Here is a 57671-nt window from a genome sequence, read left to right as displayed (position 1 = left end):
GATTATTAACCATCCTTTTTTTTTAGTTTCTATATGTTTAATTGAATATATAATATCCAAGTATCCATCACCGTTAAAATCATCTTCAAGAGAAACCGTCTTTAATTTACTATTAATCTCATAATTAAAATTATACTTTAGTCTAATAAGCGAATCTGACTCAAAATAGTCCTGCGGAATTTCATCCGGGTTGTTTTTATTTTTAGAATCCACATTTAATATTCTCACAATGTTTGTAGAATCTATAACTCTTTCGGCTATTGTAATTGTGTCGTAAACTATTTCTGTATTAATAACTTTTATTGTGTCATAAACAATCTCTCTTTGAGTAGTTGTCTTTTTGTTGTTAAAAGAACAAGAGTAGAAGATTGTAATTAGTACTACTATAAGTAATTTCCTCATTTTTTTAGTTCACTTGATTATTAAAACTAACCCTTTTTCATTTTAAAAGTAGCACGTAAATAAGATGCTTATTCTTTTATAAACACAGTGCCAAATTTCTAATACTCCAAATATTAGAATTATTTAAACCCAATGTTACCACGAACCTATATTCGTTAGTTTTTAATTTATATTCAATATCAAAAAAAATTGGTTTATTTATAGACCTTCTTCCGTTTTGTAAAGCTAATTACAGCTAACGTTTAAACTATGGCAAGTAGGGTAGGCAAAGAAACTTTTAGTTTGCTTTTCTTTTTTTAGTTCTAAAGCGAAATCCCAAAGATTTCGCGATATTATAAATGTACACAGACCTTAGATTGTAACCCTAAAGTCCGCATTACGTTTAGGCTTTGTTAGCAAGTGTTTTATAAATCGTTGTAATTATTAATTAAGTTGAAATAGAAATAAGCCATTTCTTTTGATTCTATATCACAAACACTATACATTAAAATATCATTTTTTTGTATTTTTTCTTTTTTAAGAATAGCATAATTACTGTTGCCAAAACCACTATTTTCTTTTCTTTTTAATATAACAGATGAACTATTTTTAAATTCGACTTTAATAAAATTGTTTGCCGAACTTGAGCTCAAAAAGTATATAAATTGGTTTATTCTTAGGTAGTCCAAAGTATTAAAATCAATAAACTTATGATTTGGTAGTGTATTTACTTGGGTCCATGTTTTTTTACTTTCTTCTGCCATTTTGATAGCCGAAAAGAATGTTGGACGGTTTTTGTTCGTAATATGTGTAGGTGAATCTACTTTTAAAGTATCAATGGAAGATATTAATTTATTAAAAGATTTTTTTATTGTATCTAACTCTAAATTAGAAAGAGATTGTTTATAAGTAACCCAATTAGTTGAGTGGTTTTCTTTATTTTTTCTAAATAAATTTTTAGCCATTCTCAATCTAGTAATAGATAGGTCAAGTATGTTTTTTTCTGAATTTTTGGCAAAAAAGTTTTCATTTATTTTATAATAAATAACATATGTTTTTTTGTCTTTTAAATATTTATAGTGTAAAACCGAAATGTTATTTCTACTGTTTTTAAAAATAATACTTTCATTATCTGAGTAATATATTTTTTTATAAGCAGCCTTATCTAAAGTTTTAAATTTTTCAATTGTAAGGGCAGTAGAATCATTATTTTTTACGAAATACAAACTTCCTTCGGAATAATTATTTCCTTTGTATTCAATATGATTTCTTAAATTATATTTGTTGCAATTTGAAGATTTTGGATCTATATCCAAATCACCGAATAAATAACTAAAACTAGATTCAAGATCAACTTTTATAGAATATTGAAATGGAAGTGAAATTTGATGATTTTCAAAATTAGCTTGGTTATATAAAGAGTCAAGGTTAATTTCTCTATAGATGTTATCTAAAGCTAATTTTTTTTCAAAATCAAGTGTATCTGTCAATATTTCGGTGGAAATATTTGATGTTTTTTCTTGTTTAATTACAGTTTCTTTTTGAGCGTAATTTTTATTCTTACAACTAGAGAATATAATAAAAGAGAGAATTAGTATTAATTTCATATTGTTTTTAAAGTTTGCTAATTAGTTAGTAAACTGAATTATTAGCGTTTATATTACGTAAATTGGGCTGTCTTATTTAATTAGTGTAACTTTTTGTAAATATTTAGAATAATGTACCAATAGCTATGATAGCTCTAATTAGTATCATTATAATAATTGTGATTATTATTATATTCTTATATATTTTAACATTACTCTTTTTACCTATGCCTTTAGATTTTTGTATTAGCCACCCATTAGGCAAGTTAATTTGTTTTAGTTGTTCTATAACTTGATTAATTTCTGCTTTACCTCTAATAACTTGTATAGGTAAAGGGTCTTTTAAAATAAGATCGTGATTACCTATTTGTTGAAAAAAAGTGTATTCAGAATTTTTGTAGATACGTGAGTTAAGCCCAATAAAAGGTTTAAGCTTTTTTATGGTGTCTTTATTAACTGCATGTACAGGATCTTCAGAATAGCTATTGTAAAAATCGTTTTCAAGTATAATGATTTTTTCTTCTGAAACAGGATTTAAAATACCATCTTCCAATGCTTTTTTGTAATCACCTATTATAACAGTAAATTCTGCAACAAGAACATTTTCTATAACAACTTTTTGAAGTTTAAATTCTATAGTAATATAAATATTATTTCCTGTTGCAATATATAAATTGTCTTTAGTGATTAATGTATAATTTAATTTGTTTGCCTGTTTACTAAATTCATTGATATATTTTCTAGTGGCTTTCTTCATCAGTATTCTTCTACTACATAGGTTTTAATAGTAGTTTCTTTATATTTTGTATTATGAATGGCTTCACTACTAACATTTTTATTCTTATCATATTCATAGTTTACAACTGTTATTTTAGCGCCATCTTTATCAAAAAAATGGTGTTCTATTAATAAATTATTTTTGTAAACTTTAGTTTCTTTATTTTCGAATACATTATTAATATATGTACTTAATTCAGTACAATTATTTAATTTATCATAGGTGTAAATATCTGTAGTTGGTTTTCCATCATATATAGCACTATTAGATTGATGCGTTTTTACTAGCAAATTATCTTTATATGTATAATCAACGGTATAACTATCGTTTTTTACATTTTCTTTGTAACATTCTCTTTTTAGGCGCGTAACATTATTGTTATTGTCGTATTCGTAAAAATGTTCACAATACGATTTGAAGGTGTAGTTGTCGTGTTTTGAATATACAATGTTGTTGTTTTTATCCATTTTTTGTGTAAAAGATTCTGTCAGCTTATCATCTTCATAAGCTTTCATCTCTATTACGTTATCTTTATAAACATACTTTTTAATGGTGGTATATCCGTAAGGTGGTAATTTGGTTTCAATTAAGGTTTCTACTTTTCCGTCTTTATAGGTGTATTTATAAGTAGTATTCAATTTACCACGACGATAGGTTTTTTCTAATAATAAAAATCCGTTTTCATTAAATTCTTTTTCCTCATAAATGATTGCAGTAGTATCGACATCCAATGTCTTCTCATATGTCGTTACTCGTTTTACATTACCCTTTAAGTTTAATTCTTCTAAATCTATTGTTATGTTCTTATCTATTTTAGTTCTTTGTGCGTACCCAATTGTGGTGGCTAAAATTAGTAGTATTAGTATTTTATTCATATGTAAAATTATAAGATAAACTCAGCCTTATTATTAATAGGTAGGTTTTCTGTTAAACACAAGAGTTTCAATTTTTTTAAAATATCATTTATTTTCGTTATTTATCTAATGAATGCCAACTTATTTCATAAAAAGTAATTTTAATGCTCTTTATTTTTTTGTTATAAAGTGTTTTCTTTTTCTCCTAATTAGTTACATCTTTTCTTTTCAGATTTTTTTATAAAATTTTTTGAATTTTAGTATCCTTTTTTATTAAAATCCAATACGCATATTGCCAATAATAAGCGACCAAAAAAGGCCAAAATATATCATCATAAAACCAATTAAAAACACTAGGAATGACACTAGATGTTTCATCTTAAAACCATTAAAAATAAAAGTTAAAACCGTAAGGGTTACTAAAAATATTGTGTTGTATGGCCATTCAAATATTATATCTTCAGCTAAAGAAACTCCAAAAGTAAAAGAAATCCATAATGCTAATATAGGAACAGTTAAACAGATACTGGCTCTAAAAATAGGCCTCCTTATTTGCTGTTTAGAAAAAAATAGTACTCCTAGAATAAATATAAGACCTACTATAATACAAGAGTATCCAATTAATTTTTCCATTATTCTACTATTATTTCTCTATCAATGATATTCATACGAGATCAAATTCTGAGATATTCCAGTTACAAAAGTAGATATTATAAATGCTTTCTATTACCCTGTTTTCAGTGTATTATAACGGTCTTGTATTAGCTAAGTAATGGACTTTGGGTTAAGCACAGTTAGTTAGTATCTGAATTAAATATTTGTTCTAAATTTATCGTATCAAATCCTTCAAAAGAATAGTCCATTTCTGTGTATATTGTTTCTAATAAAGGTAATTTTAAAACCGTTTTTAATGGAGCCAAAAGTGTATAAGAATTATCTTGGTCTTTCCAAATTTGAAGCATAGAATTGTTGTCAAGGATTTTTATTTCATAAAACTTGTTCTCCCCTAAATGATAAATAAAAGTTTCATTTTTTGTTTTTTCAATTTTAGAAAAATAGCTTACATCAATTCCATCCATATATGTAAAAGTTATGGCGTTATTATTTAAATAAATGGGATAATAAATACCTCCAGAATTAATAATAGGATTATCCTTATAAGAATTAATCCTAAAATATGTGTTCTCTAGTAATTTGTATGTGTTTTCTGTTTTATTCTTTAAGTCATTTTTATAAACATATTCACCATTTTCTATTTCATTTTTTAGGGAAGACAACGTATAAGAATGCATCATTGATTTAAAATCTGTATTGTTTCTATAATCTATAACAGTGCAGTTTTCTTCTTGGTATTCGTCACTTCCTACTTTTCTATATTCTAATATTTGAACAGAATCATTTGATATAATTGCTTTTATTTCATCTGAAATAATATTGCTTTTTATTAATTTTAGTTCGGTTACATCTATTTTTTTTCTGTTTTTAAGATTTTCAATAAATATCCAATCTTGTTTATTTTCGATTATTTCTTGACTCTTTTTATCTTTTTTATTTTCAGTTTTACAATTAAAAAGTAAAGTCAATATTAAAAAATAAATTATTTTCTTCATTATTTTTTACGGTGTTAGCTTTATATCCAAAATCAAGTTCAAAACATTGATTTATTGAGTCAATTTTCCCTTATTATAAATTTCTAATACTCCAAATATTAGAATTATTTAAACCTAATGTTACCACCAACCTATATTCGTTAGTTTTTAATTTATATTCAATATCAAAAAAAGTTGGTTTATTTATAGACCTTCTTCCGTTTTGTAAAGCTAATTACAGCTAACGTTTAAACTATGGCAAGTAGGGTAGGGTAGGCAAAGAAACTTTTAGCTTGCTTTTCTTTTTTTTAGTTCTAAAGCGAAATCCCAAAGATTTCGCGACATTCTAAATGTACACAAACCTTACGGTTTTACCCTAAAGTCCGCATTACGTTTAGGCTTTGTTGGTAATAGTTTTATTTTACTTTTGTCGGATTAGTTTTAAAAACATAGACAAAAAGTATTGCAAAAATCACATACACTGCTGCGAGAGAAATGATAATTTCTGAATGTACTTGAATCTTAGAAGCAATTTTAACTAGTGCAATTGCCCCAACACCAAAATGCATTAGATTTCCAATTGCAATTGGTCTATTATAAATCCCCCCAATTAACGTTCCTTTAGCCATCGCATTTAGAATTCCAAAACCCATATATAATGCGCTCATTATTTTTACAAAAAGTATAGTAATAATATTTGGCTCAACATTTAGATATTCCAATATTTCATTTGGTAAAAAAGAAAGAAGGATTCCAATAATAGCCAAAAATAAAGCACTTGAGGTCATTAATATTTTAGTATTCATTTTATTGATTTAGAATTAATAACTAGTTAGTCGCCTTAAATTAAACATTGTTACTAATTATTGCCAACGTTTATGTATAAGATTAGTTGAGCTGTAAACAAGCGATAAGTTTTCGGATTAAACACAAGCCCAATATTTTTTTCCTTTTTTATGTAAAGCTAAATCAAAAGATTTGACGACTTTCTAAATAGACAATAGCCTTTCGGTTAAGTACTAATCGCCCAATTTGTTATATATAGTGTTGTAGCTAGCTTTTAATAGCCGCGATTTTGGCGAAGCAATTTTTTAATTTTTTCTTTATCATCATTAGATAAATCATTATGAGAAAAATATAGCGTTTTTAAATTTTTAAGTTTTGTTATAGATTTAGGAAGTGTTTTCAAAGGATTAAAATCTAAGTCAAGTGATTCTAATTTAGTTAAATTACCAATTGATTCTGGAAGAGTTGTTAAGTTATTAGCTTTTAGTCCTAAATGTTTTAGTTGTGTCATTTCACCAATTTCTTTAGGGATAATTTTTAATTTGTTACCTCCAATTTCAAGAACCTTAATTTTATTCATTTTGAATATAAAATCAGGAATCTTTTCAAATTTATTATGATGTAATCTTAAATATTCAAGATTTATTAATTTCGAAATGTCATTAGGTATCTTTTCAAGTCCTTTATCTCTTATTTGTAAACCTCTAACTTTTTCAGGGTTCTTTAAAGCTTCTTCTAATGAATAATATACTATTACAGAGCCTATTTCAGTATTTTCCCATAATTGATGGGTTTTTGTTTGAGAGTAAGTTTTTAAAAATAATCCTAGAAAAAATAGGATTAGTATCGTTAAATTTTTCATTTTTTTTAATTAGCTACGCGTTTGTGTATGGTTAGTTGCCTGGTTTAAACACTAAATTTAGCAAATAAAAATTAGATAAAATTTCAACGCTTCGGGATTGGTAAGTAGGCTAGAAGTAGCAATTACTTATAGCCATTATTCTGCTTTCGTTTTTTTATTCGGTTAACAATTTCAAATCCCAAATAATCTTTCAATTTCGGAAATTTGTATCTATAATATTCATTCCAATAGCTTATCATTCTACTTTCAGTCTGTTGCCAATATTTAGGGTTTTCAACTATAAAATCAACGTAATAATCCAGAGTGTTTTTGTCTATTTTTTTGTAAATAATAGGAAGCAATTCATAAACATATTCACCAATTAATTGAATTATAAATGGAACAGTCCACTTTTCTGAATTATCAGATATTAAATTCAGTCGTTTTTCTCTTAAATATCCATTGTGATGACGTAAATAAATACAATTTAAAATGTCTTTTTGTTTGTCAGTCAAAGATTTCTCTAATTCTGGATTTGGTTCGTTAAAGTAAAGCCTAGAAGGAATTATTAGGGTTTCGTTATTAAATTCAATATTCAATTCCGATTCGTGAATTAGATTGTCAACTTTATGAGTTTGGTCATCACATAATTTAACTAGATTCTTATCTAATGGTAAAATTTTCAAAACTTCATTCAAGTCCGAATACAATTCTTTTGGAAACGACTTTTTTAATCTTTCCTCATATTCAGACTTAATATTTCGCTTAAATATCTTTATCATTTCGGTTATCTCAAATCATGAAAAACGTTCATTATAAGAAGTGTAGGGCAGGTGATAAGCACTATCGTTTCGGTTTATTACTTAGCTAAATATAAATATTTTGCTTTTATTTTTTCTTCTATAAACGCCATATTTTATATTTAGCGGACTTTATTAATATTCACAGAATTTTCGGTTTAGCACAAACTCCCTATGTTTTTTATACCGTGTTAACTACCGTTTTTCTTTTTCAATCTGTTTAATTCGAATAATATTTTTTCTCTCTATTATTGTCAATAATTCATTCACATTTTTGTTTTGACCATAATACCAATCTTGATTAGAGAAATAATTATTCATTTTCCCACCTTCTTTAAATTTATAGCCGTACCTCGCAAATATTTCATTTCTCATTATATTAAGTTTGTCAATATTTAAGGAGTTTAAATAATTATAACTTAAAATACTTGTAGATGATTTAGGGTATTTCCCTTCGATATAAGTTTTGTTTTTATTTCCAATTTCTCCACCTTTTTCATTTTTTCCTCTATATTGGAATGTTAAATATTTTTCTAAATGTAATCCTTCTATAATTTCACCTTCATCATATGTCTTAAATTTAATAAATACTCCATTATATTGGTCCGAATAAAATTTAGAGTCATTAATTTTAACATTTGTAAAAGTTATATATTTTTTGTCCCACCCTTTTCCATTCCAGCTGATATATTTGTGCTGAGCAATAGTAATAGTATCATTTCCGAAAATTCTCAATTCAGATTCATTTTCAGAAAAACCAAATGAATAAGTTCCATAATATTTTTCTTTATCAGTTTTCCAAGTTTTAATGTTTTGTTGTTCTATGTCAACTAAATCCCCAGTTGTTTGACTAGAACCGATTAATGAACAAAAAAGAAATATTAATATGTTAGGGAGTTTGTTTTTCATATGGTAGTTAACGTTCATTATAAGAAGTGTAGGGCGGTTGATAAGCACTTTCGTTTCGATTTATTACTGAGCTAAATATAAATATTTTGCTTTTATCTTTTCTTCTATAAACGCCAAATTTTATATTTAGCGGACTTTGTTAATATTCACAGGCTTTTCGGTTTAGCACCAAAACCCATATTAATTATAGCAATTGTTGGCATTTCGTTATTTTATATTCAATGTTTTTATTAATCCGAAACATAGTTGGTCAATATTCCCCATTTTTTTATTAAATGCAGAAACATTGGATAGTATTATAATTCCATTTTTATTTTCTAAATCTAAAGCCATTGACGAAGTATAACCACCAGTTCCTCCATTATGCCAAATCAATTCGCCTCCGTTTTTTCTTTTTAAAATATGCCATCCAAGACCTATACTCATATTGTCATTTACTTTAAATGTAGGCTTTTGGGTTAGAGCTAATTCGCTATTCGTATTATCAAATTGAGCTAAACCAAATTTGGATAAATCTTCTACAGTAGAAAAAATCGCTCCACCACCAGCTAAAACATCAAAATCCCAGTTCGATGCCGTTTTTCCATTTGGTTTTAATCCTTTGACAAGTTTGTTTTCTACATTTTTTCTTGTACTAGTAGAGTTTATCATTTTGTACTTTGTAAATATTTTCTCTTGTAGTAGCGCTTCATAAGATGATTTTGAAATAGTAGCTAATTCAAATCCCAAAATTCCAGCACCAAGGTTAGAATATTCATATTTAATTCCAGGCTCTTGATTTAGTTTCACTTCTTTCGTTAAATAGCTTATGAGTTTTTCTTCGTCATAATCTTTATAAGGATTGTCTTGGTCTACAAGAAAAAGATTTAAATTAGAAGGTAATCTTGGTAGTCCAGATGTATGATTTGTAAGTTCCTTGAAAGTTATGCTGTTTTCAGATTTAATTTTAAAGTCAAGATAATCTTGGATATTGTCGTCTAATTTCAATTCTTTGTTGTTTACAAAATTTGACAACAAGGTTGCTGTAAATACTTTAGTTATAGAACCTATTTCAAAAGTATTCTTCCGATTTTCTATTAACTTAATTGTGTCATTTCTTCTTTCAACTCCAATAAAGTCAATTTTTCCATTTTTAATTAAAGCAATCGAAAGTTGAGTTCCGTTTGGAAATGATTTGGTGTTATCAAATAGAAGTTCAGACTGTTTTTTGGTAATTCCGTTATTTATGACTTCAATCCCATTTTCAGCAACGGTTGTTTGTCCATTAGAACAACTCGAAAGTGCAAGTCCAATTAATGCTTTTAAATATTTTTTCATTCGTTTTTTTATAATGAATGCCAACGGTTAGTATAAGAAACGTAGGGCAATAAATAAGCACTTTCGTTTCGGTTTATTACTTAGCTAAATATAAATATTTTGCTTTTATTTTCTTGTTCTAAATGCCTCCCAACGCTTCGGGATTGGTAAATAGGCTTTTACTAGCAATGAATTTTATGCGTTGTTATGCGTAGTTTTTTAATTCTCGTAATATTCTTTTAAGATAATGTTTTTGTTCTTTGTTAATTTTTTCAATTCACTTAAAATATAATATCTGTGCATAAATCCACAGAGAACAACAATTCGTTTGCCTTTGTTCTGTTCAGAAATTCTCATTATATTTTTTGCCATTGTTTTATTTCTTAAATCCCAAAAATCACCAGCCAACTTAAACCCATCTCGGTAACTTATTTTTTCTCCATTTGGTTTGGTATAATATTGATTCTCAAACTCATCTCTTTTATCGGTTATTTTCCTCAACATTTTATACTGATAATATTGTCTTTCTGCGCAAATGCTATCCGTTGTAGAGTTGTTAAAGTTTTCAGGGGATTTAGATGCTAATATTATTAATGGTTCTAAGAGAGCTTTGTATTTATTATCAATTTTAGCTTCTGTATTAGATAATAAACCAACATTGTTTAAACTATCTATAAGTTTTGTTGTTAAACCGTCTGTAGGTCGTGAGCCAGTATTTATCCTATATTCATTTCTACCTTCAAATTCATATGGTCTCAATTTAGTTGTCGGGTATTTTTCAATATATTTTTCAGATGCCATACGCTCATTACTATCTGAAACATTTTTGTGTCTAAAATTGGAAGTAAAGAAAGAAGAGTCTAGTTCTTCTAATATAAAATGGGGTTGTACATCTTCTAGTATATTAAAGAGAATCTCAGAGTTAAAATTAGATTCTGGTTTATGAAGTGTTCCAATAACAATTATTTCAGTTGACTTTTCAGTTTTACAAGATAAAATTGTTATTAAAATCAGTAATAATAGTATTGGTTTATTCATTTTTTAATTAAGGCTAACTGGTCTTGTGTATTAAACGTAGCGTATAAATAAACACAGACCTTTCGGTTAAGCACAAACGGTTTATGATTTTTATTCTTTGTTGGCAATAGTTTTTAATCAATCAAAGTTTCCTTTTCTAGTTCCAAAGATTGTACATCTCCATTTCTTGAATAATTAATATTGATTAAGTCCATTTTCTTAATTGGATTGTTTAAAAGAAAATCACAAGCATCTTTCGATATTAATTCTCGAAAATTAAAATCATTTACTGTTATTATTTCATCGCCTAACTGAAGTCCTTTTTTTTCAGCGTTAGAATTTTTATAGATGATTGCTATAATTGCTTTTTGACCATTCACACTAGTTTGAAAACCAAAATTTTCCAATATTGTACTGATGGATTCTTTTTGCGTTATCATATATATCTTATTCTCATCATAACTTATAATAATCTTAAAATTTTTAAGGAATTGGTTGCCAACTGTTGGAAAATTTTCATTAAAAGTGACAATCTTATTTTGAAGATGTAAGCCGCCAATTTCAATGGAGTTTACCTTTGAATCTACATAGTTTTTATTTTCGCCTTTGCCATAAATTGCAGCAGCCGCCTTACCATAATATTCAACACTTTTATTGTCATCAAGAACACTTGAATAAAAATTCAATGGTAATTTAATTCCACCATTAGAACCAGTATCAAACTTTACACCTTTTCTTTTCTTCTTATTTACTGTAACATCTATGCTAGGCGAATAGTATCCCTTTTTTTTATTTGTTTTGAACTTGATAATAGCAGCGTTTTCGGGAATTTTAAAATTATCAATATTATCAGTTAAGCGAATTACTTTATTTTCATAATCTATTTCCCAAATGGCATTTTTGATTAAATTATTTCCAATTACGCCATCCAGATTCAAACAACCAATTTCAAAACCAGTACTTAAATCAGTTGAAAGGGCTTCAATTTGTTTAAAACCAATCTCTCCAATACTAATTTCATCAACCATCACATAACTTTCCTCTTTTTTGTTACCATTAACATCCATTCCCATTACAGTACGAATACTTTTTAGTTTAAGCTCTTTAGTTATGTTTTCTGAAAGAACAGTTGGCATTCCTGTATCAAATAGGAAGTTGTATTCTATATCATTAATTGAGGCTTTAATAATTGGTACTCCGTAATCAAAATTGAATGGAATCTCTTTGATATATTGATTTTCAATAAGCTCTTTTTTTGTAATAAAACTAGATGATACAAAAATTAATACTAGATAAGTACATAATTTCTTCATAGGTTTTTTGTTTCTTTTAAATTATTTCCAACGTTGCCGTATAAGAAACGTAGGGCAGTAAATAAGCGATGTCTTTTCAGTTTATTACTTAGCTAAATATAAAAATTTAATATTTAATAGTCATTTTAAATTTATCTTCAAAATCAACAGGATTACCATTTATTCTAGCAGGTGTTCTTACATTATTGTTCATTGATTTTATTATTTCAGAAAAATGATTATCAATTACAGCATTTTCGCTCGATGATGATAGTATTTCATAAACACCTTCTTTACTTATTTTATATTCTATTATTATGCGAATTGATTTCTTCTCATTGTCGCGATTACTATTTATTAGATCAAAATCCATTTTTCTTCTAATATTTTTTTCAAATCGATTTTTATAATCATTATAAATTTTAACTTTATCATATTTCCCTTCTTTTAGAAGCCATTGCATTCCATGAAATAAGGGCAGTTCATCATATTTATCAATTACATTGTTTAATGATTTACCATACTTAATAAGCATTTTATTATATTCTATTTGATTAATATTCTCGACGTATTGATTGATATTAATTTCGCTTAAATTGCTTAATTTGCTTAGTTCTTGAGTTTTTTTATCAATTGTGTTAATTTCTTCAATATTATCTGTTACCGCGATTGAACTAATTTCTTCTGTCTCACCTTGCGAGGCAAAATTCCATAAAGTAAATCGAACGATGGATATAAAAGTTTTACCGTCTAAATTTTCTGGACGAATAAATTTTATAATATTACTTTTTTTAATATCAAATTGATACTTTTTTACAGTATACATATTTTTCTCAATTTCCAGAGTTTTTTCTGAATTTCTGAAAATCTGGCAATAAAGAACATTGTACTCCGCTTTTCCACCGCGATTACCTGATAATATATCGTTTTTTCCCTTAGGATAAATTAAGTGATATTTCCAAGCAAAATCGTCTTCGTAAGAATTGGCTTCATTTTTTTTTAAACGAAGTAATTTCTCTTCATTTCTTTTTTGTTCATATTCTCTTGATTTTTCCTTTTTTCTTTCATCAGCTATTTCTTGAACTCTTTGGTATTCTCTATCTTCTTGTAAGTCAGAGCGTTCTCTTTGGTAATAGGCAAATTCTTCAAGGGTTGTGTTTAATTTTTTTTTAGCGTTTTCAAAATCATTATTAGATTTTTTTACTTGTTTGTTTAAATTCTCCAAATACCTTGAATTAGTATTTGTTGAAGTATTGCTATTAATGGTAATATTTCTAGATGAAGAATTAGTGTTATTTTCATTATTATTTTTCTTTATAACAGAATTATTTCTTTCTGAATTAGAGTTATTTTGATTGTGAGACATTTTATCAAGAAAATTCTGAATTGTTCTTTCTGTAGATGCGTTACGAGAACTTGTAATTTGAATACTACTAATTTGATAATCTTGAAGTCTATGTGGTGTAGATTTTTCCCCACCGTGACCATCAAAATTAACTCCAGAGTACCTTGTGAAATTACCGCTTTTATTAAATCCGTTTACAAACACAACACGTGCATCAATAGCGTCTGGTAAATTTATTTTTGGATTTTTACCACTATAGTCATTATAAGGATAAATTTTATTTTTGTAAGCATAACCTGTAGCGTTTAGTTTACCGTCTATTGTGACAGATCCTATTATTTTCCATGATTTATCTTCCTTTTTAGCTCCGTCAGAATTATCCCATTTGTAGGTATTACTAACTTTGCACTCAAAAACGATATTATTTAATATTGCTCCATCTTTATTAATATTTCCATAGCTAGAAACAGTAAACGTATCGTTGAAGTTTTGTGCTATTCCTGCTGTTGAAATAAGCATTGTTAGGATTAGTAGTTTGATAAAATTTAAATGCATATTATTTATTTTTTAATTAATATTCACTTTGAATGTAATTTTAGTAATTATTTTAATTTTATTAAAAAACATTTTACATTCCTCAATTTGAGTTCGTTGCTCAATGAGTGCCAACGTTCAGTATAAGAAATCGTAGGGCAGGTGATAAGCACTTTCGTTTCGGTTTATTACTTAGCTAAATATAAATATTTTGCTTTTTATCTTTTCTACTATAAACGCCAAATTTTATGTTTAGCGGACTTTGTTAATATTCACAGACTTTTTAATTAAGCACAAACGCTCTATGTTTTTTATACCTTGTTAGCAAATGTTATCCTTGTCGTAATACAAATTATACCAACAAAACCAACATTGTTTAGTTGGTATCATTTCGATTAATTTTGGTTGTATATTCTATCTGTTTCCAAATTAAAAAAAACCGATTTAATTTAACCTAAAGTATTTTTCTATAACAGGAAAATTATCTTTCTTGTATATATGGTATTGGGTCTTGTTAATCTTTATTTTTAAGGTGTCAACAGTTCTCTTAGGGATACTAAATGATACTTGATCGTTATGTTTAGTAAGGTATATAGTATCTCTTTTAGGTATCTGTTCTATAAGTTTATCTGTTAAACTTATATTAGAGTATTTTAAGATGCTATATAATTCAAGGTTTTTGAACTGTTTAGGGTAATAACAAGTTGTTATACTGTATAGGTTGTTGTTAGATTTTCTATTAAAGCAATTCGAACTGTTTTCTTTCTTTCCTTTAATTGATTTGTTTTCTGATAACTCTTTTTTAAACTCTTGGTAAGATTGGTATAGCGAATCTGTTTTTTGACTTTCATATAGCGCTGTTTTTGTAAAGTTGACAAACTCTTTTTTAGAATAGTATGAATAGCCTTTATTAGAAATAAGTTCTGAATAAATTAAGTATTCCCCCTTTTCTAAACCTTTTATTATTGGAGAATCATATATCATATTATTTTCAACCCAGAAGTCATCAACAATATGAGTAAAATAACTGTCTCCTAAAATATCATCATCATTAGGTTCAAGAACATTAAAAAAGGCATTTGATATTTCTTTTTTAAAGACCTCATCTTTATCATTTACATAATAAAAAATAAAAGAAGATTCATTGGTATTTATAGGGTAATTGGTAGTATTCTTTATATATGGCATATACTGAAATTGCTGTAAAGAACCTTCTTTATTATAATATCTAATTCCAGTATTTATTTGTAAATCTTTTGAAGTTGGGTAGATAGAGTCATATTTTACTTTCAATGTTAAAAGTTTTTTATTCTTAGTTCTATTATGTGGTTTTAAGTAGTTTAAAATCTCTTTTTCAGAAAAAAAGACTTGTTCTTGTTCTCCATCAAAATAACTCAACTTAGCGTAAACAACATATTTACCTTCCTGCAATCCTTTAGGGAATAACCGAAGATTTTCGCTTTCCCATCCATTCTGATAGTCCCAGTTTATAGCATGATATCCATCATTCAAGTCATAGACAATAGAATTATCATCAAAAGGGTCAGATGATTTTGGTTCTAGTAGTAGAAAATTATGTTCAAAAATAGTTTGTGTTAAAACTTTGTTCTTTTCGGATACAAAAAAATATTCAAGTTTAGTATCAGGTAATATCACAGAGGTGTCCATATTGTTGTTAATGGTACCAGTATGTAGTTCCAATTCATGATGTAGATTAATTCCGAAATTAAAACTAATAGGTTGTGATGTAGGAAATGTAGATTCGTAAATATCTTTTAATTCTTCTAATGAATTTAATGGCGCTGAAGGAAGTTCAAGACTAGTATTTGCAATTTGGGTGCTTTTATAAACAATAGGTTCAGTACTACCATCCCAAAAGCATTTTTTAGTATCCCAAAATCCTTCGAATCCAATATAATCTTCATACTCTTCAGAATAAGGTGTTACACGAATAATATTTAAATTATTAATAGTTTGCTTTACTTTATTTTGAATGATGTTTGAAAGTGTATAAAAATAAGGAGAAACTCGAACGCTGTTGGTTCCTTCAGTTTCATTATCAATCTCTATTTTTATCATTTTTTCTTTTGAAAAAATATAGATAGTTGTCGTTTCAGTATTATACTTTATAATTCTTTCTTGAGTAAAAATTATTGGAGTTATAATACCGTTATCGTCTACCGTATCAAAGTTGCAAACTTTGTTTAAAAATTTATATTTTACGTCGTATTTACTATAAATTTGAGAATTTTCTGAGAACTTATTAATTACCTCGTAATTGTTATTAGAATTTTCATCAATATTAAGTTTTTTTAATAAATAAAAGTTGATACGAGAGTTAGGGAAATTAGGACTTTCGGGTATTGCCTTATCTTCAGTAAAAACAGCAAAGTATTCTTCGTCTAAACTTGTGTATTTTTCAATTCTTGTAATCGGTAAAAAAATATTTAAATTCCTTTTATCGTTTTCAGTAATAATATCTGAAAACTTATTAAAGTCTATTGTGCTAAATATATTTTGTAAGGGCTTATCGTTATTTGGTAACTCAGCTTCTTTTTTAACGATTACTGAATCATTAGGTGTAGGTTCTGTAATTACAGGCGTAACATGCTTAGTTTCCTTTTTAAAATCACAACTAAAAAAAAGACTAGTACATAAAAAAGTAAAAGCATAAAGTATTATTTTTCTCCTCATAATGTTAAGATCAATTTTTTCTAAATGTAGTATTTATTTTCACTATTCGTAGTTATCTGTTTTATATTTATGAAGAGTACTAATGAATTTATCAGAAACAAACTGTGAGCGAATAATTTTATAGTTTAAGTATTTTAAAATAAATATTAAGTAATAATAATATCAAATTATATTTAAAATTCATTTCCTAAATAATAGCTAACGTGTTTGTATGTGGTTTGTTACGTGTTTAAGCACTAAAGTTAGCAAATACAAACCGAATAGAAAATCCGCGAGTCCCAACGCTTCGAGATTTGTAAATTGTAGAGGACTAAGCCTTTGCTATTGCAAAATCAGGACTAATATATGATGATTCTTATAGAAGTACTTTAGTTAAAAATTAATGAGTTTTTACTTGTTTTTTACCTCAGTTCTTTGTTGTAACCAGTTTTATCTGTTTCTTATTGTCATTTCATTTCTAGTAATAAAGCCATCATTGTTTTTATCTCTTTTTAGAAAATTCTCTTTCAATTTCCCTTTGGCTTCATATTTTGAAATTTTCCCGTCATTGTTTGTATCCATTTTTTTAAATAATTGAGATGCATCTTGAGGTTTTCTGTTGTTTGAAGTATCTGTTGTGTCTTGACTAGACTTACAAGCTGTAAAAGCTATTACTAAACTTGTAGATACTAAAATTTTGAATTGTTTTTTCATTGTTTTTTATTATTTATCGTTTTCTTCTATTCATTTCATTTTCTGTAATAAATCCATCTTTATTACTATCTCTATTTTTAAAGTTCTCCTTTAATTTTCCTTTAGCTTCAGCTTCTGATATTTTTCCATCATTATTTGAATCCATTTTTTTGAGCATATTAGTAAAGTTTGGAGTCGTGATGGCTCCTTGATTTTCTCTTGGTTTTTGTTGACTTTGTTGTGGTTTGTTTTGCTTTTCTGGAGCTTTACTTTTTCCTCCACCAATTTTAAAATCACTACTTGGTGTTCCCATAAAACATCTACTAGCAGAAGGGAATTCATCTGAAACGATATAATAATAGGTTCCGTTTGGGAATTCTGGTGTTACGCCTGTTCTTGCATTACAAGTATCTAAATCACCATAATTCTTTTGAAATTCATAATCACGTACAAATTTACCAGAATAGGTTCCGTTTGGTGCAGAAACTCCATTTCCTGGTCTTTCGCCTTGTTTTAAAGTATAACTAGATTTTAACTGAATAACGCCACTATTGGCGTCCATAGGATCTTTATATCCCATTTTATAATACATAGGAAATCCGTCTGCTGCCCAACCTACTAAAGTCATTTTGGTTTTATCAAAACCTTCTACCAATCCTGTTGGTGTTCCATGGTAATGATATTCACCATTGGGCTGAACGTGTGCATTGTTATAATCTTCACCTAGGTTTACTTCATCACTTAAAGGTTCAAGTGTCCATTCGTAATTAGGTTCGTTTGTTTCTGTATTTCTGAAATATTCGTTGGCAGAAGGTTCAAATTTTACACCATTTATAGCAACACCAAATACATAACTTGGTCTTCCGCTATCAATGGTTAAATCATAAACATAAGTGATTTTATTCGCTAGTTCTGGTGTTAAATCAATAGTATAAACTTTGTTTTGCTCTGTAATCGTGTTTGGATTTCCTCTTGTAGGGAATTCACCAACTGTATGATTTGGAATGGCGTTAGATTTTATAATACGAACATCATTCTGTTTGTCTTCTGTTATCGAAACTTTGTTTTGAAGTGATAGTTTTTTCTTGGCAGAATTTGTGATTTCTGGTAAATGTTCATTATTATGTGAGTGTGTTACACCATCATGACTATGCATTCCTTCTTCTAAAGGTAAAACCATCAAGTCATAAGCATATAAAACTTCTCCAATGTAGTTTTTACGTATTTCAGTAGTTGTCGCTTGTTCATCAATATTGGTAAAGTTGAAATGTGTTAACACTAAATTTTTAACATTAGCTTCTTTAGCCATTTGTGAACTTTCGGATAAATTTACGTGTGCTTGTTCTTTATTTTTAGCCCCACTTTTATGCTGATTATTTCTTGCTTTCCTTTGTTTTCCTAATTCAATAACACCTCCTGAATCCATTATTAAATAATCTGCATTGTTTGCTAAAATAGGTAATGACTCAGAATATGTTAAGTCTCCAGAAATCACGATAGATTGATTTCCAGCATCAAAACGATAGGCATTTGTGGCAATTGTATGGTTTACTGGCGTGTATGATATTTTTATGTCTCCAATATAGAAAGAATTACTTCCTATCAAGTTTTTAGCAACATAGTTGGACTTTACACTTTTTAAACTTCTTCCAGATTTTGATAATCTATACTCAATGTCTTCTTCATAAATATCAAGAATATTAGCAATGATTGAAGTAGTATGTTTTGGACCCGCAATAGTTGTTTTATTTCCGCCTAGTAGCGATTGAATAAAAATAGGAGCAAATTCTTCGTTATGGTCTAAATGATGATGTGTAAAAAGTAATCCATCTAGGTCTTTAATCTTTAGGCGTAATTTATTCAGATTGTCTTGTGCACCATTTCCCATATCTACTAATATTTTAGTGTTTTTATATGATATTAATACAGAAGGACCAGAACGTTCTGTATTAAATTTTGGCGAGCCAGAACCTATTATTGTTGCTGTTAAACCTTGGTTTTTCTCCTGAGAACAAACTGTAAGTTGTATGCTTAAAATAAGTATTATTAGTGTTAAATGTTTTTTCATTTTTAGATTTTTTGCAAAAATAAAACACAGATTAAACTTAGTTTAACCTGTGTTTATAATTGTTATATTTTTTAAGAATATCTTACAACTTTATAAGCATTTCTTCCTTTAACTATAACTTTAGTATATAATACATTATTATGTTTTATATAACGAGATTTGTTTACAACTACTTTTTTGGCATTTTTTGATAACTGATAAACTATAGATCCAATAGTTGGTTTAATAACTTTTTTAGGTGTTTTAACATAAACAACTATATGTTTTTTTTGAGAAAAACCATTTGTAGTGAATCCTATCATAATAACAAGTGCAAACATAAATTTAAGTGTCGTTTTCATAATTATTTTATTTTTAAGGTTCATATACATCTTTGATTGTAATAAATTAAAAAGGTTTAATTTGAGGTAGGGTTTTAATTGGTTACAACGGGTTAGTTATGAACAGTACGGGAGCAAACTGGCGTTTACTTTCCGCCACGCACATAGCGAAATCTTTTGGTTTTGTTTTTTCTTTTTTCTCGTCAAAAGCGAAATCCCAAAGATTTCGCGACACCATAAATATAGGCAAACCTTTCGATTAAGCGCGAAACCCGTATTGTTTATAGGTGTTGTTGTAACACGTTTTATTCCGTCTTGATATATATCTTTTTATAATCCTCTTGATTATCGATTAATTCATTCTTTGAATTTAAAAAGAGAACGAAACTGCCGATGGACGTTTTATAATCGTTTATAGTGTCCATACTTGGCCAATGCTGTGAACCAAAATAGCGGAAGAATATAGCACTATCTTTGGCCATTGTAAACTTGCCTTTTTCAGTAATAGTGTCTTTCTCATAATTTATAAAAGTGCGTTTCCAAACGTTATTTTTATAAAAATGAATTTTACTATAAGAAGTTGAGTTCTTTGATTCCCAAATACCCTCTAAATTTGATTCAGCACTTTCTCCCTTATATAAAATCGGTAATTCTATATCGTCTGTTTTTCCATTGGTGAAATAGTATTGTGTAAGCATACCATTATCAAATCCCAGAACGCCATATTCCTTATTAAATATTACCGGTCCCATTGCATCCATTATTGTTGGGTCAGAATGATATAATTCAAAACCAAAAATTACTGGAAATTTATCTGAGTCTATTTGATAAAATTCAGATGGTCCAGCAAAAAGGAGGTCAGAATTTTTTAAGTACCGAAAGCCTTTGTTTTTATTCGGGTCAGTTTTGTTTCTGTAACTATATGTTATGACACTATCTTTTTCCCGAATTGTCAATTCGTATTCAGATTCATAGATTAAAGAGTCAAGTTCAAAAACTGTTAAATTCCGCATTTCAATCCGTTCAGTTTCTTTCTCTTTAGACTCAGAACAGCTAAATGTTATCAAAATTAATAGTATGTAGATTTTATTTCTCAAATGTTTTACAACGTCTAGGCTAAGCGTAGTGCGGTAGTAAGGAAACTTTTCGTTTCCGTCTTCGCGCTAAGACAAAGCTTTTTGTTTGCGTTTATTTTTTTGTTTTTTAAAATGTCAAATCAAACAGATTTGACGACCTTATAAAATTACACAAGCTTTTCGATTAAACACCAAGTCACCGTATTAATTTTAGGTTCTGTTACCAAACGTTATTTATTCAAAGAGTCTTCCTTTCTTCTTTTCTGCTATTAAATAATCAAATATAGCAGCCCACATAATTATTGATGCAATCACTTGATAATCTCGATGAATTATATGCAAAAAGATTAAAACCCCTACAGTATATCGTGTAATTACCCAGGCAAGTTTCAAATAATCAAGTCGCTTTTTAATTGGCTTATTCAAGAAGCTAAAAAAGTATGTTGTCATTATTCCTATAAATCCAACTATTAATATCAGATTACCAGTTATAAATTGAAATTCCCAATGTAAAATTTTTAATAATGCTCCTATCATTATAAGAGCCATTATACCTTTTATAACTCTGAAGTATTTGGTTTTTATAAATGTTCCATTCAACAGTAACATAAAGATTCCAGCAATTTCTCCTATCCACAAACCCCTGTCAAGCCATATTCCAGCGTTTATATTCTCCGTCAAAATTGAGGAAGCAAACGATGCTCCAGCTATTATTAATCCAATAATAATTATAATGACATAGTTAAAATTGCTTTTCATAATGTTTGGTAACGGTTAGTGTATGAAACGTAGCGTGAAAAAAGACACTAGATTTTCGGATTAACACAGAGCCTAATTTTTATGTTTTGCTTTTAATTTTTCTCTTTTTTAAAAGCCAAATTAAAAATTTGGCGGACTTTCTAAATATACACAAACCTTCCGGTCTAGCACTTATTAGCTATGTTTTATACACCGTGTTGCCCACAGTATTTTAATTTGTTAATGTCAATTCAATTGCTAACTGATTATATTTATTTCTATATTTTCTCATAGCTTTATTATTGTTTTTCCAGGCTTTTCTCCATTTCCCTTGATTTAATCTCCAACTATTTTCATTAGTTTCAGTAGGAACAGTTCCAATTGCAGGTTCGTAAGAAGTTCCAATTAATTTTTTCCTTGAGCCTTCCATTGTATAGTTATATTCGTGTTTGTTTTCTTCTATTATCAGCCATTCAATCGCAACAAAAAAACCTTTGTTGGGAAATTCTATATTTAATTCGGAAAGGTCAATTTCCGTTGTTTTTTTTCCTTTTTTAGCTATTCCAATTATATTTTCATTATAAATATAATTTTCAGGTTCTCCATTTACATTTACTCCATAAAGTCTAATATTAAACTTTGAATTTTTGACGTCACTATTTGTCAATATTCTTAACTTTTTAAGATAAGGCGTTCTTTCATATTTTTCGTTATAGGCAAAAAATTTAGCTGAAATCCAAGGCTGTTTTCCGCAAGCGAAATAAGTATTGATTTTAGATTTTTTAAACTCTCCAATTGTCAACTCTTGAGATGATTTTTTAGAATTGATAATAATTTCGTCTAATTCAGTTATTAATGGTTTTAACTCTAAAATATTTTTTATCGAATCGGATGATATTTTTTTTGTTTCAAATCCGATTGCAGAAAACAGAATGATTTTAGTGTCATCAATTTCCAATTCAAATTCTCCATTTTCGTTTGATGTTGTTCCAATGTTTTCATTTTCCACCCAAATATTTACATAAGGTATTTTTTCTTTCGTTTCACTGTCAATAATTACTGATTTTAATTGACTAAAACAAAAGTTTGAAATTAGTAGGACTATGATTGCAGGTAGTTTTTTCATATTGTGGGCAACGTTTAGGCTATGGTTAGTACGGGAATTAAAAGTAATGAATTTCTGACTAAGCACTTAGCCAAATCTTTTTATTTTGTTTTATCTTTTTTGTTCTAAAGCCAAATCCAAAGATTTGGCGGACTTGATTAAAAGTTCTAAACTTTGGGTTAAGCACCAAAACCCGCATTTTTTATAGGTTTTGTTAGCATTAGTTTTCTTTTTTAGGGGTAAGGAAATATAGTCCAGTTATAAAAACTAAAATTGTAGCATCAAGGATATAAACAACTCTATTGCGCTCTTCAACTTTTTGGATTTCGTTTTCCAAATCTTTTATTAATTCATTTTTTCCTTCAACTTTTATTTTGTTTTCGGAAAGGAGAATTTTGATTTTCTCCGAAGCAGTGGAGTAATTATCTTCAGAGTGAAGTTTATAACTCACATATCCCATTCCAATTGCACTCAGAATAAATAATAAACGTATTATTTTCATTTACGTAATTAATGCTAACGTTAAGTATAAGAAACGTAGGGCAGTTGATAAACATTTACTTTCGGTTTTGCACGAAGCTAAAGCTTTTGGTTTTGATTTATTTTTTTCTTGTCCAAAGCTAAATCCCAAAGATTTAGCGACTTCATAAATATACACAGACCTTTCGTTTTCACCCTAAAGTCCGCATTACGTTTAGGCATTGTTGGCAAACGTTTTTATATTATATCAATTATATCTGCATCGCTTTGTTCTTGTTCTGCAATATTTTTTTTAATATTTTCTATCCAAAATTGACCTCTTTTTTTAATTAACTCTATTGATTTATCGACACTTTTTTTAGTCACTATTTCTTCGTCTTTTGATTTTGGAAACACAAACGTGTTTGTATTTTCGCCAATTAATATGATTTTAGGTCTATTTTTATCGCAAAATTCATCATGAATTAATTCTTTGCGTAATCCTGGTTGCATCAAGTCTGCCGTTATCAAGAATGTTTTACATACGATATCGTATTTTTGATTTATATCAAATTCTTTGCTTGAATCAAGATTTTTGAATATCGATTCTAAAATTGGAATAGCAACTAATTTCATCATTGAATTGTAATCCTGTTCCCCTAATAAGGCAAGAAAATGATGATTGTTTATAAGATAAAAATATTCCTTTTCTATGATTGATTTTATTTTTTTAAAAATCAACTCTTTATTTTGGTCACTTAAATTACTAATATAGTTTGCAGAAAAATATTCTTGCAATGACCTATGAGGGAAAGTATAATCAAGTCCCTCTTTGTTTAAAATCCCGATAGCTACCTGTAAATCTTCAATGAGATTTTCATTATCAAATTTTAAGTTTTTCTTTTTTTCTTTTATGATATTTAATTTTTGCTCTAAATATTTAACTTGAAAAATAAATTTTTCTTCAAAAAAGGAAATGAAACTAAATAATCTCAAAATATCTTCAAAACCATCTTTAGGTAAACCAGATATTTTTTCTCTAACATAGGAAAGTTTAGAAACACTATCATGAACAGAATAAAGAGTATCAAAAACCTGCTTGTAAAAATCGCTTCTTTTTTTAGGTATTTCAGAGTAAGATTGAAAAGTTAAAATGAACATTGAAAGGAGAAGGGGGTTACTTAAAAATGTCCGATAGGACCTATTATCTATTTGGCTAATAGCTTTAATTATTTTTTCTGCTAATTCTTCCTCACTATTGGATATTTGTTTTTTAACGAACGCCGGGATTTCTTTTTCATCTAAATCGCAAACGGTATAGTTAGAAAATAAAGGTAGTGTGTCAATGTTTGTATAAGGACGTGACGTGATTAAGTAAGCATTTTTGGGAAATCTACTCACGAATTGGTCAATCTCCTGTGTAATTTTTTCCTTTTTACTTGAACTTATCTCATCATAACCATCAAAAAAGAAAACAAATGATTCTGCTCCAAGTAACCTGTCTATTATTTGAGAAGTAAATCCAAGCTTGTGAAAGAGAAATATTTCATTATAGATGTAATCAGTAAATGAATGTTTATATTCATTTAAATATCTCAGTTCTATTTTGATAGGTATTTTATAACCTGATTGAACAGCGTTTATGAAAAGATATTTTACTATTGTGCTTTTCCCACTTCCTGCATTTCCAATGAGAGTTATGTAATTTGATTTTTTGAATAATTTGGAAACGTCTTCAGTTGGGATTTTCTTTATTTTAGAAGGAATTTTCCTAATATCTTTCTGTTGAGCTATATGTAAGGGCTGATAAAATTCGGTTAATTTAATTGGTTCGGACCTATGTAATAATGTTTTTGTAAAATAATTTCTTTTGAATTCACTAGCTTGATATTCCAGTATTCTATTTTTCGCAACTTGTTTTAATTCGCTTCCAATTGATTTTAAAAGTGTATTGACTGGAGTTTCTAATAAGCTTGTAAATTCTTTTATTTCCATAGTGTTTTTTTTCTTTTAAATGTTTGCCAACGGCTAGGCTAAGCGTAGTGCGGAGGCAAGGAAACTTTTCGTTTCCGTCTTCGCACGAAGCTAAAGCTTATTGTTTAGGTTTATTTTTTCTTGTCTCAAGCTAAATCCATAAGATTTAGCGACTTTATAAATATACACAGACCTTTCGATTTTGACCTAAAGTCCGCATTACGTTTAGGTTTTGTTGTGAGCAGTTTTTATTTCAACTCGAGTTGGATTTTCTTCTCAATCTTCTCTAGGTAATCAGATTCATTTTCCGCATTTCTAAATCCTTCCCATTCCGATTCAAACAAATCATAATATCTTTCGTTCATTTTTTTAAAATCCGAGGGTTTATAATAATCAACACTTCCAGCTCTTAGGCTATCTACTTCTCTTGCCATTTGCCTCCGGTAGATTTCTAGAAGGTCAAATTTGGCTTGTGAGACTCTAAGATTAAAACTGTCGGAGGTATCAGATACATATGATTCTTTAGGTATAAAAACTGTTTTGGACCTAAATAAAATGGGGTCGTCTACATTGTAGCGGGATGAAAGTCCGACTTTAGCATAAAGCCCTTCTTTATCTATAGTATTTGAGAAATCCTCCCAACTCAATTTATTTGATTCGGTCCAGACTATCTTATCTCTCAAAGTCCAATATTCAAGAAAATCATAGTAATAGCCCATTAAAAAAATTCTGAAAACTATAAATCCAGAAATTATTAAAAATCCAATTATTAGGGTTTTCTGAATCCTATTCATATGATTTTAAATTGCTTACAACTAGTCAGTAACCTCATTTTATTGCGTTTATTCCACATATATGGCTAAGTAAACGCAGGTTTTACAATTCTAGTTGTTTGTTTGGTTGCTATTTTTCTCACAATTTATAATTATTTTCTGTACTACAATTACGGAAATGTGTAATTAGCCCAATTTTATGTATAAAATGCACTAAAATAAACCCATTTTGTACTTTTGTTTGTAGGTATTTTATCATTTTTAAGCGACTACAAACATTTACAACCGAAAGTAAGCACTTTGTAACCGTATAAAGTTTGGTTGCGGTTTTAGGTTTGCAGTGCCATTGCAATAGTGCTTTGGTAGTAGTAACTGTTAAACATTAAAACACACATAGTATGAACGCACTTAGAAACAGAGTACAGTTAATTGGGAACTTAGGTAACGACCCAGAAATTATGAACTTAGATGGTGGTAAAAAACTTGCACGCTTTTCTGTAGCTACAAACGAGACGTATAAAAACGCTGCTGGCGAAAAAGTAACAGATACCCAATGGCACAATGTTGTTGCTTGGGGTAAAACCGCAGAAATTGTAGAGAACTATTTAACTAAAGGAAAAGAAATTGCCTTAGAGGGCAAATTGGTAAATAGATCTTACGAGACCAAAGAAGGAGAAAAAAAATACACTACAGAAATTAATTGTAACGAGATTTTAATGCTTGGTAAAGGATAATAATTACATAAACACTAACTAAATAAAAAGGCTTTCTGGGTTAAACTAGAAAGCCTTTTTTGTATTACATATTTTTGTGTAAAGCTAGTTGTATGCGCTTACGTGCAACATCTACCTCTAAAACTTTTACAATAATTTGTTGTTGTAAACTAACGTGCTCGTTTACATCTTTTACAAAAGTAGTAGACATATTAGAAATATGTATTAAGCCACTTTCTTTAATGCCAACATCTACAAAGCAACCAAAATTTGTAATGTTATTTACAATACCAGGTAGTAATTGCCCAGGAACAAGGTCTGTTATAGATCGTATATCTTGATTAAAAGAAAATACTTTAGCTTTTTCTCTAATATCTAAGCCAGGCTTTTCTAGTTCTTTTACAATATCTTTTAATGTGGGTAAACCAATAGTATCTGTGCAATATTTTTCTAGATTTACTTTTTGTAAGGCTTCTTTGTTACCAATTAAATCTTGAATAGATATTTTTAAATCTTTTGTTATTTGCTCTATAATGCTATAACTTTCTGGATGCACGGCAGAATCGTCTAACGGGTTCTTTGCATTTTTAATTCGTAAAAAGGCAGCACCTTGCTCAAATGCTTTTCCGCCCAAACGCGGTACTTTTTTTATAGCTGTTCTGCTTGTAAAAGCACCATTTTCGTTTCTGTAGTTTACTATGTTTTCGGCTAATTTTGGTCCAATTCCAGATACATAACTTAATAAAGAAGTACTTGCTGTGTTTACGTTTACACCAACTGCGTTTACGCAACTTTCTACAACAGTATCTAAAGATTGTTTTAGTTTAGTTTGGTCTACATCATGTTGGTATTGCCCAACACCTATAGATTTTGCATCTATTTTAACCAATTCTGCTAACGGGTCTGCCAGTCTACGGCCAATAGAAACAGAACCACGTACGGTAACATCATAATCTGGGAACTCGTCTCTAGCAATTTTAGAAGCCGAGTATATAGATGCGCCTGCTTCGCTAACCACAAAAACTTCTAATGGGTTTTTAAATTGTATGCGTTTAACCAATTGTTCGGTCTCTCTAGATGCAGTACCGTTCCCAATTGCTATGGCTTCAATTTTATAAGCATCTACTAAAGAGCTGATTTTTTTAATTGCTTCTGTACTTTTGTTTTGTGGTGCATGCGGATAAATGGTTTCGTTATGCAACAAATCTCCTTGTGCGTCTAAACAAACCAATTTACAACCTGTTCTAAAACCAGGATCTAAGGCTAATATTCTTTTTTCGCCTAAAGGAGAACCTAATAGTAATTGTTTTAAATTTTTAGAAAACACAGCTATTGCTTCTGTATCTGCCTTTTCTTTAGCATTTTTTAAAAGCTCGTTAGACAAAGAGGGTAGTAGTAGCCTTTTGTATGCATCTTGTATGGCAAGTTCTATTTGTTTGCCACAAGCATTGTTGTTTTTTATAATTCTACTTTCAATTTTATCTAAAGCTCTATCATTATCTATTTCTATTTTAACACGAATAAAACCTTCTTTCTCTGCTCTTAAAATAGCTAGTAATCTGTGTGAAGGAGATCGTTTTAAAGCCTCACTCCAATCAAAATAATCTCTAAATTTTTGCGCTTTTTCGTCATCTTTTTTAGTGCCAATAACTTTGGTGGTAATTAGGGCGTAATTTTCAAGCTGATAACGTATACCGTTTCTAATATCGCTACGCTCATTAATCCATTCAGAAATAATATGTCTGGCTCCTTCTAAAGCCAAATCTTCATTAACAATAACATCATTTAAATATTTAGAAGCAGTAAATTCAATTTCGTCATTGCGTTGTGCCATTATTATTTTAGCCAAAGGCTCTAAACCGTTTTTAATAGCGGTTTCAGCTTTTGTCTTACGCTTTTTCTTAAACGGAAGGTAAATATCTTCTAAGGTAGTAAGGTTGTCTGTAGCGGTAATTTTAGCTTGGAGCTCTGGAGTTAGCACTCCTTGTTCTTGCATTGCCTTAGCAATGGCAGTTTTTCTTTTTTCTAAAGCTTCAAACTGAGCTTTGTAGGTAACAATATCACCAATTTGAACCTCGTCTAAATTTCCGGTTTTTTCTTTACGGTATCTAGATATAAAAGGTATGGTGCAATCTTGATCTAAAAGCTCTATAGTATTTTTTACACTTAGTTCTGGTAACTGCGTGTGTTTAAGTATATATTTTATCATTAAAAAAGACCTTATAAATTTAGTTTTATAAGGTCTCTAATATATTTAACTCAATTGATTAAATCGAATTTCTATGCTATAAATTTTCTAGTTTTCGCCAGACTGCATTTTAGCATCATTTATCATTTTTTCATTTGGTAAAATAGCAACGTTAACTCTTCTGTTTTTTGCTCTACCTTCTGCAGTAGTATTGTCATTAGTTGGTTGCTCTTCTCCAAACCACTGAGTTGTAAATCTACTAGCAGCTAAACCTTTACCTTCTAGGTAATTTGTTACCGCATTTGCTCTGTTTTTAGACAATGTCATGTTGTAATCTGCAGCACCAGAACTATCTGTGTGGCCTACTACTAATATGTTTGTATCTGGATACTCATTAAATACATTTGCTAATTTATCTAAAGATGCTTTAGAAGCTGTATTTACATTGTATTTAGCTGTGTCAAAAAATACACCACTGTTCTCATCAAAAGTAATAACAATACCGTTATCTACACGTTCTACTTGAGCTCCTGGAATTTCATTTTCAATTTCTTGAGCCTGTTTGTCCATTCTGTTACCAATAAGTACACCAGCACCACCACCAACAACACCACCAATTACAGCACCTAATTCGCTGTTACCGCCTTTACCAATGTTGTTACCAAGTATAGCACCTAAAAGTGCGCCACCAGCAGCACCAATAGCAGCTCCTTTTTGTTTGTTGTTTGCGTTTTGTACTGCTTTACAGTTTGTAAAACTTGCAATTAATACTAGTGCAAATGCACCAGTTGCTATTTTTTTTAATGTAGTTTTCATATGTTTATTTTATATAGTTAATGTTTAATGTGTTTACTACCAGTCTCCTTTAGTAAAGTTCATTGTAATTGTAAATGGTTTGCCATCTACAGATAAAGTCTGTGACCAGGTCATATTAGACTCTGTTAATAATGTAAGTGATAATCTAAAACCAACATTGTTTTGACTTTTACCTTTAGCATCTGTTGGCTTAAGTAAAAAATCGTATAAGCCTGTAGTTTCATCAATTTCTTGAATCGTAAAAATAAAGTCGCGCTCTCCTGTTGGGCAACTAGCATTGTTTATGCTGTATTTACCAGTATTATTGTTTGGGATAAAAGACCAGTTACTACCCTCAAAACAATCTTTAGATACATCGTTTAAAAGAGTTACATTATATGTGCCTGCTTCACTATAAGAAATGTTGCTAAGTGTCCATTCTCCTTTAATTACTTTTTTAGATGTTCTAACGGTTTTAGATGCTCCGCAAGAAACTAAACTTACTGCAAATAGTAGTACTATTAATTGTTTCATAATATTTAATTGTTTTGTGTATATACGAAATAAATCAAAAACCAGACCATAACGTAACTCATACGCAATAAAAAGTAATGCATATAAAATGATGTCTAATTTTAAGGTAAAGATACTTGAAGAAGTAGTAATTGTATGTAAATAAAAAGGTAAATTAGATAAAATGCATAGCTTTATGCCACTTTTTTAAGCAAATCAAAACAAGGGCATTTCTTACAACGCTTGTTTTCAGATTTCTTGTATTTATCACAGCATTTACTTTTTACTTTATTGGCGACTTTAGGAGTAGCCTTTTGTAATTTTTTTAATGCCTTTTTCTCTTTTTTCTTATCCTTTTTTTTGCCCATAACTACTTATGCCTAAAAATAGTAAGGCAAAAGTAGTTATTTTAAATTAATCTAAATAAGATTATTATGTTAAACTTATTGTGGGTTTTCTGTAGACGCTGTAGAAATGCTTATTTGCTGTATATCTCTATCAAACAAATACAAACCACCTTTATCATCACCAATAAGGTTTATTTTATCTAGAATAGTACGTGCCATAGCTTCTTCTTCAATTTGTTCAGATACGTACCATTGTAAAAAGTTATGTGTAGCATAATCTTTTTCTTGTAGGCTAATGTGTACTAGTTCGTTAATACTATTAGATACAAACACTTCGTGGTCAAATAATTTTTCGAACATTTCTTTAAAAGAAGTAAATGTAACGTTAGGTGCAGCAAGCTCAGATATTTGTGCGTGTCCGCCACGTTCGTTTACAAACTTTATTAGTTTAAGCATATGGTCGCGCTCTTCATTAGACTGGTCGTACATAAAACCAGCAACACCTTCTAGACCTTTAACTTCTGCCCAACAAGCCATTGCTAAATAAATCTGAGAAGATTCTGCTTCTATTTTTATCTGATCGTTAAGTGCTTTTTCTATATTTTTTGATAACATATTTTTTCTGCTTTTTATAAAATTACAAATTAATTTATTGTTTCGCCACTATTTACACCATCTTCATCTGGGTTCACAAAAACTAATTTTCCGTCCGCATTTTCTGTCATCAAAATCATTCCTTCACTTTCTACACCACGTAAAGCTCTTGGAGCTAGGTTTACCAATACAGTTACTTTTTTACCTACAATTTCTTCTGGAGTAAAGCTTTCTGCTATACCAGAAACTATAGTACGTGTATCTAAACCAGTATCTACCTTTAAAACCAATAACTTTTTAGCTTTTGGCATTTTTTCGGCTTCTATAATAGTACCAACACGCATATCTAACTTTGTAAAATCGTCAAAAGTAATAGTGTCTTTTTGTGGTGTAACCTCTTTGTTCATCTGTAAGTTTGCTTTTTTAGTAGCCTCTAATTTTGCTAATTGTGCTTCAATTTCTTGGTCTTCAACCTTTCTAAATAAAAGCTCAGCCTTATTTATAGTGTGGCCAGCAGGTAATAACACATCTAGTGTAGCAACAGTATTCCATTGTACAGTTGTGTCTGATGCGTCTATGTTTAAAATACTTTTTAATTTAGTTGAAGTAAACGGTAAAAAAGGCTCACTTAAAACGGCTAAAGCAGATGCAATTTGCAAAGCAACATACATTATAGTTTTTACACGTTCTTCATCTTGTTTTATTACTTTCCAAGGTTCTTCGTCTGCCAAGTACTTGTTACCAAGTCTAGCAAGATTCATCAATTCTTGTCCGGCTTCTCTAAATCTATAGCGTTCTAAAGAACTAGAAATTATTTCTGGGTATTTTTTAACCTCAGCTAAGGTAGCCTTGTCTATATCTGTAAATGCAGCAGGTGTAGGTAAAACACCTTCGTAATATTTGTTTGTTAATACAACAACTCTATTTATAAAGTTACCAAAAATAGCAACCAACTCATTGTTGTTACGTGCCTGAAAATCTTTCCAAGTAAAATCGTTATCCTTAGTTTCTGGAGCATTTGCAGTTAGTGTATAACGCAAAACATCTTGCATATCTGGAAAATCTTCTAAATACTCATGCAACCAAACAGCCCAATTTTTAGAGGTCGATAATTTATTACCTTCTAAATTTAAAAACTCATTTGCAGGTACGTTTTCAGGTAGAATAAAGTCTCCGTGTGCTTTTAGCATACTAGGAAAAATTATACAGTGAAACACTATATTATCTTTACCAATAAAATGAAGCATTTTTGTATTCTTATCTTTCCAATAAGGTTCCCAGTCTTTACCTTCTCTAGCAGCCCATTCTTTTGTAGATGAGATGTAGCCAATAGGCGCATCAAACCAAACATATAAAACTTTGCCTTCTCCTCCAGGAACAGGAACAGGAATTCCCCAATCTAAATCTCTGGTTACAGCACGTGGTTTTAAACCGTCGTCTATCCAAGATTTACATTGTCCGTACACATTAGGTTTCCAATCGTTTTTATGACCTTCAAGAATCCACTCCTTTAAAAAATCTTCATATCTATCTAAAGGTAAAAACCAGTGCTTTGTTTCCTTTAAAGATGGTACAGCACCAGAGATAGTAGATTTTGGATTTATTAATTCGGTAGCATTTAAAGTAGAGCCACAATTTTCGCACTGATCACCATAAGCTTCTTCATGACCACATTTAGGGCAGGTACCAATTACAAATCTATCTGCCAAAAATTGTTTAGCATCGGCATCATATAACTGCTCTGTTGTTTCTTCTATAAAGTCACCTTTATCATACAAATTCTTAAAAAATTCAGAAGCTGTATCATGGTGTACTTTTGCAGAGGTACGGGAGTAATTATCAAACGTAATTCCAAAATCTAAGAAAGATTGTTTTATAATTGCATGATACTTATCTATAACCTCTTTAGGTGTAATACCTTCTTTTTTTGCTTTCATAGAAATGGCAACACCGTGCTCATCACTACCACAAACAAAAGCAACATCTTTGTTTGTGCCTCTTAAATAACGCGCATAAATATCTGCAGGAACATAAACGCCTGCCAAATGGCCAATATGTATTGGTCCGTTTGTATAGGGTAATGCCGCTGTAATTGTATATCTGCTTGGTGTTTTAGTTTCCTGTGCCATTTAAATTGAATTAAGCTGCAAAAATACATTTTAGAGCGCAGTTCTAAAGAAAAAGAATGAAATAAATAAAGGAGGTATTGTCAATTTTGTTTGAAAAAGGGGTGTAGAACAACGATAATTTAAAATATATGAGTTATTTTTTAGTTGTTATAGTATAAAAACATAAAGTTATGAGTGGTAAACCAGTACATAAAGACATTTTAAAGTCGGTAAAATTAGATGCAATTGAAGATAATTCTAAAGTTGAAGAGAACTCTAAAATTGAAGATGATGTAACTAGAGTGTATAAAGACAAAAATTATAGAGTAAAAAAGGAATTAAGTTTTAAGACAAAAAAGAACAACTCTAAGTTGGCATAAAAAAACACCCAATACAAAAAGTACTAGGTGTTTTTAGTTGTGTTATATAGTAATGCTATCTAATTAGGATACCATTACAGATTTGCTCATTTTCTGATTTTGAACACTTATTCTATAAATATATTTACCAGTAGCAAGGTTTACAGGTAAACGTTCTCTAATGTTAATTTCTTGTTGCCCCTCTGTAGTCATAGCGTTGTAAACAGTACCTAGGTTCTGACCTAATATATTGTAAATCTGTATGTCTACGTGCGCAGTAAAAGGCATCTCTAAATGAATAGAAGGATTTCCTTTTGTTGGGTAATATGGTTTATGTACAATAACATTTTCTGGTATTGGCTCAGGATCTGTAGGGTCTGTTGGATCTGTACCACCTGGTCCAGGTAAAACAGGGTTTTCATCATCTATAGCAATATCAGGAAAATCTTCTCCGCTACAGCTAAATCCTAAATTAACAGGAGTGTAAGTACGTCCAAGTAAATGCCTTTCTACAGCTTCTCTTGGTACACATAACCATTCTGCTAAAACAGTACCGTATAAGTCTCTAAAATCCATTGTGTACTCTAAATTTCCTCTTCCGTCAGGATCTTCTAAAGATGGGTGATCGCCAATAAAGGCGCTACCGTTTAATGCGGAACCAAAAAATAGCGTAGGGCTAGCTTTACCATGATCTGTACCATTAGAACCGTTTTCATATATTCTACGTCCAAATTCAGAGAACGTCATACTTAAAACTTTATCATCTTGTTCTGTACAGGCTAAATCTTGGTAGAAATCGCTTACAGCAACAGATAAGTTGGTCATTAATTTTTCGTGTGCCAATGGCTGATTTCCGTGCGTGTCAAAACCACCCATAGAAATCATATATACTTTTGTACCTAAGTTACCTTTTATAAGCTTAGCTAAAACTGCTAATTGTTTAGCAAAACTGTTGTCTTGGTACTCTATACCACAACCTAATGCTTCACCACGTTTGTATGCTTCATGTATTTTACCAGAATATTCATAAGTGGTATTTGCTACACCTCTTAAGAATCTAAGTTGATCATCGTACATACAGCCATCAAACAGAGTAGGGTCTAATGAAAAATTATCCCCAGTTTCTGCAATTTTCTCTAATTGATCTATATTACTAGTTACAAAGGCATAATTTGTTTCTTCACCTTCAAAAACTAAACTGCCATATTGACCTATTTGTATAGCTGCAGGAGCTTCTGGTGGATTCATTAAATAATCAGGGAAACAATCTTCAAAATGTCTACCCATCCAACCTGTTCTTTCACCAGTAAAACCTGTAGTGTTTTCTGGATCAGTATTTGCAAAAATATCTGAACCTGTAAAGTGAGAAAGACTTTGTCCTTCGTAACCTACACCGTGTACAGCTTTAAATTGTCCTTCTCCCCACATACGCTCTAACGAGGTCATATAAGAAGGAACTCCAAAATTATCTGTAAGTTTTAATACTTTACTCTCTGGTATATATATGTTTGGTCTTGCATTGGCATACGTATCGTACTGCTCTATTGGTATAACAGTACTTAAACCGTCATTACCACCTGCAAGTCTTATTAATATTAATATTTTTCCGTCTGATTCTGCATCTGCTATTGCTGTTGCTAAAGGCGATTTAGCCGAAGCGTTAAGCACATTACTACCTAGTAGCATAGATCCAGAACCAACCATACCCATTGCTTGTAAAAAAGAACGCCTGTTCCATTTTTTATGCTCTAAGTCATGAGCCTCTTTGTCTGCATGGTGTACGTTAGAATTTGTGTTGCACATAATAAATGGTTATTTTAATTGAAATTCTGGTTGTCTAACAATGTGTAGTAATAATAAATATACTTGGTTTTCTGCTCCTGGATAATAAAGACTCCATGAGCCATCTATTCCACCAATATAATATTGTTCTGGAACATCACTCCTAAATACATCATATGCATTTTGTAATTCATCATCTGCAATACCTTTAGGTAATAGTTTGTCTAAAATTGCCTTGCTTACTTCGTCAGGGTCATTTGTAGTCATACCAGTTGGACCTGTAGCGTCTAGAGCAAAAGTTCTAAATTGTTCAGAGTCGGCATTAAAAGCATTTTGTAAAAACAACTCTGATGATAACCAACGGCCAATCATAAAATTGGTGTTAATCCAAGTTCTGTCTCTGTACCAGCCTTCTACTCCTGGAGGGTTAAATAGTTCTTGACCTATTAATCTACAAATGTTTTCAATACTAGCAATGGTATCATCATCGTAAGAAAACTTTGTTTCGTTTATTAGATTTATATAAATGTCAAACGGACTCTTAATAATAACACCAATAGCTTCTTCGTCAAAAAAGTGTTCACTTTTAAAAAGTTGGGCTAATACAGGTGCAATTTCAAAATCATTAGCTCTAAAAGTAGCAGCTAAGCCTTGTATTATTTCCTCTGCGTTACTGCCTGTTGCATCATCTGAATCTGGATGCACAAAGAATTCATAAAGCTTTTTACAGATAAACCAGCTAATCTCATTTGGTCTTTGTGTAAATAGATTATCTATAACACCATCATAATCAAAATTAGCAGTTTGGCCTAATATAGTTTTACTCTCAGCATCATGCTTTTCTGGGTTAAACGTAATTGGAGTATAACTTTCATCACCTCTTTCTACGTATCCCGTAAGTGCCCTTGCTGTTTCTATAATATCTTCTTCGGTATAGTTGTTTCCTTCGCCCAACGTAAACAGTTCGTATAATTCACGACCGTAATTTTCATTGGGATTGTTACCATTGTTGTAAACACCATCTAGATAATACAACATAGCATCTGTTAGTCCTATTTCACTAACAAATGTTTTAAAGTTGCCAATAGAGTTACGTTGTAAACAATCTACATAACGATATAATAGAGGAGCTGCTCTATAGTTTCTGTATTCTGTAACAAAATGATTGCTCCAAAAGAAACTTAAACGGTCTCTAAGATTATTGGTTACTAAACTTGATATATATAAATTGTAAAATTCGTTTTTTTGCTGATTTAATATAGGATTTCTATCATCACTATCCTCAGGATAATCTGCGCCCGTCCAATTGCCCCAAACAGGAGCAGCAATTTCTGGCATACTAACTGCCTGGGCTATTAAGTTGTCTATATATGCGGATATTGGTTGTCCAATAGCAGCATTTATAGTGTCAACAGAGGCACTAAAACCTAATCTTCTGTAAAGGTGTTCTGCTTTTTGTTTGTCTAGTGAACCACCTATGGGGTTTAGCGATGCAGTGTTGCAATTCACAAAATATGCCATAATTATTGTTGCATTAGTATTATTGGTTATTAGGTCGTGTGTTAACTTTTAACGCTAAAATTTAGCGCACAGTATATTTATGGTTAAAAATTTTAACATAGTTAACTTTATTACCTACGTACAATTTGCAATTTTAGATGATGAAAAGCATTATTTTTCGATGAAATACCGTATTTTGTTAGTTAAACTTTTAAAGTGGGAGCTCATAACGAATTTGGAAAAGAAGGAGAACACCTTGCTATACAGCATTTAGAGAAAAATGGATACACCATAAGACATATAAATTACAGGTATTTAAAAGCTGAGGTAGATATAATTGCACAACTAAATAACACTTTGGCAATTGTTGAGGTAAAATCTAGAAGAAGTGATGCTTTACAGTACATAGCCGAAACTGTTACAGCTAAAAAAATTAAACTTTTAGTGTTGGCTGCAGATCACTATGTAACTGAGTATGATTTAGATGTAGATGTACGTTTTGATATTATCACAGTTCTTAAAAATGATGATAGTTTAAAAATTGAGCATTTAAAAGACGCTTTTTATCATTTTTGAAATCTATAGCGGGTATTTTTAATAATTTAGGATTGTTATATTTAAAACAATTTGTTATTTTTGAGCTTTCAAAAAATATTTTTCATTCTATTAGGTCGAATAAGAATATTTTTTTAACTAAATTAAAGGCAAACAACCAAAACGTTTAACCAAACCCCACTAACGAGATGAAAACAATATCATCAGTAGTAGAAGAGTACATTAAAAAGAAACCTTTTCTGCAAAGCGCTTTAGCACAGAGTATTATTAACTTAACTTCTTTATCTAGAATAATTAAGCCAGAAATTGAATCTGAATTAGGTAAAGACATTAGAAACGGAGCTATAGTTATGGCTTTAAAAAGATTGTCTGACGATCTTGAATTTAGAGCTACACACAAAATAATAAAGGTTCTTAAAAATATAGGTGAAATTACTGTGCGTTCTTCATTAACAGATTTTACTTTTTTAGTATCAGATTCTATTTTAGATAACCAAACAAACTTATTGCGCGAAGTAAATAAAAACAAGGATATTTTTTATACGTCTTCTAGAGGTGTAAATGAATTAAATATTGTTGTAAATAATTCACTAGACGCTACGGTTGAAGAGTTGTTTAAGCACGAAAGATGTACGCAAAAAGCAGAAAACTTGTCTTCTATAACTGTAAAGTTGCCAGCAGAGAATGTTTCTGTACCTGGTATTTACTATTTTATATTTCAGCGTTTAGCTTGGGAAGGTATTGTTTTATATGAAGTTATTTCTACTACAAATGAGTTTACTATTTTAGTAAATGATGAGCAGGTAGATGTAGCCTTTAAAACTATAAAAGATCTAAAGGCTTTATAAGATCTAAATTTTTAAAAGATGATTCTTTGCTTATTTTTTTAAATAGGCAATAACGTCTTTGTAGGTTTCTGGTTTATTCACAATTTTTTTATCCTTGTCCAGAATGTAATAGGTTGGTGTAGCAGATACGTTGTATAAATCTGCATATTTACTATCCCATTTGCCTAAAGCTAATGCGTGCGTAAAGTTACCCAGCTTAGCAGATTCTGTATCCCAGTAATTGTACTCGTCTTCTAAACCAACAGCAAGCACCTTTACATTAGGATACTCTTTCATTACCTTGTTTAACTCCGGTAATTCTTTTAAACAATGAGAACAAGTACTGCTCCAGAAAATAACGACATAATTATCTGCAGCTTCTAATTTACTTAGGCTGTTTTTGTCATTGTTCCAAGTAATTTCTGGTGCATTGGAACCAATTCTTAACCTAGAATGCGCTTCTATACTTTTTATAAGTTCTTGATTATTGGTAATGTTCCCTAGTTTTTTTAGATAATTAGCATAGATAAAATCAGATGTTTTATCATACTGTGCACTAGCAGCATAAATCCATAAATCGTAATACAAGCTAAACTTAAATGTTTCTTTAACACCATCTAGCTTACTTGCAACGGTTTCTATATTTTGTTGTAGAATAGTCTCTGTAGCGCTTTTGGTTATCTTATTTAAAGGCAAAGAAGTAAACACGTAGTTTAATGTCTTGTCTGTTAAAAAAGACGATGCTTGTAAGTTTGTATTTTTAAAGTCTATAGCGGCAAAATAGTTTTTCTTTTTGTTTTCTACAAAATCATAAATAGTCTCATAGTCTTTAGCAATGTATGGCTTGTTGGCTTTAATAAAATTAGAAGCAATAAGGTTCTTAGCGTTATTCTCGTATCTGGCTTGTATGCTTTCAATTTTAGAATATAATTTAGCTAACTCTTTTTTGTCAGTATTACTAGAGGTGTAAAAATCTATAACTTGTTTTTGTAATGCATTAATTTCTAAAAAGTAACTGTTTAGTGTTTTGTTTTCTTCTGATACTGTATACGTTGCACCATCTTGTGCATTAAAATTTAAAACGATGTCTTCTTTACCACTATAAAGAATATCAAAATTAAACTCTTCTTGTGGTACTGCATATACCAACCTGTATGTTCCAGGAGCAGCATTTGCTGGCATTTCTATGCTAAACTTACCATCTTCTATCTTTGTGTCTGCAACATATACTTGCGTTCCAGGTTTAAGCTGGTATGCAATAAGCCAAGTATACTCTTTGGCAGGTGAAAATGTACCAGAAATAGTATGTTGCGCAGATATAACTGTGGTGATAAGGACAAGTAAAAGTGGTAGTAATTTTTTCATAGTTTGCTTTTTAGCAATTGTTAGTGCTTAGTTACTTAGTTTATTTTCAAAAACCGAACCAAACTTGCATCATACATTATTTTTAGTTCGCGTTAAAAGGGATTAAACTCTTTAGCGCTTTTTCTACTGTTGTAATTTTATCAAAAACCAATAATAGACGCAAACCTGTCCTAGTCTCTTTTTCTTTCATTTTACAGATAGAATTAAAGGCTTGTACAAACTGCAAAACTTTAGTGAATTTTGGACTTTGGTAAAAGCCAGATTGTTGGTCGGCAATAAAGTACCCAATCATTTTACCTTTTTTAAGTACTATTTTCTCTAGGCCAATACTGTTAGCAATCCATTTTATACGAACCGAGTTTAGTAAGTCTTCAACCGGACTAGGTATTTCTCCAAAACGGTCTACCAATTCTTTTTCAAATTTAGCTAAACCTTCTTCTGTTGTAATTAGGTTTAATTGGGTGTATAAGTTTAATCGTTCTGTAACATTATTTACATAATCATCAGGAAATAAAAGTTCAAAATCCGAGTCTATCTGAGTTTCTTTTACAAATACTTTGTCTTTACCTTCTACTTCTTCGTATAAATCTTTAAACTCGTTTTCTTTTAATTCTTCTACGGTTTCGGCTAATATTTTCTGATAGGCATCAAAACCAATTTCATTAATAAATCCGCTTTGCTCACCACCTAAAATATCTCCTGCACCGCGAATTTCTAAATCTTTCATTGCAATATTAAACCCGCTACCCAATTCTGTAAACTGTTCTAGTGCTTGTATACGTTTACGGGCATCGGTACTCATAGAGTCATAAGGAGGTGTAATAAAGTAGCAAAAAGCCTTTTTATTGCTACGTCCAACACGACCACGCATTTGGTGTAAATCACTTAAACCAAAATTATTGGCATTGTTTATAAATATGGTGTTGGCATTTGGCACATCTAAACCACTTTCTATAATGGTGGTAGACACTAAAACATCAAACTCACCATTCATAAAAGCAAGCATTAAGGTCTCTAGTTTTTTACCTTCCATTTGTCCGTGACCTATGCCAATTTTAGCATCAGGAACCAAACGTTGTAACATACCAGCAACCTCTTTAATATTCTCTATGCGGTTGTGTATAAAAAACACTTGTCCGCCTCGTTGTATCTCGTAAGAAACGGCATCTCTAATAGTATCTTCTGTAAAGCGTACAACGTGACTGTCTATTGGGTATCTGTTTGGTGGCGCTGTGTTTATAACCGATAAATCTCTGGCCGCCATTAAACTAAATTGCAATGTTCTTGGTATAGGTGTTGCAGTTAAAGTAAGTACATCTACATTTTCTTTAATAGACTTTAATTTGTCTTTTACGGCAACTCCAAATTTTTGTTCTTCATCTACAATAAGTAGTCCTAGATCTTTAAATTTTACATTTTTATTTACCAGTTGGTGTGTGCCAATTATAATATCTACTTTGCCTTCTGCTAAACGTTCTAAGGTTTCTCTTTTCTCTTTTGCAGTTCTAAATCGGTTTACATAATCTACCGTAATAGGCATATCTTTTAAACGTTCTGCAAATGTTTTTTGGTGCTGAAAAGCCAATATAGTTGTAGGTACTAAAACAGCAACTTGTTTGCCGTTATCTACAGCTTTAAAAGCAGCGCGTATGGCAACTTCCGTTTTACCAAAACCAACATCGCCACAAATAAGACGGTCCATTGGTCTATCGCTCTCCATATCTTTTTTAATATCTTCTGTAGCCGTACTTTGGTCCGGAGTATCTTCGTAAATAAAAGATGCCTCTAGCTCGTGCTGTAAATACGTGTCTGGAGCGTATTTAAAGCCTTTTTTAAGCCTACGGTTGGCGTACACTTTAATAAGGTCAAACGCAATTTGTTTAACTCTAGTTTTTGTTTTTTGCTTTAGTTTTTTCCAAGCGCCAGAACCAAGTTTAAATATTTTTGGAGGTTTACCGTCCTTGCCAGCAAACTTAGATATTTTGTGTAAAGAGTGTATACTTACGTACAGCACATCTCGTTCGCTATACATTAATTTAATAGCCTCTTGTTTTTTGCCTTCTACATCTATTTTCTGTAACCCGCCAAATTTACCAACACCATGATCTATGTGTGTTACATAATCGCCAATTTCTAATTTGGTAAGTTCTTTAAGCGTAATGGCCTGCTTTTTAGCGTAACCATTTTTAAGGTTAAACTTATGGTAACGTTCAAAAACTTGATGATCTGTATAACAAGCAACTTTTATATCATCTAAAATAAAACCTTGAAAAAGAGGCAATACTACAGTTTGATAATGCACATCTTGTTCTACTTCGTCAAAAATGTCATGGAAACGTTTTGCTTGCTGTTTTGTGGAACAAAAAATATAATTGGTGTAGTTATTAGCGTGATTTTGATCTAAGTTTTCAATTAGCAAGTCGAACTTTTTATTAAAAGACGGCTGTGGTTTAGAATGAAAAACAATAGACTTGTCTGCATTTGTTGCTGTTTGATGAATGCTTATAACATTAAACCCCTCAAATTCTTTTTTTAACTGATTAGAATCTACAAACAACTCATTGGGTTGTGCGTGTTTTAGCTCGCCTGTAAGTTTTGTAAAAGCTTCTTCTGCTTTTGTGTAAAGCGAGTCTAACCTATCATGTAAAAGCTCAGTGTTTTTAGAAAATATTACAGTTTTAGTAGCAATATATTTTAAAAAGCTTTCTCTTGTTTCGTCTAAAAATTTGTTTTCTACATTGGGTACAATGGTAATTTTAGTGACTTTATCTGTCGATAATTGTGTTTCTACATCAAAAGTTCTAATACTATCTACCTCATCACCAAAAAATTCTATTCTGTAAGGTACATCATTAGAAAACGAAAAAACATCTACAATACCACCACGAACAGAAAATTCTCCAGGTTCGGTGACAAAGTCTACACGTTTAAACTTATACTCAAACAACACTTCGTTTAAAAAGTCTAGGGTAATGGTATCATCAACCTTAATTTTTAGTGTGTTTTTATCTAGTTCTTTACGGGTTACCACTTTCTCAAACAGCGCATCTGGATACGTTACTAGTAATGCTGGTTTTTTACGCGAATTAATTCGGTTTAAAACCTCTGCACGTAGCAGTACATTAGCATTATCTACCTCGTCTATTTGGTAAGGTCTACGGTAGCTACCAGGATAAAACAGTACATCTTTTTCGCCTACCAATTGCTCCAAGTCATTTAAATGGTAAGCAGCCTCTTCTTTGTCGCTAAAAACAACCAGAAAAGGGGTGTCTGCTTCTTTAAAAGTTTCAGATATTACAAAGGATAGGGCAGAGCCTGTTAAACCTGTAAGTGTTGTGTTTTTTTCATTTTTGGCAATAGTAGTTTGCAGTTTCTGCATTTGCGGAAGCTGTGCCAACGATTTTAAAATGAGAGATTTTCCCAAAAGTCAATACATTTTTTGCAAATATAAAGCTACAATTTTAAACAATTATAGTTTGTAGCTAATTTTAAAAAGAACAATTCGTGGTAAAATAAAGGTTTTACTATCGCTTATTAAAAATGTACTAAAAGAATTGTCTTGCTTAAACTGTGTATCAAACAGGTTAGTAGCTTTAATTTCAAAACCCCAAGGACTATCTTCTTGTTGGTAAAAAAGAGAAACCATAGCATTGTCAAAGCTATTATCTATGTTTCGGTCTTTATTCACATAATTATCAAAATTATATTCTGCTTTTAAGGTGAAATTTTCTAGAAAAACATAATCTAAATAGGTAAATAAGTTGGTGCTTCTATACTTGTTTTTTCCTACAGATGTGTTGTAGTCACTATCGGTTTGTGTATAGCCAACCTCTAAATTTGGGCCCTTTTTAAAAACAGTCTCTAGGCTTACGGTATTTGAGAATCTCCCAGAGGTATTTTTTTGTGTCTCTGCGTTTACAAGCTGGTAAAAATTACTGTAGTTGTATGAGCCTCTGTATTTAGCCCTTATTTTTTTTATTCTTTTATTAAAATTACCACTAAACACCCAGCTATCCTCCGGTTGTGTAAATAGTATTAAAGAATTAAATTGGTTAATGCCTTGCAACTGCGTTTCTCCTTTTAATTGCTCTGTTTTTTTATTGTATCTAACATTTAAGTTGTAAAATAAACCGCGCAATAAACTTCTTTTAGAGTAATTAAAACTTGTGGTATGAAAAAACTCATTTTCTAGGTTGGCATTGCCTCTAAAAACCGAATTAAAATTACGGAGTATAAAATTACTTGCAAGGTTATTTACAGAAGGAAAACGAGCATTTGCTTTGTATTTAAAAGTTGCTTTTGCACCGTTTTTAAATTTAATTTCTGTAGTAAACTCTGGTGTAAGTACCGTTTTTGTATTGGTTGTTTTTGTTTGTAACTGATGTAAAGACCAATTAAAATAATGTTGGTATACGGCAGGTTTAAACGTAAAAATACCGGTTCTAAATTTGTATTCTAAACCTACATAAGTGTCTATAAAATTATGCTGTAAATTGTTACCAAAATTAGCAGTGTTAAAATTGTTTATTTCTCCGCTACTTAAGAGCTGTACATCTTCATTTACAAAAGAGTTAAAGGTTGAGTTTACACCCAAACTAAAATACAAGTGGTTGTAGTTGTTTAACACCCAATAGTCTTTTACAATGGCATTTACACTGTGTGTTTTTACTTTTTTGGTTTGCTGTATGTTATACACATCATCTGCCTGTAACGGAATTAATCCTTGTAGTATTTCTTTATCTGTTTGCCAATTTGTGTTGGGCTTGTCTACAGTGTAACTGTGTGTAGCCTCTAAAGTACCGGTATGGTTGTCTGTTAGTTTACGACTATAGGTTACATTTTGTTTTAGCGTTAGTGCATTTATGTCATTAGCTGTACGTATGCTATTTGTATTTGTTGGGCTGTTTGTATTAATGGTGTTTAAACCGTTGTTGTTGGTTAGTTTTACAAACGTATTAAAAGCAAAATCTTCCTTGTAGGTTGGGTCATAATCTAGTGTTATTTTACCAATGGTAAAAAAGTTATTGGCATTGCCAGTGGTGGCTCTGTTTTCTGTAAAAGGATCGTTGTTGTTTTGGTAACTATTCTCGGTTTGGTTTTCTGTGTCGGTATCTGTTTTAGATGCAATAACATAACCACTAATATCTGTGGTGCTGTTTATAGCTTGGCGTACGTTAAGTGCGCCAAATTTTTGACTACGCTCTTTAAAATTATTGTTGTTTAAAAACTGACTAAAGTCTGACTGAAACAAACTAGACATACTGCCAGAACCAGCCAGTATTTTGCTAAAACCGCCTTCAAACTCCATATAGTCGCTAAACGTAAATGCTTTTTCGCCAGTATTGTTTACGTCACCAATAAAATTAATGTTGGTTTTAGGACTGTAGTAAAATACATTTGGGTGTATGGCGTACCTGTCTTTAAGGCCAGCAGCAACATCTAAATCTCCAAACAAAAAGCGTTTTTTATCTTTTTTAAGTTTAATGTTTAGTGCCATTTTATCTGTGTCTTGCAACCCCTTAAGCATAGCAATTTCACTATAGTTATCTATAACCTCTATTTGGTCTACAACATTGGCGGGTATGTTGTTTACAGCCATTTTGGTGTTTCCTGTAAAAAAGGGTTTGTTGTCTACCAAAACATTGGTAATTTTTTTACCGTTAGAGGTTACATTACCTTCCCTGTCTACGTCTAAACCAGGTAGTTTTTTTAAGGTTTCTCGTAGTTTGCGTTCTTTGCCATTGGTAAAGGCATCTGTATCATAAACAGTAGTGTCTTCTTTAACCTCTATAGGTATTTTGTAGGTAAGCTCTACACCGTCTAAAGTGTTTACATCTTCTTGTAAAACAAAGTTTTTAGTGGTTTTTTCTGTTGCTGTAGTGGTAACCACTAGTTTTTTATAGCCTATGTAGCTAATGTTAATTTGGTAGGTATGGCCTTTTTGCAAACGCAAAATATATGCACCTTTTTCATTGGTAATGGCAAAAGCCGTTTCTGCATCATCACTATCTGGAAAAGCTAAAATATTAGCATTAGGTAAAGGGCTTTGCACACTGTCTTGTACAAAGCCTTTGTATGTAATTTCTTGGCTGTAACAAAGCTGTAGAGTTGTTAAACAGAAAAATAAGCATACTATTTTTAACATATTTTATGATGACAGTTTTTCAATGAAATGATTTATAAACATAAACTAATTTTTTAGTTCAGAAAAAATAACGTACTAAAATATGCAAGAACTGTCTTGTATAATGCTGTTAAATATTATTTATTCAGGATTGGAAGATCTAAAGAACAGTAACAATAAACTCAGATTAAATATGAATAAAAAAAATATTTCTAATGAGTTTTTTTAATCTATTTAATACTTTCTTTGAATTTTTGTAAATTTTTGGTTCCAAGTATTTTGTATTCTTTTTCCGAAATTTCAATACCATCACCTATTGGCTCTATAGAAACTTGCTTTAAAAATTTTATTTTAGTTGCTTTGTATAAGGTAGAGTTTAGATTTAATTCTAAAATAACCCCAGGTAAGCCACCATAGCCGTTTGGGCCGTATGGAATTTTAATGTTAGGGGCGAACCAAGCTGTTGTAGTTAATTTTTTACCTTTGATGGTTCTTTTAGAAGTAGCTTTAATGCAATTATAACCTTTTATTTTTTTACTTTCTTTTGTTATTATCCAATTTGATGGAGCTATTTTACCATTTACAATATAAGCTTTACCATTTTGAGACACTTTTTTTTGAACACTATCTTTTTTATAATAGAGAGGATTACCACAGGCTAACATTTTGGCTAAATTAAAATAATTTCTATCAATGTTATCTGGGCGCATATTATCAATATTTTTAAAAACAGCTGTCTGATTCTTAAAAATGAGTTGCAACTTTATTTCTTTAGCGGCATTATTTACATTTTTCATAAATGGTAAAGGTTTACTGATCCCTTTTTTTTTCATTATATTAACCATAGAATCTATAGAAAAATCATATTCTATTATCCCATATTTTGATTGAGAAAAAGAGATGAAATAAAATAAAAATAACACTATTAAATATAAATTTTTTCTTTTCATAATATATTTATTAGGCAACCTTAATTAAGGTTGCCTTTTTAATTTCTGCTTTTTTATAATTTATAAACAATCGCCAGAAGTATCTTCATAACCCTCACATACAGCGTAATAAGCGTTTCCTAAACAAGATGCTTGTCCGTCATCGACTCCCATATCTCCCAAAAAATCCATAAAGTCAAAAGTATCTTCAGTACAATCGTTATTTATTTGCTCTGTTTGTTCTTTTTCTGTTTTATTATTAGCACTTAAGCTTACACTTGCAAACAAAACTACAGCAGCGATACTAAATATTTTCTTTTTCATAATTTTTAATTTTGTAACCTATTTATTTTTAGGTTGATTAGTAAATAAAAATAAGTTCAAAGTCATTTATCAAAGTCTTTAAATAAAAAACCAACGTTGGTTACTAGCTAGTTGCTAAAAATGGTGTAGGTAGACTTTGAAAAAACCTATATTATTTTTGGCCCCTTAAATGTATTATTATTATTACAGAAATTAATTAATTTAACAATATTTTAACAAGTATATTATTTGTAAATGTTAACCATTTTAAGGACTATTTTCTTTGCTTACTAGCCTCTGCTAATTCTTCCCATTTTATCTGAATATATCATTAAAATGTTCTTTTATATTTTTTTCGGCTTCAATTTGATTTAAGCTATCCTCATCTTCGGTAATTAATTTGCCAGATTTGTTTTTTTTAATTTTAAATGGTTTTACAAAAGATACCTTAGTGGCAGTTAATCTCATTTTACCATTTTCAACTTCTAAAATTAAACCAGGTAAGCCATAATATGCTGCTGGCCCAAAATAGGGAGGTAGTTGATTTGTAAACCAAGCGTTTACCCTAAATTTATGAATCCCTTTACTATTATTTACAGTGTCAATTGTTGTTGCTTTATAACATAAGTATTTTCCTATGTATTTGCTTTTGTTATGTATTTTCCATTTTTTAGGTTTTAGTAGAACTCTAAAATTAGCGTCTAGCAAAGTTTTGTTGAGTATGGTTATTGAGTCTTGTTTGTTTATGTAAAAGCCTCCATTTGTTCCCCCAATACTTATTGCCGCTTTTTTTAATGTGTTATTTTTAGAATCATTATCTAAACTCTCTACCACTTTAAAAACAGAATTATTGTTTGATATTTTTAAGCTGTATCTTATATCCTTTACAGCATCTGCTAATGGGGTGTTAAATGCAGATAAGTTTACTTGATAAGGATTGTTTTTTGCAGTGTCAACTTTTAAACTAACCTCTTTTTTATAAATAACCTCCAGAAATTTAGCGTTTTGCGCATAGCTATTATTTGAAATAAAACCTAAACTAGCACTAATTATAAGAGCAATTTTTACAACACTATTTTTCATCAAAAAAACCTTTAAACCTGTTATTAAATTCCTCTTGTGTTAGATTAAGTCCGTCTACTGGCTTTTCTATTATTTTATCTTTATTTGATAGCTCTATTTTAGATGCTTTAAAAAAGAATTTACCTTTATACAACTCCAATATTATGCCTGGTAGACCATTATAATCTTTTGGGCCGTATGCTAAAGGAATATCTAAAGTATACCAAGCCGTTATTTTGGTTTCTTTATTGTTATTATTTAAAAGAGTTGCCTTGTAGCAATTGTACTTCCCTATTTTTTTTGAAGTATTTAAAAGCTTCCATTTTTTAGCGTTTTGTGTAATTAAAAATGTATCTCCCCCTATTGTTAGTTGTTTAAGTAAAGCGTTATCTTCTGTGTTGTAGTAGAATATACCTGTTCCGCCTGCACCAGTAGCAACTAAGTTTAGTTTTTGTTTGCTTTCATCATACAAGCTTTCATTTTTTTGATAGGTAGATGATTTGCTATTAAAATTTAAAGCGTAACTAACCTCTTTTGAGTTTTTTAGTATTGCTCTTGTATTAGGGTTATTTGTTTTAGAAATGTTTTTAATTAATTCTGGAGCTAAATTAATTGTATACGTAATATTACCAGACGTTGTTTTTTGCGCTACTACACTTGTAAAGCACAACACCAGAAAAATAACGTTTACAACAATACTATGTTTACCTTTTACGCTCATCTTTACGATCTTGATAGAGTTTGTCACCAGCTTTTTTATATTCGCTTACAGACATATTGTTTTTTTCTTTAGGCCACTTTATAACAATTGCTTTTTTAGGGTTTAGTTTTATCTCCTTGGCTTTGTAAGTAGCCATTAAGCCATTTAATTCTAATATTAGACCTGGTAGCTGACCTGCATAATTGTTTGGACCATAAGCAAATGGTATTTCGGGTGTATACCATGCTACTACAGTAACATCTCCTTTAGGTACTGTTTTTACTTTTGTTGCCTTATAGCATAAAAAATCTCCTATTTTTTTAGTTTCTTTAGTTAGGTCCCAATCTTCATTTTCTATTGGAGCCTCAATATGTATACCTGCATCTGTATTTATTATCTGTTTTTTTTGTGGTAAAGATGTGTAATAAGTTCCTTTGTTTCCAGAAATAATACTGGCTAAATTTTCTAAATAACTATCTTTTACAGCTAATTTGTTATCCACATTAAACTGGGCATATGCTGAGTTAAACTGAAGTTTGTAGTTTACGTTTGTTGCAGCTTTACTTACTGACATCATTAACTCTTTTAATTCTTGCTTGCCTTTGTAACTACTATCTTCTTGCTTATTTACCGTAATGCCATAGGTTATAGTACCGCTATGTATTTGTGCTAAAGAAATAAGAGGTAATAGTAAAATTAAATAGAGTAATTGTTTCATATATAGCCTGTTGTTTATTGATGATAACCTTGCTAATATAAAACTATATTTTTAGTTTAAAAATAATTTGTATTCTTTTTCTTTATTGTTTTGTTTACTTATCAATATTTTGCTTTGCTGTAGAGGCTAATGTTTTTACAATGTCTTCAAACTCTTCATTAGAGTTTACATAAGTTCCTTCTGTAGGTTTTGTAAGTAGTTTATTTTTTTTAGTCTGCAGTTGTACACCAGTACAGTATATTGTTTGTTTAGGATTTAGTTTTAGTTCTAAAATAAGCCCTGGTAAGCCATTGTACTCGTCTGGGCCAAAATAGTAGGGTATATCTTTACTAAACCAAGCTTCTACAGTATAGTCTTTTGTTGTTTTTTTATTTGTTTTGGTAAGTGTGGCTTTATGGCAAGTATAACCAAGTATGGTTTTGGTTGTGTCTGTAATTTTCCAAGGTTGGGGTTGGTAAATATTTACTATATAATTTTTGTTATCAAAAGAGGTAGATTTTAGTTTTTGGTTGGTAGCTATATTACTGTAATAGTTACCCTTACTTAAAATGTCTATCATACCCTTAGTAAATTTGTCTAGGTTTGCGTATAGTTTTTCTTCTCTGTAAAAAACAGACTCTTTATTATTAAAAGCTAAATTAAATTCTATAAGCTCTTGGGCTGTTTTTATAGACTCTGTTATTTGGTTGCCCATTGTAGAAGGTTTTTTTGTTGGGTCTACTACATCTATTTGCGGGTGTTTTAGTTTATAGGTGGCTTTTCCTTTTTGCGTTTGAGCGCTGATAATACTTAAACTAAAAAAGATGAGAAATATAAAATGCTTCATTACTTACGCGTTTATTTTGTTATAAATGTAAGTAAAATCTTATTTTAAAGCAAAGTTGTTGCTTTTTACCGCGTTAGTGATAGTAGTGAATAACCCGCAGCCCTTTTTGCGAGGATTAGTAACGTATAGCACGGCGTTAAAAACAGAGGTTTTAACGAACGCCCAAAATAACTTTTAAAAATTTGAAATTGTATAATGCAAAAAATTATATTTGCAATCTAAATTAAATAGAAAATTATGTCTTTTGTAGATTTATACGGTAATAGCGAACATAGAAAAAATGTTGCTCATTTTGCTTCTATAGCATCTTTGGCAAGCATAGATGGTGAAATAAACGAAGCGGAAAAGGTTGTCTTAGATCGTTTTGCTCGTAAATTAGATATTACTGAAACGGAGTATAAAGAGATAATGAAAAACCCTGGGAAATACCCAATTGATCCTCCAACAAGTTTAGATAGACGTTTAGAGCGTATGTTCGATTTGTTTAAGATTATTTTTGCAGATCACGATATTGATGATGATGAGCGTCAGCTTATTAAAAAGTATGCTATTGGTTTAGGGTATTCTAATGACTCTGCAGATATAGTTATTTCTAGATCTATTGTTATCTTCAGTGGTAAATTAGATTTTGAAGATTACGCTATGCTTGTAAGAAAATAATATATTCCTTTTTAGGTATAAAAAAAAACGAGGCAATTGCCTCGTTTTTTGTTTTTATAAGATACTTAATTATTTAAGTGCGTTGGCAATAAACTCTTCTGCTTTTTCTACCATTTTAGTACTGCCACAGAAAAATGGTACACGTTGGTGCAATTCGGTTGGTTTTAACTCCATAATACGGCCTTTACCATCACTAGCCTTACCGTTAGCTTGTTCTGCTAAAAATGCCATTGGGTTACACTCGTACAACAATCGTAATTTACCTTCAGAGGCCTTACTACTTTTAGGGTACATGTAAATACCACCTTTTATCATATTTCTATGAAAATCTGATACTAATGAACCAATGTATCTAGAGGTGTATGGTCTGTCTCCTTCTTCTTGCTGACAATATTTTATATAATCTTTTACACCTTGCGGAAAGTGTATATAGTTGCCTTCGTTTACAGAGTAAATTTTACCTGTTTCAGGAAACTGCATGTTTGGGTGCGATAAGTAAAAAGTACCAATTGCTGGGTTAAGTGTAAAACCATTTACACCATCGCCTGTTGTATACACCAACATTGTAGATGTACCGTAAACAATATAACCTGCTGCTACTTGGTTGTCTCCTGGCTGTAAAAAATCTTCTATGGTTACAGGTGTACCTACTGGAGTTACTCTACGGTAAATAGAGAAAATAGTACCTACAGATACGTTTACGTCTATATTAGACGAGCCGTCTAGTGGGTCTATAAGTACAATGTATTTGTTCTGGTGTTGTTCATCCTGACTGTTAATACTAATAAAATCGTCCTCTTCTTCGGACGCAATACCACAAACAATTTCTCTGTTTTTTAAGGTTTGTATAAACTTTTCATTAGCTAATACATCTAGTTTTTGCTGGTCTTCACCTTGTATGTTGGTGTCTCCTGCAGCTCCTAAAATGTCTATTAGTCCTGCTTTATTTACCTCGTGGTTTACCACTTTAGCAGCTAAACGTATTGCATTTATTAGTTTAGATAGCTCTCCAGAAGAGTATTGAAATGAAGATTGATTCTCAATTATAAATTCTCCTAAAGTTTTGTGTTTTTTGTCCATTAATGGTGGTGTTTTATTTAAGTACAAATATCGATAATTTTGTGATACTACAACGTTTTCGCAATATAAAGTCGCTTAAACGTGTTACTTTGCAGATTATTAGAACTAAAAAAATGGAATATTTAATAAGAGAAGCAACACAAGAGGATATGGCTCAAGTCCTTGATTTAATTAGGGAATTGGCTCTTTTTGAGAAGGAACCAGAGGCTGTAGAAGTAACTGTAGAAGATTTAATTTTAGATGGTTTTGGCGACTATAAATTATTTCATTGTTTTGTAGCGGAAGTAAATAATGGCATAGTTGGTACGGCTTTGGTATATAATAGATACTCTACTTGGAAAGGTCCTGTTTTACATTTAGAAGATTTAATTGTAACTAAAAAAATGCGTGGTACTGGTTTAGGAACGTCGTTGTTAGATGAGGTAGTTAAATACGGCCATAAGCAGGGTGTAAAACGTATATGTTGGGAGGTTTTAGATTGGAACGAGCCAGCAATAAAATTTTACCAAAGTAAAGGTGCAGACGTAAAAAGAGATTGGGACGTTGTACATTTAAACGAAAAAGGAATAGAAAATTACATAGCAAACTTATAACAACCTTAGTTGCGTAAGTTTTTAATACAAGGTATAGAATGAAGATTTTTAAGTTTGGTGGCGCTTCTGTAAAAGATGCTGCTGGTGTAAAAAATGTTGTAAATGTGTTGCAACAAGTTGGACATACGAACACATTAGTTGTGGTTTCTGCAATGGGCAAAACTACAAACGCTATGGAGAGTATAGTAAATGCATATTTTAAAGATAAATCTGCTTTGCCAGCGGCAATACAAGAAGTTGTAGATTTCCATAGTAAGATTTTAAACGATCTTTTTGAAAACAAACAACACGAGGTTTATGGTAAGGTTAAGGTCTTGTTTGATGAGGTCCAGGGTTTTTTAGCTTGGAATAAATCACCAAAACGCAGTTTTGTTTATGACCAAGTTGTTGGGTATGGAGAATTATTATCTACCACAATTTTAGATGCTTACTTAAATGAAGTAAACATAAAAAGTAACTGGTTAGATGTTAGAGATTTTATAAAAACTAGCGATAATTACAGAGATGCTATTGTAGATTGGGATAAAACCCAAGAAAGAATTACTGCCGGTATAGACAAAAGCAAACTTAATATAACACAAGGTTTTTTAGGGAGTGATGATAATAATTTTACAACTACTTTGGGTAGAGAAGGGTCTGATTATACTGCGGCCATATTAGCATATTGCTTAAATGCAACAGAGGTAACTATCTGGAAAGATGTACCTGGTGTTTTAAACGCAGATCCAAGATATTTTGAAGAAACACAGTTGTTAAACAAAATATCGTACAGAGAGGCAATAGAACTTGCTTTTTACGGAGCATCTGTAATTCATCCTAAAACATTACAGCCTTTACAGCGTAAGGAAATTCCGTTGCGTGTAAAATCTTTTTTAAATCCACTAGATCCGGGTACTATAGTTGGTAAGGGTAATGGCATAGAACCAAAAGTTCCTTGTTTTATAATTAAAAGAGACCTAGTGTTAATGAAACTTTCTTCTTTAGACTTTTCTTTTATTGTAGAAGATAGTATAAGTGAACTATTTAAGTTACTACACGACCATAAAATGAAGGTAGATTTAATACAAAATTCTGCTATTAGTTTTTCTGTTTGTGTAGATAATAAGTTTGATAGGTTGCAAGATTTATTAAACATATTAAAGGGTAAATTTAAGGTAGTGCACCAAGAGGGAGTGTCTTTGTTTACAATTCGTCATTTTACACCAGAAGCTATTGCTAGCATACAAAATGGAAAAGAAATTTTACTAGAACAAAGAGCTAAAGAAACGGTGCAACTGGTAGTAAAGTAACATATTATTGGCATTAAAATAACCTACATTGTTTTACATTAAAACTAATAAGTTATATTTGTTTATCACAATATAATGTATGGGATTAGTTACAGCAAAAGAAGTTGCACAGGCCATTAAAGTAGATAAGTTTGGTTTTGTTGGCACTTTTATAGGTTGGTTGTTAATGAAGGTGACTAAAATATCTAGTATTAATGCCTTTTATGACGATCATAAACATCTAACAGAGACCGCTTTTTTAGATGCTATTTTAGAGCATTATCAAATTAAATTTGAGATTCCAGAGGAAGATTTTAAAAGACTTCCTAAAGATGGCGCATACATAACAATATCTAATCATCCGTTAGGTGGTATAGATGGTGTTTTGTTGTTAAAATTATTGTTGCAACATAGAGCAGACTTTAAAATAATGGCTAACTTTCTGTTAAACAGAATAGAGCCAATGTCTCCTTACATACTTCCGGTAAATCCTTTTGAGTCTAGAAAAGATGCAAAAAGTAGTTTAGCCGGATTTAAAAATGCGATGCTACACTTAAGAGGCGGACATCCATTAGGTATTTTTCCAGCAGGGGAAGTATCTACATACAGAGATGGTAAGTTAATTGTAGATAAACCTTGGGAAGAAACGGCGTTAAAGCTTATTAGAAGAGCAGAAGTTCCTGTTGTACCTATCTATTTTCACGCTAAAAATAGTAGGTTGTTTTACAGGTTGTCTAAAATTAGTGATGTTTTTAGAACCGCTAAATTACCTTCTGAAGTAACTACTCAAAAAAATAGAGTTATTAAGGTTAGAATTGGTCAGCCTATATCTGTAAAAACCCAAAAAGAGCATAGTAGCTTAGCAGACTTTACAGACTTACTGCGTAGAAAAACATATATGCTATCTAACGCTTTTGAAAAAGAAAGGCTTATAGATAAAGTACCTACAACACTTAAAATTCCTAAGGCTCCAAAAAAAATAGCAACTCCTATTAGCAGAGACCTTATAGAAAAAGAAATTGAAGAACTGCGTAAAAAAGACTGTAGGCTTTTACAAAGTAAATCTTATGAGGTGTTTTTAGCCACAGCAGAGGATATGCCTTACATTTTACAGGAGATAGGCAGACAAAGAGAAATTACTTTTAGAGCTATTGGCGAGGGAACAAACAAAGCTATAGATTTAGATGAGTTCGATAATTATTACCACCATTTATTTCTTTGGGATGATGATGGTAAAGCTATAGTTGGTGCTTACCGCATGGGACTTGGTGCAGAAATATTTAAAAAATATGGTATAGATGGTTTTTATGTTCAAGATCTTTTTAGACTAGAACCAGAATTGTATGGTATGATGCAGCAAACCATAGAAATGGGTAGGGCTTATATAGTAAAAGAGTACCAGCAAAAACCAATGCCTTTATTTTTATTATGGAAAGGAATTGTGCATACAACACTTAGGCACCCAGAGTACAAATACTTAATTGGTGGTGTAAGCATAAGTAACCAGTTTTCTAATTTCTCTAAGTCATTAATGATAGAGTTTATGAAGTCTAATTACTGGGACCCGTATGTGGCTCAATATATTAGACCTAAAAAGGAGTTTAAAGTAAAATTAAAAGACGCAGATAAAGAATTTATTTTTGATGAAACAGAAGCGGATTTAAATAAGTTTGATAGGCTTATTGATGAGGTAGAGCCAGGAAATTTACGCCTGCCAGTTTTAATTAAGAAGTACATTAAACAAAATGCAAAAGTGGTAGCTTTTAATGTGGATCCGCTTTTTAATAACTCTGTAGATGGGTTAATGTATATAAAAATAGCAGATATACCAGAAAGCACTGTAAAACCTGTTATGGAAGAATTTCAGGCAGAATTAGAGCAGAAGCTACACAACGGAACTACAGAATAACACAAAGTGCAAATGAAAACAAGACTCTTTTTTTTATTTGCACTTCTTTTTTTACAAGCATTTACGCAAAATACAGTTACTGGCTATATCTTAGATGAGGTTAGTAAAGAGCCATTGCAAGGAGCATCTGTTTTTTATGATGGTACAACTATTGGTGTGGTTACTAATACAGATGGTTATTTTAGTATTTCTACAGAAAAAAATATAACTGCATCCTTGGTAATAACTTACTTTGGATTTAAGAATAAAGTAGTAAGTGCGGTTGGTAAAACCTCTATAGGTACTATTTATTTGCAAGAAGCTGTAGAGCAATTAAACGAGGTTATTTTAGAGCCAGACACTTGGAGCAGGGAAAAAAAATTACGAATCTTTAGAAATCAGTTTTTAGGATCTACATTGCCAGCATTAAAATGTAAAATTTTAAATGAAGATGATGTGCGATTGTATTACAGTAAAAAAGAAGATGTTTTATATGCATTTGCATCAAAGCCAATATTAGTACAAAATAAATTTCTAGGTTATGTTTTAGAGTATTACTTACAAGATTTTGAGGTTCGATATAAAACTAATATCAATGGTTTTAGGTTAACAGGATCTGTATTTTATGCTGGTACGGCATTGTTTAAAGAGTTGAATGGTAAAGTAAAGCAGAAGTATATTAAAAATAGAAAAATCACTTATTTTGGTTCTACATTGCATTTTATGAGGGCATTATCAGCAAAGAAACTTACCGAGGAAAACTTTAGAATTTTTAAAGAAAGTCTAGAAGTTAACCCTTATGAGTATTATAATGTTGAAAAAATAGGAGATGACAATACTAAAGTAGAGCAGACCTTAGAACGACTAAATGTATTGTATAATAGATGGAGTAATTCTTTTGTGGTAGTAACTCAAAATACATTTAATATAGATGCTTACGGCAACCATTCTCCTGTAGATGTTGTGTTGTTTGGTGGTGATATGGGCTTGCTTAGAATAGCAAATACATTGCCCTTAAACTATGAGCCTGTAAACTAAAAAAGGCCATCTATAGAATAGATAGCCTTTTTGTATATTGTATTTTTTTTTAGTTCTAGAACCAAGGTTTTCTACCTACTTGGTATGTATTGTAGAATTCTTCATCAGATTTTGTTAGGTATATAATACCTTCTATGATACCGATAATCCAAGTAGCCATAAGTAATAAATACCCAACTAAAAGACAGGCTGTAAGAATACCTACCACTGTAGTTGCTGCTAAAATAATACCTTCTTTTTGGTAGCCTAAAATAAATTTATGAACTCCAAAAGAACCTAGAAAAATTGCTAAAAGACCTGTTAACATTTTCTTGTTTTCTCCACCAGCCATATTGTTCAGGCCTTCAGATATATCATTAGCAGCTTCTTTAGCGCCTTCTGCAAATTCGTTTGTTGTTTCTTTTGCTTCATCAGCAAAATCCTTGTTTTCTTCTGACATAATTTTTGTGTGTTGGTTTTATTTAATTGTGAGATAAATGTAGTAATTTTTTTTAATTATTACTTAAAAGCATCATCTTTTGGCTCCCATAATTCTAGTTTATTTCCGTCAGGGTCTAGTATCCATCCAAATTTACCATAGCTATATTCTTCTATTTTACCAACAATAGTAACACCTTCTGCTTTTAATACTTCTAATAACTCTACTAAGTTTTCTACCCTAAAATTCATCATAAAAGAAGATTTACTGGGTTCAAAATACGTAGTGTCATTTTTCATTGGACTCCACTGTGTACTGCAATCATTTCCTTCTTTGTCTTTCCACCAAAAAGTACAGCCGTACTGGTCTGTATCTAGACCTAACCTTTCTTTGTACCATTGTTTAATTTTATCTGGATCTTCTGTTTTAAAAAAGAAACCTCCTAAGCCTGTAACTCTTTTCATATCGGTTTTATTTTTTAGTGTTTTTCTCGTATAAATTTACCCATTGCTGTACGGTCATTTTAGCTGC

General features: G+C 30.5%; 54 protein-coding genes (2 of these 54 only partly in view). 9 read left to right on the top strand and 45 right to left on the bottom strand.

Going from position 1 to position 57671, the window contains the following annotated elements:
- The 24 genes from BT107_RS14050 to BT107_RS13935 all read right to left on the bottom strand — a co-directional run.
- Nucleotides 1-402, bottom strand: the 5' portion of a protein-coding gene (locus BT107_RS14050; RefSeq protein ID WP_072304457.1) for a hypothetical protein. Its footprint begins 264 nt before the window's first position; 402 of the gene's 666 nt are visible here — the first part of the coding sequence; it begins with the start codon at nucleotides 400-402; the stop codon falls past the left edge of the window.
- A 404-nt stretch (nucleotides 403-806) separates the two neighbouring features.
- Nucleotides 807-1988 carry a hypothetical protein gene (locus BT107_RS14045; protein WP_072304456.1) on the bottom strand — a complete coding sequence of 394 codons (1182 nt, stop codon included), beginning with the start codon at nucleotides 1986-1988 and terminating at the stop codon, nucleotides 807-809.
- A 103-nt stretch (nucleotides 1989-2091) separates the two neighbouring features.
- On the bottom strand, nucleotides 2092-2724 hold the full coding sequence (locus tag BT107_RS14040) for a hypothetical protein (RefSeq protein WP_072304455.1): 633 nt from the start codon (nucleotides 2722-2724) through the stop codon (nucleotides 2092-2094).
- On the bottom strand, nucleotides 2724-3620 hold the full coding sequence (locus BT107_RS14035) for a hypothetical protein (protein ID WP_084639239.1): 897 nt from the start codon (nucleotides 3618-3620) through the stop codon (nucleotides 2724-2726). The genes BT107_RS14040 and BT107_RS14035 overlap by 1 nt, the downstream gene beginning before the upstream one ends.
- Nucleotides 3621-3872: 252 nt before the next feature.
- A complete protein-coding gene (locus BT107_RS14030; RefSeq protein WP_072304454.1) occupies nucleotides 3873-4232 on the bottom strand; it encodes an O-antigen ligase family protein in 360 nt (119 codons plus the stop codon).
- Nucleotides 4233-4393: 161 nt separating this feature from the next.
- Complete coding sequence (locus BT107_RS14025; RefSeq protein ID WP_072304453.1) at nucleotides 4394-5209, bottom strand: hypothetical protein; 816 nt, start codon at nucleotides 5207-5209, stop codon at nucleotides 4394-4396.
- A 395-nt stretch (nucleotides 5210-5604) separates the two neighbouring features.
- Entirely contained in the window at nucleotides 5605-5994 is a 390-nt protein-coding gene (locus BT107_RS14020; RefSeq protein ID WP_072304452.1) for a hypothetical protein, read from the bottom strand.
- 254 nt (nucleotides 5995-6248) lie between these two features.
- A complete protein-coding gene (locus BT107_RS14015) occupies nucleotides 6249-6836 on the bottom strand; it encodes a leucine-rich repeat domain-containing protein (RefSeq protein ID WP_072304451.1) in 588 nt (195 codons plus the stop codon).
- A 122-nt stretch (nucleotides 6837-6958) separates the two neighbouring features.
- Nucleotides 6959-7597: a hypothetical protein gene (locus BT107_RS14010; RefSeq protein ID WP_072304450.1), complete on the bottom strand. Its 639-nt coding sequence runs from the start codon at nucleotides 7595-7597 to the stop codon at nucleotides 6959-6961.
- 213 nt (nucleotides 7598-7810) lie between these two features.
- A complete protein-coding gene (locus tag BT107_RS14005; RefSeq protein WP_170854743.1) occupies nucleotides 7811-8524 on the bottom strand; it encodes a YARHG domain-containing protein in 714 nt (237 codons plus the stop codon).
- Between the two features lie 207 nt (nucleotides 8525-8731).
- Nucleotides 8732-9841, bottom strand: coding sequence for a serine hydrolase domain-containing protein (locus BT107_RS14000; RefSeq protein ID WP_072304448.1), 1110 nt, complete (start codon nucleotides 9839-9841; stop codon nucleotides 8732-8734).
- A 198-nt stretch (nucleotides 9842-10039) separates the two neighbouring features.
- Nucleotides 10040-10858: a hypothetical protein gene (locus tag BT107_RS13995; RefSeq protein ID WP_072304446.1), complete on the bottom strand. Its 819-nt coding sequence runs from the start codon at nucleotides 10856-10858 to the stop codon at nucleotides 10040-10042.
- A 113-nt stretch (nucleotides 10859-10971) separates the two neighbouring features.
- Nucleotides 10972-12150, bottom strand: a complete 1179-nt coding sequence (locus tag BT107_RS13990; RefSeq protein ID WP_072304445.1) for an aspartyl protease family protein — start codon at nucleotides 12148-12150, stop codon at nucleotides 10972-10974.
- 106 nt (nucleotides 12151-12256) lie between these two features.
- Nucleotides 12257-14029: a hypothetical protein gene (locus BT107_RS13985; RefSeq protein WP_170854742.1), complete on the bottom strand. Its 1773-nt coding sequence runs from the start codon at nucleotides 14027-14029 to the stop codon at nucleotides 12257-12259.
- Between the two features lie 423 nt (nucleotides 14030-14452).
- The gene (locus BT107_RS13980; protein WP_072304443.1) at nucleotides 14453-16702 is read right to left on the bottom strand and encodes a hypothetical protein; all 2250 of its coding nucleotides are present in this window, start codon (nucleotides 16700-16702) and stop codon (nucleotides 14453-14455) included.
- A gap of 429 nt (nucleotides 16703-17131) precedes the next feature.
- On the bottom strand, nucleotides 17132-17395 hold the full coding sequence (locus tag BT107_RS13975) for an EF-hand domain-containing protein (RefSeq protein WP_072304442.1): 264 nt from the start codon (nucleotides 17393-17395) through the stop codon (nucleotides 17132-17134).
- Nucleotides 17396-17408: 13 nt separating this feature from the next.
- Nucleotides 17409-19442, bottom strand: coding sequence for a YHYH protein (locus BT107_RS17560; RefSeq protein WP_072304441.1), 2034 nt, complete (start codon nucleotides 19440-19442; stop codon nucleotides 17409-17411).
- Nucleotides 19443-19513: 71 nt separating this feature from the next.
- A complete protein-coding gene (locus BT107_RS13965; RefSeq protein ID WP_139254328.1) occupies nucleotides 19514-19783 on the bottom strand; it encodes a DUF6515 family protein in 270 nt (89 codons plus the stop codon).
- A gap of 284 nt (nucleotides 19784-20067) precedes the next feature.
- Entirely contained in the window at nucleotides 20068-20829 is a 762-nt protein-coding gene (locus BT107_RS13960; protein ID WP_072304439.1) for a hypothetical protein, read from the bottom strand.
- Nucleotides 20830-21072: 243 nt separating this feature from the next.
- Nucleotides 21073-21597 (bottom strand): hypothetical protein, encoded by a 525-nt coding sequence (locus BT107_RS13955; RefSeq protein WP_072304438.1) that lies wholly within the window; start codon nucleotides 21595-21597, stop codon nucleotides 21073-21075.
- Nucleotides 21598-21808: 211 nt separating this feature from the next.
- Nucleotides 21809-22702, bottom strand: a complete 894-nt coding sequence (locus BT107_RS13950) for a carboxypeptidase-like regulatory domain-containing protein (RefSeq protein WP_072304437.1) — start codon at nucleotides 22700-22702, stop codon at nucleotides 21809-21811.
- A 199-nt stretch (nucleotides 22703-22901) separates the two neighbouring features.
- Nucleotides 22902-23183, bottom strand: coding sequence for a hypothetical protein (locus BT107_RS13945; RefSeq protein WP_072304436.1), 282 nt, complete (start codon nucleotides 23181-23183; stop codon nucleotides 22902-22904).
- A 215-nt stretch (nucleotides 23184-23398) separates the two neighbouring features.
- Nucleotides 23399-25135 carry an NACHT domain-containing protein gene (locus BT107_RS13940; RefSeq protein ID WP_072304435.1) on the bottom strand — a complete coding sequence of 579 codons (1737 nt, stop codon included), beginning with the start codon at nucleotides 25133-25135 and terminating at the stop codon, nucleotides 23399-23401.
- A gap of 227 nt (nucleotides 25136-25362) precedes the next feature.
- Nucleotides 25363-25908 carry a hypothetical protein gene (locus BT107_RS13935; RefSeq protein WP_072304434.1) on the bottom strand — a complete coding sequence of 182 codons (546 nt, stop codon included), beginning with the start codon at nucleotides 25906-25908 and terminating at the stop codon, nucleotides 25363-25365.
- Nucleotides 25909-26285: 377 nt separating this feature from the next.
- Here BT107_RS13935 and BT107_RS13930 point away from each other — a divergent pair, with 377 nt between their 5' ends.
- Complete coding sequence (locus tag BT107_RS13930) at nucleotides 26286-26621, top strand: single-stranded DNA-binding protein (RefSeq protein ID WP_072304433.1); 336 nt, start codon at nucleotides 26286-26288, stop codon at nucleotides 26619-26621.
- 64 nt (nucleotides 26622-26685) lie between these two features.
- On the opposite strand, the gene BT107_RS13925 is transcribed toward BT107_RS13930, so the two are convergent.
- The 6 genes from BT107_RS13925 to metG all read right to left on the bottom strand — a co-directional run bounded on the left by BT107_RS13925 (nucleotide 26686) and on the right by metG (nucleotide 33166).
- Nucleotides 26686-28809: a Tex family protein gene (locus tag BT107_RS13925; RefSeq protein WP_072304432.1), complete on the bottom strand. Its 2124-nt coding sequence runs from the start codon at nucleotides 28807-28809 to the stop codon at nucleotides 26686-26688.
- A gap of 87 nt (nucleotides 28810-28896) precedes the next feature.
- On the bottom strand, nucleotides 28897-29604 hold the full coding sequence (locus tag BT107_RS13920; protein WP_072304431.1) for a YiaD family glycine zipper/OmpA-like lipoprotein: 708 nt from the start codon (nucleotides 29602-29604) through the stop codon (nucleotides 28897-28899).
- A 36-nt stretch (nucleotides 29605-29640) separates the two neighbouring features.
- Nucleotides 29641-30117 (bottom strand): lipocalin family protein, encoded by a 477-nt coding sequence (locus tag BT107_RS13915; protein ID WP_072304430.1) that lies wholly within the window; start codon nucleotides 30115-30117, stop codon nucleotides 29641-29643.
- 173 nt (nucleotides 30118-30290) lie between these two features.
- The gene (locus BT107_RS17555; protein ID WP_170854741.1) at nucleotides 30291-30464 is read right to left on the bottom strand and encodes a hypothetical protein; all 174 of its coding nucleotides are present in this window, start codon (nucleotides 30462-30464) and stop codon (nucleotides 30291-30293) included.
- A gap of 75 nt (nucleotides 30465-30539) precedes the next feature.
- On the bottom strand, nucleotides 30540-31058 hold the full coding sequence (locus BT107_RS13910; protein ID WP_072304429.1) for a ferritin: 519 nt from the start codon (nucleotides 31056-31058) through the stop codon (nucleotides 30540-30542).
- Nucleotides 31059-31087: 29 nt separating this feature from the next.
- Entirely contained in the window at nucleotides 31088-33166 is a 2079-nt protein-coding gene (gene metG, locus BT107_RS13905) for a methionine--tRNA ligase (protein ID WP_072304428.1), read from the bottom strand.
- 170 nt (nucleotides 33167-33336) lie between these two features.
- Between metG and BT107_RS13900 the strand changes: the two genes are divergently transcribed.
- Nucleotides 33337-33525: a hypothetical protein gene (locus BT107_RS13900; RefSeq protein WP_072304427.1), complete on the top strand. Its 189-nt coding sequence runs from the start codon at nucleotides 33337-33339 to the stop codon at nucleotides 33523-33525.
- A 63-nt stretch (nucleotides 33526-33588) separates the two neighbouring features.
- On the opposite strand, the gene BT107_RS13895 is transcribed toward BT107_RS13900, so the two are convergent.
- Together BT107_RS13895 and BT107_RS13890 are read right to left on the bottom strand one after the other, a co-directional pair.
- On the bottom strand, nucleotides 33589-35307 hold the full coding sequence (locus BT107_RS13895; RefSeq protein WP_072304426.1) for a DUF1501 domain-containing protein: 1719 nt from the start codon (nucleotides 35305-35307) through the stop codon (nucleotides 33589-33591).
- A 9-nt stretch (nucleotides 35308-35316) separates the two neighbouring features.
- On the bottom strand, nucleotides 35317-36807 hold the full coding sequence (locus BT107_RS13890; RefSeq protein WP_072304425.1) for a DUF1800 domain-containing protein: 1491 nt from the start codon (nucleotides 36805-36807) through the stop codon (nucleotides 35317-35319).
- Nucleotides 36808-37002: 195 nt separating this feature from the next.
- On the opposite strand from BT107_RS13890, the gene BT107_RS13885 reads away from it, so the two are divergent.
- Together BT107_RS13885 and BT107_RS13880 are read left to right on the top strand one after the other, a co-directional pair.
- On the top strand, nucleotides 37003-37362 hold the full coding sequence (locus tag BT107_RS13885) for a YraN family protein (RefSeq protein WP_072304424.1): 360 nt from the start codon (nucleotides 37003-37005) through the stop codon (nucleotides 37360-37362).
- Nucleotides 37363-37529: 167 nt separating this feature from the next.
- A complete protein-coding gene (locus tag BT107_RS13880; protein ID WP_072304423.1) occupies nucleotides 37530-38189 on the top strand; it encodes an aspartate kinase in 660 nt (219 codons plus the stop codon).
- Between the two features lie 30 nt (nucleotides 38190-38219).
- Here the strand turns inward: BT107_RS13880 and BT107_RS13875 are convergent, their stop codons facing one another.
- The 9 genes from BT107_RS13875 to BT107_RS13835 all read right to left on the bottom strand — a co-directional run bounded on the left by BT107_RS13875 (nucleotide 38220) and on the right by BT107_RS13835 (nucleotide 50195).
- A complete protein-coding gene (locus BT107_RS13875; protein ID WP_072304422.1) occupies nucleotides 38220-39533 on the bottom strand; it encodes a TlpA family protein disulfide reductase in 1314 nt (437 codons plus the stop codon).
- A gap of 82 nt (nucleotides 39534-39615) precedes the next feature.
- A complete protein-coding gene (mfd, locus tag BT107_RS13870; protein WP_425291844.1) occupies nucleotides 39616-42912 on the bottom strand; it encodes a transcription-repair coupling factor in 3297 nt (1098 codons plus the stop codon).
- A gap of 90 nt (nucleotides 42913-43002) precedes the next feature.
- Complete coding sequence (locus BT107_RS13865) at nucleotides 43003-45678, bottom strand: TonB-dependent receptor (RefSeq protein WP_072304420.1); 2676 nt, start codon at nucleotides 45676-45678, stop codon at nucleotides 43003-43005.
- A 209-nt stretch (nucleotides 45679-45887) separates the two neighbouring features.
- Complete coding sequence (locus BT107_RS13860; RefSeq protein ID WP_072304419.1) at nucleotides 45888-46607, bottom strand: GLPGLI family protein; 720 nt, start codon at nucleotides 46605-46607, stop codon at nucleotides 45888-45890.
- 60 nt (nucleotides 46608-46667) lie between these two features.
- Entirely contained in the window at nucleotides 46668-46910 is a 243-nt protein-coding gene (locus BT107_RS13855; RefSeq protein ID WP_072304418.1) for a hypothetical protein, read from the bottom strand.
- Nucleotides 46911-47204: 294 nt separating this feature from the next.
- Nucleotides 47205-47972: a GLPGLI family protein gene (locus BT107_RS13850; protein ID WP_072304417.1), complete on the bottom strand. Its 768-nt coding sequence runs from the start codon at nucleotides 47970-47972 to the stop codon at nucleotides 47205-47207.
- Nucleotides 47962-48672 (bottom strand): GLPGLI family protein, encoded by a 711-nt coding sequence (locus BT107_RS13845; protein ID WP_072304416.1) that lies wholly within the window; start codon nucleotides 48670-48672, stop codon nucleotides 47962-47964. Before BT107_RS13845 ends, BT107_RS13850 begins: the two co-directional genes overlap by 11 nt.
- Nucleotides 48656-49369 (bottom strand): GLPGLI family protein, encoded by a 714-nt coding sequence (locus BT107_RS13840; RefSeq protein WP_072304415.1) that lies wholly within the window; start codon nucleotides 49367-49369, stop codon nucleotides 48656-48658. Before BT107_RS13840 ends, BT107_RS13845 begins: the two co-directional genes overlap by 17 nt.
- A 94-nt stretch (nucleotides 49370-49463) precedes the next feature.
- Complete coding sequence (locus BT107_RS13835; protein WP_072304414.1) at nucleotides 49464-50195, bottom strand: GLPGLI family protein; 732 nt, start codon at nucleotides 50193-50195, stop codon at nucleotides 49464-49466.
- 237 nt (nucleotides 50196-50432) lie between these two features.
- Here BT107_RS13835 and BT107_RS13830 point away from each other — a divergent pair, with 237 nt between their 5' ends.
- On the top strand, nucleotides 50433-50855 hold the full coding sequence (locus BT107_RS13830; RefSeq protein WP_072304413.1) for a tellurite resistance TerB family protein: 423 nt from the start codon (nucleotides 50433-50435) through the stop codon (nucleotides 50853-50855).
- Nucleotides 50856-50924: 69 nt separating this feature from the next.
- On the opposite strand, the gene fbp is transcribed toward BT107_RS13830, so the two are convergent.
- The gene (gene fbp / locus BT107_RS13825; protein ID WP_072304412.1) at nucleotides 50925-51935 is read right to left on the bottom strand and encodes a class 1 fructose-bisphosphatase; all 1011 of its coding nucleotides are present in this window, start codon (nucleotides 51933-51935) and stop codon (nucleotides 50925-50927) included.
- Between the two features lie 113 nt (nucleotides 51936-52048).
- Between fbp and BT107_RS13820 the strand changes: the two genes are divergently transcribed.
- The 4 genes from BT107_RS13820 to BT107_RS13805 all read left to right on the top strand — a co-directional run bounded on the left by BT107_RS13820 (nucleotide 52049) and on the right by BT107_RS13805 (nucleotide 56722).
- Complete coding sequence (locus tag BT107_RS13820) at nucleotides 52049-52528, top strand: GNAT family N-acetyltransferase (protein WP_072304411.1); 480 nt, start codon at nucleotides 52049-52051, stop codon at nucleotides 52526-52528.
- A 38-nt stretch (nucleotides 52529-52566) separates the two neighbouring features.
- Nucleotides 52567-53817: an aspartate kinase gene (locus tag BT107_RS13815; RefSeq protein ID WP_072304410.1), complete on the top strand. Its 1251-nt coding sequence runs from the start codon at nucleotides 52567-52569 to the stop codon at nucleotides 53815-53817.
- A 79-nt stretch (nucleotides 53818-53896) separates the two neighbouring features.
- Nucleotides 53897-55705 (top strand): GNAT family N-acyltransferase, encoded by a 1809-nt coding sequence (locus BT107_RS13810; RefSeq protein ID WP_072304409.1) that lies wholly within the window; start codon nucleotides 53897-53899, stop codon nucleotides 55703-55705.
- A 12-nt stretch (nucleotides 55706-55717) separates the two neighbouring features.
- Nucleotides 55718-56722: a carboxypeptidase-like regulatory domain-containing protein gene (locus BT107_RS13805; protein WP_072304408.1), complete on the top strand. Its 1005-nt coding sequence runs from the start codon at nucleotides 55718-55720 to the stop codon at nucleotides 56720-56722.
- A 55-nt stretch (nucleotides 56723-56777) separates the two neighbouring features.
- On the opposite strand, the gene BT107_RS13800 is transcribed toward BT107_RS13805, so the two are convergent.
- The 3 genes in view from BT107_RS13800 to BT107_RS13790 are tightly spaced (at most 59 nt apart) and all read right to left on the bottom strand, a layout consistent with a single transcriptional unit that may run on beyond the window.
- A complete protein-coding gene (locus BT107_RS13800) occupies nucleotides 56778-57161 on the bottom strand; it encodes a TM2 domain-containing protein (protein WP_072304407.1) in 384 nt (127 codons plus the stop codon).
- Nucleotides 57162-57220: 59 nt separating this feature from the next.
- Entirely contained in the window at nucleotides 57221-57604 is a 384-nt protein-coding gene (locus BT107_RS13795) for a VOC family protein (protein WP_072304406.1), read from the bottom strand.
- 7 nt (nucleotides 57605-57611) lie between these two features.
- On the bottom strand, nucleotides 57612-57671 hold the 3' end of the coding sequence (locus BT107_RS13790; RefSeq protein WP_072304405.1) for a DUF1801 domain-containing protein. Its footprint extends 396 nt past the window's final position; 60 of the gene's 456 nt are visible here — the last part of the coding sequence; its start codon lies off the right edge, out of view; it ends in the stop codon at nucleotides 57612-57614.

This window comes from Cellulophaga fucicola (genome assembly GCF_900119145.1).
In the GTDB taxonomy this organism is placed as follows: domain Bacteria; phylum Bacteroidota; class Bacteroidia; order Flavobacteriales; family Flavobacteriaceae; genus Cellulophaga; species Cellulophaga fucicola.
The sequence above is the reverse complement of the archived record's forward strand: the minus strand, read 5'-3'. Positions and strand labels throughout refer to the sequence as shown.

Excerpts from the sequence above, each read along its gene's own strand:
- BT107_RS14045 (WP_072304456.1), bottom strand. The coding sequence starts at position 1,988 with ATGAAATTAATACTAATTCTCTCTTTTATTATATTCTCTAGTTGTAAG.
- BT107_RS14040 (WP_072304455.1), bottom strand. The coding sequence starts at position 2,724 with ATGAAGAAAGCCACTAGAAAATATATCAATGAATTTAGTAAACAGGCA.
- BT107_RS14035 (WP_084639239.1), bottom strand. The coding sequence starts at position 3,620 with ATGAATAAAATACTAATACTACTAATTTTAGCCACCACAATTGGGTAC.
- BT107_RS14030 (WP_072304454.1), bottom strand. The coding sequence starts at position 4,232 with ATGGAAAAATTAATTGGATACTCTTGTATTATAGTAGGTCTTATATTT.
- BT107_RS14025 (WP_072304453.1), bottom strand. The coding sequence starts at position 5,209 with ATGAAGAAAATAATTTATTTTTTAATATTGACTTTACTTTTTAATTGT.
- BT107_RS14020 (WP_072304452.1), bottom strand. The coding sequence starts at position 5,994 with ATGAATACTAAAATATTAATGACCTCAAGTGCTTTATTTTTGGCTATT.
- BT107_RS14015 (WP_072304451.1), bottom strand. The coding sequence starts at position 6,836 with ATGAAAAATTTAACGATACTAATCCTATTTTTTCTAGGATTATTTTTA.
- BT107_RS14010 (WP_072304450.1), bottom strand. The coding sequence starts at position 7,597 with ATGATAAAGATATTTAAGCGAAATATTAAGTCTGAATATGAGGAAAGA.
- BT107_RS14005 (WP_170854743.1), bottom strand. The coding sequence starts at position 8,524 with ATGAAAAACAAACTCCCTAACATATTAATATTTCTTTTTTGTTCATTA.
- BT107_RS14000 (WP_072304448.1), bottom strand. The coding sequence starts at position 9,841 with ATGAAAAAATATTTAAAAGCATTAATTGGACTTGCACTTTCGAGTTGT.
- BT107_RS13995 (WP_072304446.1), bottom strand. The coding sequence starts at position 10,858 with ATGAATAAACCAATACTATTATTACTGATTTTAATAACAATTTTATCT.
- BT107_RS13990 (WP_072304445.1), bottom strand. The coding sequence starts at position 12,150 with ATGAAGAAATTATGTACTTATCTAGTATTAATTTTTGTATCATCTAGT.
- BT107_RS13985 (WP_170854742.1), bottom strand. The coding sequence starts at position 14,029 with ATGCATTTAAATTTTATCAAACTACTAATCCTAACAATGCTTATTTCA.
- BT107_RS13980 (WP_072304443.1), bottom strand. The coding sequence starts at position 16,702 with ATGAGGAGAAAAATAATACTTTATGCTTTTACTTTTTTATGTACTAGT.
- BT107_RS13975 (WP_072304442.1), bottom strand. The coding sequence starts at position 17,395 with ATGAAAAAACAATTCAAAATTTTAGTATCTACAAGTTTAGTAATAGCT.
- BT107_RS17560 (WP_072304441.1), bottom strand. The coding sequence starts at position 19,442 with ATGAAAAAACATTTAACACTAATAATACTTATTTTAAGCATACAACTT.
- BT107_RS13965 (WP_139254328.1), bottom strand. The coding sequence starts at position 19,783 with ATGAAAACGACACTTAAATTTATGTTTGCACTTGTTATTATGATAGGA.
- BT107_RS13955 (WP_072304438.1), bottom strand. The coding sequence starts at position 21,597 with ATGAAAAGCAATTTTAACTATGTCATTATAATTATTATTGGATTAATA.
- BT107_RS13950 (WP_072304437.1), bottom strand. The coding sequence starts at position 22,702 with ATGAAAAAACTACCTGCAATCATAGTCCTACTAATTTCAAACTTTTGT.
- BT107_RS13945 (WP_072304436.1), bottom strand. The coding sequence starts at position 23,183 with ATGAAAATAATACGTTTATTATTTATTCTGAGTGCAATTGGAATGGGA.
- BT107_RS13940 (WP_072304435.1), bottom strand. The coding sequence starts at position 25,135 with ATGGAAATAAAAGAATTTACAAGCTTATTAGAAACTCCAGTCAATACA.
- BT107_RS13935 (WP_072304434.1), bottom strand. The coding sequence starts at position 25,908 with ATGAATAGGATTCAGAAAACCCTAATAATTGGATTTTTAATAATTTCT.
- BT107_RS13930 (WP_072304433.1), top strand. The coding sequence starts at position 26,286 with ATGAACGCACTTAGAAACAGAGTACAGTTAATTGGGAACTTAGGTAAC.
- BT107_RS13925 (WP_072304432.1), bottom strand. The coding sequence starts at position 28,809 with ATGATAAAATATATACTTAAACACACGCAGTTACCAGAACTAAGTGTA.
- BT107_RS13920 (WP_072304431.1), bottom strand. The coding sequence starts at position 29,604 with ATGAAAACTACATTAAAAAAAATAGCAACTGGTGCATTTGCACTAGTA.
- BT107_RS13915 (WP_072304430.1), bottom strand. The coding sequence starts at position 30,117 with ATGAAACAATTAATAGTACTACTATTTGCAGTAAGTTTAGTTTCTTGC.
- BT107_RS17555 (WP_170854741.1), bottom strand. The coding sequence starts at position 30,464 with ATGGGCAAAAAAAAGGATAAGAAAAAAGAGAAAAAGGCATTAAAAAAA.
- BT107_RS13910 (WP_072304429.1), bottom strand. The coding sequence starts at position 31,058 with ATGTTATCAAAAAATATAGAAAAAGCACTTAACGATCAGATAAAAATA.
- metG (WP_072304428.1), bottom strand. The coding sequence starts at position 33,166 with ATGGCACAGGAAACTAAAACACCAAGCAGATATACAATTACAGCGGCA.
- BT107_RS13900 (WP_072304427.1), top strand. The coding sequence starts at position 33,337 with ATGAGTGGTAAACCAGTACATAAAGACATTTTAAAGTCGGTAAAATTA.
- BT107_RS13895 (WP_072304426.1), bottom strand. The coding sequence starts at position 35,307 with ATGTGCAACACAAATTCTAACGTACACCATGCAGACAAAGAGGCTCAT.
- BT107_RS13890 (WP_072304425.1), bottom strand. The coding sequence starts at position 36,807 with ATGGCATATTTTGTGAATTGCAACACTGCATCGCTAAACCCCATAGGT.
- BT107_RS13880 (WP_072304423.1), top strand. The coding sequence starts at position 37,530 with ATGAAAACAATATCATCAGTAGTAGAAGAGTACATTAAAAAGAAACCT.
- BT107_RS13875 (WP_072304422.1), bottom strand. The coding sequence starts at position 39,533 with ATGAAAAAATTACTACCACTTTTACTTGTCCTTATCACCACAGTTATA.
- mfd (WP_425291844.1), bottom strand. The coding sequence starts at position 42,912 with ATGCAGAAACTGCAAACTACTATTGCCAAAAATGAAAAAAACACAACA.
- BT107_RS13865 (WP_072304420.1), bottom strand. The coding sequence starts at position 45,678 with ATGTTAAAAATAGTATGCTTATTTTTCTGTTTAACAACTCTACAGCTT.
- BT107_RS13860 (WP_072304419.1), bottom strand. The coding sequence starts at position 46,607 with ATGAAAAGAAAAAATTTATATTTAATAGTGTTATTTTTATTTTATTTC.
- BT107_RS13855 (WP_072304418.1), bottom strand. The coding sequence starts at position 46,910 with ATGAAAAAGAAAATATTTAGTATCGCTGCTGTAGTTTTGTTTGCAAGT.
- BT107_RS13850 (WP_072304417.1), bottom strand. The coding sequence starts at position 47,972 with ATGAAAAATAGTGTTGTAAAAATTGCTCTTATAATTAGTGCTAGTTTA.
- BT107_RS13845 (WP_072304416.1), bottom strand. The coding sequence starts at position 48,672 with ATGAGCGTAAAAGGTAAACATAGTATTGTTGTAAACGTTATTTTTCTG.
- BT107_RS13840 (WP_072304415.1), bottom strand. The coding sequence starts at position 49,369 with ATGAAACAATTACTCTATTTAATTTTACTATTACCTCTTATTTCTTTA.
- BT107_RS13835 (WP_072304414.1), bottom strand. The coding sequence starts at position 50,195 with ATGAAGCATTTTATATTTCTCATCTTTTTTAGTTTAAGTATTATCAGC.
- BT107_RS13830 (WP_072304413.1), top strand. The coding sequence starts at position 50,433 with ATGTCTTTTGTAGATTTATACGGTAATAGCGAACATAGAAAAAATGTT.
- fbp (WP_072304412.1), bottom strand. The coding sequence starts at position 51,935 with ATGGACAAAAAACACAAAACTTTAGGAGAATTTATAATTGAGAATCAA.
- BT107_RS13820 (WP_072304411.1), top strand. The coding sequence starts at position 52,049 with ATGGAATATTTAATAAGAGAAGCAACACAAGAGGATATGGCTCAAGTC.
- BT107_RS13815 (WP_072304410.1), top strand. The coding sequence starts at position 52,567 with ATGAAGATTTTTAAGTTTGGTGGCGCTTCTGTAAAAGATGCTGCTGGT.
- BT107_RS13810 (WP_072304409.1), top strand. The coding sequence starts at position 53,897 with ATGGGATTAGTTACAGCAAAAGAAGTTGCACAGGCCATTAAAGTAGAT.
- BT107_RS13805 (WP_072304408.1), top strand. The coding sequence starts at position 55,718 with ATGAAAACAAGACTCTTTTTTTTATTTGCACTTCTTTTTTTACAAGCA.
- BT107_RS13800 (WP_072304407.1), bottom strand. The coding sequence starts at position 57,161 with ATGTCAGAAGAAAACAAGGATTTTGCTGATGAAGCAAAAGAAACAACA.
- BT107_RS13795 (WP_072304406.1), bottom strand. The coding sequence starts at position 57,604 with ATGAAAAGAGTTACAGGCTTAGGAGGTTTCTTTTTTAAAACAGAAGAT.